Annotated in this window: 47 protein-coding genes (1 of these 47 running past the window's edge); 18 read left to right on the top strand and 29 right to left on the bottom strand. The window is 71.7% G+C overall.

The window, feature by feature from the left end; translation table 11 throughout:
• Both ODJ79_RS21820 and ODJ79_RS21815 read right to left on the bottom strand, forming a co-directional pair.
• Positions 1-431, bottom strand: the start of a protein-coding gene (locus tag ODJ79_RS21820) for a ricin-type beta-trefoil lectin domain protein (protein ID WP_263025379.1). It extends 1279 nt beyond the left edge of the window; the window shows 431 of its 1710 coding nt (coding positions 1-431); it begins with the start codon at positions 429-431; its stop codon lies off the left edge, out of view.
• A gap of 148 nt (positions 432-579) precedes the next feature.
• A complete protein-coding gene (locus tag ODJ79_RS21815) occupies positions 580-1605 on the bottom strand; it encodes a glycosyltransferase family 2 protein (protein ID WP_317620687.1) in 1026 nt (341 codons plus the stop codon).
• A 417-nt stretch (positions 1606-2022) separates the two neighbouring features.
• Between ODJ79_RS21815 and ODJ79_RS21810 the strand changes: the two genes are divergently transcribed.
• The gene (locus tag ODJ79_RS21810; RefSeq protein ID WP_263025377.1) at positions 2023-2697 is read left to right on the top strand and encodes a lytic transglycosylase domain-containing protein; all 675 of its coding nucleotides are present in this window, start codon (positions 2023-2025) and stop codon (positions 2695-2697) included.
• A gap of 75 nt (positions 2698-2772) precedes the next feature.
• Positions 2773-5109 carry a glycoside hydrolase family 9 protein gene (locus tag ODJ79_RS21805; RefSeq protein WP_263025376.1) on the top strand — a complete coding sequence of 779 codons (2337 nt, stop codon included), beginning with the start codon at positions 2773-2775 and terminating at the stop codon, positions 5107-5109.
• A gap of 145 nt (positions 5110-5254) precedes the next feature.
• Here ODJ79_RS21805 and ODJ79_RS21800 read toward each other — a convergent pair whose 3' ends face one another.
• The 7 genes from ODJ79_RS21800 to ODJ79_RS21770 all read right to left on the bottom strand — a co-directional run bounded on the left by ODJ79_RS21800 (position 5255) and on the right by ODJ79_RS21770 (position 17442).
• Positions 5255-8155, bottom strand: a complete 2901-nt coding sequence (locus ODJ79_RS21800; RefSeq protein ID WP_263025375.1) for a M36 family metallopeptidase — start codon at positions 8153-8155, stop codon at positions 5255-5257.
• A 111-nt stretch (positions 8156-8266) separates the two neighbouring features.
• Positions 8267-12649, bottom strand: coding sequence for a caspase, EACC1-associated type (locus ODJ79_RS21795; protein WP_263025374.1), 4383 nt, complete (start codon positions 12647-12649; stop codon positions 8267-8269).
• Positions 12646-13002 carry an effector-associated constant component EACC1 gene (locus ODJ79_RS21790; RefSeq protein WP_263025373.1) on the bottom strand — a complete coding sequence of 119 codons (357 nt, stop codon included), beginning with the start codon at positions 13000-13002 and terminating at the stop codon, positions 12646-12648. Before ODJ79_RS21790 ends, ODJ79_RS21795 begins: the two co-directional genes overlap by 4 nt.
• A 70-nt stretch (positions 13003-13072) precedes the next feature.
• On the bottom strand, positions 13073-14617 hold the full coding sequence (locus tag ODJ79_RS21785) for an alpha-L-arabinofuranosidase B (RefSeq protein WP_263025372.1): 1545 nt from the start codon (positions 14615-14617) through the stop codon (positions 13073-13075).
• A 147-nt stretch (positions 14618-14764) separates the two neighbouring features.
• A complete protein-coding gene (locus tag ODJ79_RS21780) occupies positions 14765-15562 on the bottom strand; it encodes a hypothetical protein (RefSeq protein ID WP_263025371.1) in 798 nt (265 codons plus the stop codon).
• A gap of 263 nt (positions 15563-15825) precedes the next feature.
• On the bottom strand, positions 15826-16506 hold the full coding sequence (locus tag ODJ79_RS21775; protein ID WP_263025370.1) for a G5 domain-containing protein: 681 nt from the start codon (positions 16504-16506) through the stop codon (positions 15826-15828).
• 189 nt (positions 16507-16695) lie between these two features.
• A complete protein-coding gene (locus tag ODJ79_RS21770) occupies positions 16696-17442 on the bottom strand; it encodes a maleylpyruvate isomerase family mycothiol-dependent enzyme (RefSeq protein WP_263025369.1) in 747 nt (248 codons plus the stop codon).
• A gap of 47 nt (positions 17443-17489) precedes the next feature.
• Here ODJ79_RS21770 and ODJ79_RS21765 point away from each other — a divergent pair, with 47 nt between their 5' ends.
• Together ODJ79_RS21765 and ODJ79_RS21760 are read left to right on the top strand one after the other, a co-directional pair.
• Positions 17490-18098, top strand: a complete 609-nt coding sequence (locus ODJ79_RS21765) for a phosphatase PAP2 family protein (protein ID WP_263025368.1) — start codon at positions 17490-17492, stop codon at positions 18096-18098.
• Positions 18099-18133: 35 nt separating this feature from the next.
• Complete coding sequence (locus tag ODJ79_RS21760) at positions 18134-19501, top strand: TrpB-like pyridoxal phosphate-dependent enzyme (RefSeq protein WP_263025367.1); 1368 nt, start codon at positions 18134-18136, stop codon at positions 19499-19501.
• On the opposite strand, the gene ODJ79_RS21755 is transcribed toward ODJ79_RS21760, so the two are convergent.
• Positions 19502-20410: a LysR family transcriptional regulator gene (locus tag ODJ79_RS21755; protein WP_263025366.1), complete on the bottom strand. Its 909-nt coding sequence runs from the start codon at positions 20408-20410 to the stop codon at positions 19502-19504.
• Positions 20411-20495: 85 nt separating this feature from the next.
• Between ODJ79_RS21755 and ODJ79_RS21750 the strand changes: the two genes are divergently transcribed.
• The gene (locus ODJ79_RS21750; protein WP_263025365.1) at positions 20496-21803 is read left to right on the top strand and encodes an aspartate aminotransferase family protein; all 1308 of its coding nucleotides are present in this window, start codon (positions 20496-20498) and stop codon (positions 21801-21803) included.
• Positions 21804-21828: 25 nt separating this feature from the next.
• Here the strand turns inward: ODJ79_RS21750 and ODJ79_RS21745 are convergent, their stop codons facing one another.
• Positions 21829-22803 (bottom strand): GlxA family transcriptional regulator, encoded by a 975-nt coding sequence (locus tag ODJ79_RS21745; RefSeq protein WP_263025364.1) that lies wholly within the window; start codon positions 22801-22803, stop codon positions 21829-21831.
• A 19-nt stretch (positions 22804-22822) separates the two neighbouring features.
• Here ODJ79_RS21745 and ODJ79_RS21740 point away from each other — a divergent pair, with 19 nt between their 5' ends.
• Entirely contained in the window at positions 22823-23584 is a 762-nt protein-coding gene (locus ODJ79_RS21740) for an MBL fold metallo-hydrolase (RefSeq protein WP_263025363.1), read from the top strand.
• A 35-nt stretch (positions 23585-23619) separates the two neighbouring features.
• Here ODJ79_RS21740 and ODJ79_RS21735 read toward each other — a convergent pair whose 3' ends face one another.
• On the bottom strand, positions 23620-24477 hold the full coding sequence (locus tag ODJ79_RS21735) for a LysR family transcriptional regulator (RefSeq protein WP_263025362.1): 858 nt from the start codon (positions 24475-24477) through the stop codon (positions 23620-23622).
• A 68-nt stretch (positions 24478-24545) separates the two neighbouring features.
• Between ODJ79_RS21735 and ODJ79_RS21730 the strand changes: the two genes are divergently transcribed.
• Positions 24546-25427, top strand: a complete 882-nt coding sequence (locus ODJ79_RS21730) for an EamA family transporter (protein WP_263025361.1) — start codon at positions 24546-24548, stop codon at positions 25425-25427.
• Positions 25424-26401 (top strand): redoxin domain-containing protein, encoded by a 978-nt coding sequence (locus ODJ79_RS21725; protein ID WP_263025360.1) that lies wholly within the window; start codon positions 25424-25426, stop codon positions 26399-26401. Before ODJ79_RS21730 ends, ODJ79_RS21725 begins: the two co-directional genes overlap by 4 nt.
• On the opposite strand, the gene ODJ79_RS21720 is transcribed toward ODJ79_RS21725, so the two are convergent.
• Genes ODJ79_RS21720 through ODJ79_RS21710 form a run of 3 tightly spaced genes read right to left on the bottom strand, consistent with a single transcriptional unit; the run spans position 26388 to position 27897 of the window.
• Positions 26388-26633 (bottom strand): bleomycin resistance protein, encoded by a 246-nt coding sequence (locus tag ODJ79_RS21720; RefSeq protein WP_263025359.1) that lies wholly within the window; start codon positions 26631-26633, stop codon positions 26388-26390. The genes ODJ79_RS21725 and ODJ79_RS21720 overlap by 14 nt on opposite strands.
• Positions 26634-26676: 43 nt before the next feature.
• The gene (locus tag ODJ79_RS21715) at positions 26677-27249 is read right to left on the bottom strand and encodes a VanZ family protein (protein WP_263025358.1); all 573 of its coding nucleotides are present in this window, start codon (positions 27247-27249) and stop codon (positions 26677-26679) included.
• 42 nt (positions 27250-27291) lie between these two features.
• Entirely contained in the window at positions 27292-27897 is a 606-nt protein-coding gene (locus ODJ79_RS21710; RefSeq protein WP_263025357.1) for a helix-turn-helix transcriptional regulator, read from the bottom strand.
• 368 nt (positions 27898-28265) lie between these two features.
• Here ODJ79_RS21710 and ODJ79_RS21705 point away from each other — a divergent pair, with 368 nt between their 5' ends.
• Complete coding sequence (locus tag ODJ79_RS21705; RefSeq protein ID WP_263025356.1) at positions 28266-29387, top strand: 5-methyltetrahydropteroyltriglutamate--homocysteine S-methyltransferase; 1122 nt, start codon at positions 28266-28268, stop codon at positions 29385-29387.
• Positions 29388-29758: 371 nt separating this feature from the next.
• Here the strand turns inward: ODJ79_RS21705 and ODJ79_RS21700 are convergent, their stop codons facing one another.
• Positions 29759-31066: a glycosyltransferase gene (locus ODJ79_RS21700; RefSeq protein ID WP_263025355.1), complete on the bottom strand. Its 1308-nt coding sequence runs from the start codon at positions 31064-31066 to the stop codon at positions 29759-29761.
• A 292-nt stretch (positions 31067-31358) separates the two neighbouring features.
• Between ODJ79_RS21700 and ODJ79_RS21695 the strand changes: the two genes are divergently transcribed.
• The 4 genes from ODJ79_RS21695 to ODJ79_RS21680 are packed head-to-tail and all read left to right on the top strand — an operon-like array spanning position 31359 to position 36200.
• The gene (locus ODJ79_RS21695) at positions 31359-33224 is read left to right on the top strand and encodes a polysaccharide biosynthesis protein (protein ID WP_263025354.1); all 1866 of its coding nucleotides are present in this window, start codon (positions 31359-31361) and stop codon (positions 33222-33224) included.
• Positions 33225-34481, top strand: a complete 1257-nt coding sequence (locus ODJ79_RS21690) for a nucleotide sugar dehydrogenase (protein WP_263025353.1) — start codon at positions 33225-33227, stop codon at positions 34479-34481.
• Positions 34478-35122 carry a sugar transferase gene (locus ODJ79_RS21685; RefSeq protein WP_263025352.1) on the top strand — a complete coding sequence of 215 codons (645 nt, stop codon included), beginning with the start codon at positions 34478-34480 and terminating at the stop codon, positions 35120-35122. The genes ODJ79_RS21690 and ODJ79_RS21685 overlap by 4 nt, the downstream gene beginning before the upstream one ends.
• A complete protein-coding gene (locus ODJ79_RS21680) occupies positions 35100-36200 on the top strand; it encodes a hypothetical protein (RefSeq protein WP_263025351.1) in 1101 nt (366 codons plus the stop codon). The genes ODJ79_RS21685 and ODJ79_RS21680 overlap by 23 nt, the downstream gene beginning before the upstream one ends.
• Here the strand turns inward: ODJ79_RS21680 and ODJ79_RS21675 are convergent.
• The 9 genes from ODJ79_RS21675 to ODJ79_RS21635 are packed head-to-tail and all read right to left on the bottom strand — an operon-like array spanning position 36081 to position 46823.
• Positions 36081-37334, bottom strand: a complete 1254-nt coding sequence (locus tag ODJ79_RS21675; protein ID WP_263025350.1) for an FAD-dependent monooxygenase — start codon at positions 37332-37334, stop codon at positions 36081-36083. The genes ODJ79_RS21680 and ODJ79_RS21675 overlap by 120 nt on opposite strands.
• A 21-nt stretch (positions 37335-37355) precedes the next feature.
• A complete protein-coding gene (locus tag ODJ79_RS21670) occupies positions 37356-38372 on the bottom strand; it encodes a GNAT family N-acetyltransferase (protein WP_263025349.1) in 1017 nt (338 codons plus the stop codon).
• Positions 38369-39478 carry a hypothetical protein gene (locus ODJ79_RS21665; RefSeq protein ID WP_263025348.1) on the bottom strand — a complete coding sequence of 370 codons (1110 nt, stop codon included), beginning with the start codon at positions 39476-39478 and terminating at the stop codon, positions 38369-38371. Before ODJ79_RS21665 ends, ODJ79_RS21670 begins: the two co-directional genes overlap by 4 nt.
• Positions 39475-40698 (bottom strand): O-antigen ligase family protein, encoded by a 1224-nt coding sequence (locus tag ODJ79_RS21660; protein ID WP_263025347.1) that lies wholly within the window; start codon positions 40696-40698, stop codon positions 39475-39477. The genes ODJ79_RS21665 and ODJ79_RS21660 overlap by 4 nt, the downstream gene beginning before the upstream one ends.
• Positions 40695-41954 carry a lipopolysaccharide biosynthesis protein gene (locus tag ODJ79_RS21655; protein WP_263025346.1) on the bottom strand — a complete coding sequence of 420 codons (1260 nt, stop codon included), beginning with the start codon at positions 41952-41954 and terminating at the stop codon, positions 40695-40697. Before ODJ79_RS21655 ends, ODJ79_RS21660 begins: the two co-directional genes overlap by 4 nt.
• A complete protein-coding gene (locus ODJ79_RS21650) occupies positions 41947-43713 on the bottom strand; it encodes a cellulose synthase operon protein YhjQ/BcsQ (RefSeq protein ID WP_263025345.1) in 1767 nt (588 codons plus the stop codon). The genes ODJ79_RS21655 and ODJ79_RS21650 overlap by 8 nt, the downstream gene beginning before the upstream one ends.
• Positions 43700-44929 carry a glycosyltransferase family 4 protein gene (locus ODJ79_RS21645; protein WP_263025344.1) on the bottom strand — a complete coding sequence of 410 codons (1230 nt, stop codon included), beginning with the start codon at positions 44927-44929 and terminating at the stop codon, positions 43700-43702. The genes ODJ79_RS21650 and ODJ79_RS21645 overlap by 14 nt, the downstream gene beginning before the upstream one ends.
• A gap of 6 nt (positions 44930-44935) precedes the next feature.
• Positions 44936-46060, bottom strand: coding sequence for a DegT/DnrJ/EryC1/StrS family aminotransferase (locus ODJ79_RS21640; RefSeq protein ID WP_263025343.1), 1125 nt, complete (start codon positions 46058-46060; stop codon positions 44936-44938).
• Positions 46053-46823, bottom strand: coding sequence for a polysaccharide deacetylase family protein (locus tag ODJ79_RS21635; protein ID WP_263025342.1), 771 nt, complete (start codon positions 46821-46823; stop codon positions 46053-46055). Before ODJ79_RS21635 ends, ODJ79_RS21640 begins: the two co-directional genes overlap by 8 nt.
• 152 nt (positions 46824-46975) lie before the next feature.
• On the opposite strand from ODJ79_RS21635, the gene ODJ79_RS21630 reads away from it, so the two are divergent.
• Together ODJ79_RS21630 and ODJ79_RS21625 are read left to right on the top strand one after the other, a co-directional pair.
• The gene (locus ODJ79_RS21630; RefSeq protein WP_263025341.1) at positions 46976-47983 is read left to right on the top strand and encodes a GNAT family N-acetyltransferase; all 1008 of its coding nucleotides are present in this window, start codon (positions 46976-46978) and stop codon (positions 47981-47983) included.
• Between the two features lie 317 nt (positions 47984-48300).
• Positions 48301-50946 carry a glycoside hydrolase family 48 protein gene (locus ODJ79_RS21625; RefSeq protein ID WP_411267357.1) on the top strand — a complete coding sequence of 882 codons (2646 nt, stop codon included), beginning with the start codon at positions 48301-48303 and terminating at the stop codon, positions 50944-50946.
• Positions 50947-51012: 66 nt separating this feature from the next.
• Here ODJ79_RS21625 and ODJ79_RS21615 read toward each other — a convergent pair whose 3' ends face one another.
• The 4 genes from ODJ79_RS21615 to ODJ79_RS21600 form a co-directional block, all read right to left on the bottom strand.
• A complete protein-coding gene (locus ODJ79_RS21615) occupies positions 51013-51732 on the bottom strand; it encodes an SDR family oxidoreductase (RefSeq protein ID WP_263025340.1) in 720 nt (239 codons plus the stop codon).
• Positions 51733-51742: 10 nt separating this feature from the next.
• Positions 51743-53068 (bottom strand): dihydrolipoyl dehydrogenase family protein, encoded by a 1326-nt coding sequence (locus ODJ79_RS21610; RefSeq protein WP_263025339.1) that lies wholly within the window; start codon positions 53066-53068, stop codon positions 51743-51745.
• Positions 53069-53070: 2 nt separating this feature from the next.
• Entirely contained in the window at positions 53071-53514 is a 444-nt protein-coding gene (locus tag ODJ79_RS21605; protein WP_263025338.1) for a VOC family protein, read from the bottom strand.
• A 98-nt stretch (positions 53515-53612) separates the two neighbouring features.
• Complete coding sequence (locus ODJ79_RS21600) at positions 53613-54113, bottom strand: CGNR zinc finger domain-containing protein (protein ID WP_263025337.1); 501 nt, start codon at positions 54111-54113, stop codon at positions 53613-53615.
• An 84-nt stretch (positions 54114-54197) separates the two neighbouring features.
• Between ODJ79_RS21600 and ODJ79_RS21595 the strand changes: the two genes are divergently transcribed.
• The 3 genes from ODJ79_RS21595 to ODJ79_RS21585 form a co-directional block, all read left to right on the top strand.
• Positions 54198-55064 (top strand): alpha/beta fold hydrolase, encoded by an 867-nt coding sequence (locus ODJ79_RS21595; protein ID WP_263025336.1) that lies wholly within the window; start codon positions 54198-54200, stop codon positions 55062-55064.
• Between the two features lie 236 nt (positions 55065-55300).
• Positions 55301-57049, top strand: coding sequence for a glycoside hydrolase family 5 protein (locus tag ODJ79_RS21590; protein WP_263025473.1), 1749 nt, complete (start codon positions 55301-55303; stop codon positions 57047-57049).
• Between the two features lie 319 nt (positions 57050-57368).
• The coding region (locus ODJ79_RS21585; protein WP_317620686.1) for a peroxidase family protein at positions 57369-57671 on the top strand (303 nt) is incomplete at its 3' end.

Here is a 57671-nt window from a genome sequence, read left to right as displayed (position 1 = left end):
GTGTTCACATTGGGCTGCTGCAGGATGGACTCGATCCGGACCACGCCGCCGGCGGCCGCGCCGAAGGTCGCCGCCTGGGTCTCCACCCGGCCGGAGGTCCACCCGGCGCGCGGGTCCGAGCCGGAGTGCAGGGCCTGCAGCACCAGGTGGCTCTGCCCGTCGTAGTAGACGTTCGAGGTGCTGCTGGTCATGGTCTCGATCTCGCCGGTGCCGAAGCTGCTGCCCGGCCCGGTGTCGTACTTCCACAGGCCCTGGTCGATGCCGGTGCCCGCGGCGCCGTTGAAGTCGTCGCTCCAGGTCAGCGTGAAGCCCGCGGGCGGGGCCGGCACCGAGGCCTGTGCGCTGTCGGCCACGGCGACGACGGCGGTCAGGGGGAGGGTGGCCAGGGTCAGAAGAGAGAGCGCTCTCCTTCGCGTGATTCTCCAGCGCATTTTCGAGCCTCCGGGGATGTGTACGCCCCCGGCGGGGTCCGGGTGGCTTAACACATCAGAAACGCCGAAGACTCATTTGTGTCAATGAGTCTTCGGCGTTGTCGGCCCGACTTTCCCCGGTTTGTTGCCCGCTCACCGCACCCGGGCGTCAGCGGCGTCCGGCCAGCTCGACGGCCTCCGTGGTCTCCTCGTCGGCGGTGTCCATCGCGATCAGGTACTGCGGGCGGTTCTGCAGGGCCGCGTAGATGCGTCCGATGTATTCGCCGAGCAGGCCGAGGCAGATCAGCTGGACGCCGCCGAGCAGCAGCACGGCGATGTACAGCGACGTCCAGCCGGGCACGACCGCGCCGAGGCCCCAGGCCACCAGGCCACTGACGATCAGCGCGAGGCACAGCAGGAAGCTGAGCAGCCCCAGCCAGGTGGCGATCCGCAGCGGCGTGGCCGAGAAGCTGGTCACGCTGTCCAGCGTCAGCTTGATCATCTTGCTGAGCGGGTACTTGGTCTCGCCGGCGACCCGCTCGGCCCGTACGTAGGTCACCTCGGCCGAGGAGAAGCCGAGCGAGGGCACCACCAGGCGGTAGACCGGCCGCTGCTCGGGCAGGCCGTTGAGCACGTCGACCACCGTCCGGCTCATCAGCCGGAAGTCGCCCGCCTGGTCGCTCACCCAGGGGCCGACCAGGCGGCGCATCGTCCAGTAGTAGACGCCGGCCGTGCGCCGCTTGAAGACCGTGTCCGTGCTGCGGTCGTTGCGTACCCCGTAGACGACCTCGACGCCCTGCTCGCGGGCCACGGCCAGCATCTCGCCGATCGTCTCCGGCGGGTCCTGCAGGTCGGCGTCGATGCTGACCACATAGTCGCCGTGGGCCGAGCGCAGGCCGGCGGCGAGCGCGGCCTGGTGCCCGGCGTTGCGGCGCAGCGAGACGATCCGCAGCTGCGGCCAGTCGGCGCGCAGCTGGAGCAGCCGGGCGACGGTCGCGTCGGCGCTGCCGTCGTCGACGGCGACCACCTCGTACGTGACGCCGAGGCCGTCGAGGACCGGCCGCAGCCGGGCCACGAAGTGGTCGACGGCCTCACGCTCGTTGTACATCGGGGTAACCACGGAGAGCGTAAGCGACGACACGGTTCTCTTCCTCCTCCGCGGTGCGCCATGAGACCAGAGGTACGGTAGGGGCATTTGTCAATAGTTGAACGCCATTCAGCTGGCACCCGGCCGGAAGACTAGCCGAATCGGACCGTCCGGCCCAGCGTGGGACCGTCGGTCCAGGGCCGCCGCTCGCCCTCGCGGCTCATGGTCGTCGATGCCCTGGTCACCGGGCCCCGGCCGGCCTGAGCCGGAGAATCACCCGATCGAAGGACCCGATCAGAAGCTTGAGCAGGATGCCGCCCGCACAGATCGGGGCCGGCCGGGCCACCTGGAGCTCTGCTGGTACTGCACCGGCAGATGACCCGTGCCGCCGGTGGCGACCGGAAGATCGACCAGCAGCGGGCCATCCGCCTGCCGGGCCAGCGGCCCGCCCGAGGTTGCCGCTACGATGCCCGGTGCGGCGTATCCCCCCGGGCGTCGCCTTCGGCCCCCGGCGAAGGGAAGATCGTGAATCGGCAGTGGAGCCGGGTCGGCGTGCGCGTCGCGTCGGTGGTCCTGCTGGTGGCCGGCGCCGCCGGTGGTTTCTACCTGGGTGAGGGGCGCCAGGTCCGGCCGGTCGGCCAGGTCGATCTCTCCGCCCAGGCCCAGATCGACGAGGTACAGCTGCTGAAGGCCCGGCAGAACCAGCACGTCGCCGCCCGGGCCTGGCAGCGCGAGGCCGAGTCGGAGGCCGCCGACAAGGCCGCGGTCGAGGCGAGGAGCGCGGCCGGCAAGGCACACGACCTGGCCCAGCGGGTGGTCGCCAAGCGGGCCGCGGAAAAGGCGAAGAAGTCCGGCGCGACGGTCCCGTACAACGGGCCGATCCCGTCCTCGTGCCAGGAGTTCGTCGGCAACCGGGCCACCGGCTGCGCGCTGATGCTCGAGGCCGGCTTCGCGATCGACCAGTTCCCGTGCCTGAACAACATGTGGAACAAGGAGAGCGGCTGGAACCATCGGGCCGAGAACCCGAACGGCGCGTACGGGATCCCGCAGGCCTTCCCGGGCAGCAAGATGTCCTCGGTCGCGGACGACTGGCGGACCAACCCGGCCACCCAGATCAGGTGGGGCCTCGGGTACATCAAGGGCAAGTACAAGACCCCGTGCGGCGCGTGGACGCACTGGGAAGCCAACCACTCGTACTGATTTCGCTCTTCACATTCACGTAATCGCATTGTTCAATGTTTGGGAGCGCTCCCATCGACTCCCAAGGGGCACCCCATGCGCCGTCTCCTGCTCGCACTCCTGGTCGCCGCCGGCCTGTTCGCCGTGGTCGTCCGCCCCGCCGAGGCCGCCACCGGCGCCTTCAACTACGGCGAGGCGCTGCAGAAGTCGATGTTCTTCTACCAGGCCCAGATCGCCGGCAAGAAGCCGTCCTGGAGCCAGGTCTCCTGGCGCGGCGACGCGGCCATGACCGACGGCGCCGACGTGGGGCTCGACCTCACCGGCGGCTGGTTCGACGCCGGTGACCACGTGAAGTTCGGCTTCCCGATGGCGTTCTCCACCACGATGCTCGCCTGGGGCGCGGTCGAGTACCGGGACGCGTACGCGGCCTCCGGCCAGCTCGGCACGTTCCTCAACAACCTGCGGGTGCCCAACGACTACTTCATCAAGGCGCACCCGTCGGCGAACGTGCTCTACGGGCAGGTCGGCAAGGGCGACGACGACCACAAGTGGTGGGGACCGGCCGAGGTGATGCCGATGGCCCGGCCGTCCTACAAGATCGACGCCGGCTGCGGCGGCTCGGATCTGGCCGGGGAGACCGCGGCGGCGATGGCGGCGAGCTCGATCGTCTTCAGACCGACCGATTCCGCGTACGCCGACAAGCTGTTGACCCACGCAAAGCAGCTCTACACGTTCGCGGACACGGTTCGGCGCGCGTACTCCGATTGCATCACCGATGCCCAGAACTTCTACAAGTCGTGGAGCGGGTACCAGGACGAGCTGGTGTGGGGCGCGATCTGGCTGTACCGGGCCACCGGCGACGCCACCTACCTGGCCAAGGCGGAGAGCGAGTACGACAAGCTCGGCACCGAGCCGCAGACCACCACGCACTCGTACAAGTGGACGATCGCCTGGGACAACAAGCAGTTCGGCGCGTACGTGCTGCTGGCCAACCTGACCGGTCAGCAGAAGTACATCGACGACGCGAACCGCTGGCTGGACTGGTGGACCGTCGGCGTGAACGGGGACAAGGTCCGCTACTCGCCGGGTGGCGAGGCGGTGCTCGACAGCTGGGGATCGCTGCGATACGCCGCCAACACGGCCTTCGTCGCGCTGGTCTACAGCGACAAGACCGGCGACGCGACCCGCAAGGCGCGGTACCACGACTTCGCGGTCCGGCAGATCAACTACGCGCTCGGCGACAACCCGCGGCAATCCAGCTACGTGATCGGCTTCGGTGCCAACTCCCCGAAGAACCCCCATCACCGTACGGCGCACGGGTCGTGGTGGGACAACATGACCGTTCCCACCGACACCCGGCATGTGCTCTACGGCGCCCTGGTCGGCGGCCCGTCCTCGCCCGACGACGCGTACCAGGACCAGCGCAGCGACTACGTGATGAACGAGGTCGCCGACGACTACAACGCCGGGTTCACTTCGGCGCTGGCCCGGCTGACCCAGGAGTACGGCGGGTCGCCACTGGCCGGCTTCCCCAAGGCGGAGACCCCGGACCTGGACGAGATCACCGTGGAGACGACGGTGATGCAGGACGAGCCGCGGGACACCGCCCTCAAGGTGATGATCTACAACAAGTCGGCGTTCCCGGCGCGGGCGCTGACCAGCGCGACCTACCGGTACTTCTTCCGGCGCGAGGGCACGGCGGCGCTGGTGGTGACGCCGGGGTACACGCAGGGGTGCCCGTCGCCGTCGACGGCCAAGCAGTGGTCCGGGGACATCTGGTACGTCGAGGTGAACTGCGCGGGATACACGATCGCGCCGGCCGGGCAGTCGGCGTACCGGATGGAGGTGCAGTTCAAGGTCGGCGTGGCCGACGGCGGCACCTGGGACCCGTCGAACGACCCGTCCTATCTGGCCGGAACCGCGGTTAACAAGAACGTCCCGCTGTACGAGGGCGGGAAGCTGATCTGGGGTCAGGAGCCGGGCGCGTCCTCGCCGTCACCGACGCCTTCGCCCAGCACCTCGTCGCCGACGCCCAGCCCGTCGCCGTCGACTTCGCCCACCACCAGCCCGTCGCCGTCGACTTCGCCCACCACCAGCCCGACGCCGACGTCCTCGGCCGGCTGCAAGGTCACTTACAGCGTCAACGACTGGGGTGGCGGCTTCACCGGGACGGTCACGCTGGCCAACACCGGGTCGGCGGCGTGGAGCGCGTGGTCGCTGGCGTTCGCGTTCCCCGGCAACCAGAAGGTGAGCCAGGGCTGGTCGGCGACCTGGACCCAGAGCGGCAGCCAGGTGACCGCGGCCAACCTGTCCTACAACGGCTCGGTGCCGGCGGGCGGTTCCACCAGCATCGGCTTCAACGGGACCTACACCGGCAGCAACGTCGCGCCGGCGGCGTTCACCGTCAACGGAATGACCTGCCTCCGGGGGTGAGAAAGTGGCGGGGCGGGCCTGGGGTGGCCCGCCCCGCCCATCATTCGGTCGTCTCGCTCGGCGAGGACCCCGGCGGGCATCGCGCCGAGCATCGTGCCGAGCATCGCGCTGAGCTTCTCGCCGAGCTTCTCGCCGAGCGGGGCAATCAGCTGCCGAACGCCTGGAACTCGGCGACCCGGACGTTCAGCGCCTGCGCGCTGGCCGTGCCGCAATCGGTGGCCGCCCGCGGGTCGGCGTCCTGCTCACCCGCGTAGTCGGGCCCGCCGGTGCACTGGTTGGTCAGCACCTCGAACCGCAGGTGCGTGGCGTACGTCGGCGGGATCGGGAACGACCGCACGATCAGTTCCGGTGCCCGCGGCCGCGGCGCCACCGACGGGAACGCGTCCGCCCGGCTGGTGTAGACCGGCCGGAATTCGGCGGCGTCGGCGCATGCCACCGTCGCCGATGCGGTGCACGCCAGTACCCGGAACTGCCGCAGCGCCGAGAAGCGGCTCTGCGCGGCGCCGTCCGGGTCGGTCGCGATCGCCGGCCGCAGCATGGCGCTCACCTGCACCCGCCGGATCTTCTGCACCCCGCCGGCCAGATCGACCGTGACCTGCTTGCCGGCGACCGCGCCGGCCAGCGACGCCCAGTTGGTCGCCTCGTCGTCGTCGACCAGCCGGGCCAGGTTGATCCCGTCCCCGGTCACCGTGGCGCCGCCGTTGCCGGACGCCAAGTTGACCGGCATTCGCACCCTCAGCCGGGCCGGCCCGGCGCGCAACGAGGTCGCCCGCACCCGCGCCTCGCCGTACCCGGGCGCCTGCGCGATGAAGGTGTAGGTCCCGGGAACCAGCCGAACGGTGTCCGGCAGCGCGGTGGACGGGTCGGTGTCCGCCACCGCCACGGCCCGGGCCTGGTAGTCGCCGACGAACAACTTCGCGTTCGGCACCGCTTGACCGTGCTCGTCCACGGGCCGGAACGTGACCACCGAGGAGGGTGCGTACGGCGAGACGAAGCTCGGCGTGGGGTTCACGTCGGCCGCCCCGTTGCTGACCGCGCTCTCGCCGAGGCCGCGCTTGGCGAAGGCGTTCCACAGCAGCGCCTGGTTGGCGCCGCCGAACCTGACCAGGTCGGCGCCGAGCAGCGCGTCCCGGGCGTCCACCATGCTGTTCGCGCTGTTCGCCATCAGCAGGAACGAGTCGAACACCAGCTGCGCCCAGCGCCGGTTGCCCGGGCAGGAGGTCACCGCCACCCGGCCCGCCGCGCACGCCTTCTGCAGCGCCGGCGTGCCCGCGCCGTACCGTTTGATCATCGCGGCCCGGATGTCGAAGTTCGTCGCCGACCACACCTCGCCGGAGGCGTGCACCTGCAGCCCGACGAAGTCGTAGTCGATCGCGCTGTAGTTGAGCGGGCTCGCGCTCATGTTGTAGTTCCGGATTCCGGCCTTCGGGTCCCCGGTGACGTACTGCCCGATCGTGTACGCGCGGCTGCCGCGCGGCGCGTACCCGTTCTCGTTCAGGTACTCCATCGCCATCTGGTCCGACCAGCTCTCGCTCATGCCCTGCGGCGAGCTGAGCCCGGCGTCCGGCCCGGCGATCATGCGGTTCGTGATGGCGTGCGTGTACTCGTGCCCGACCACCGACATGTCGAAGTCACCGTCCACGCAGGGGGCGTAGAACGACCCGGCGATCGGCTGCCACAGGTACATGTTGGTGATCGGCGCCTGCCCGTCCGGCGGCGTGATCTGGTTGGCGTTGTCCCGGGCCGCGAAGTCGGGCGGCCCGCCGCTGATCCCGCCGGCCTGCGCGTTGCCCTGCTCATGGTCGGCGCCGAGGCCGCCGCGCCCGTAGTTGTCGTCCTGCATGTTGAACGTCTGCTCGGTGAAGCCCAGCTGATACGCCCAGTCGTGCATCCGGTTGTGCAGGGCGAACAGGTTGGCCCGGGCGGCGTCGATGTCGTTGCGCTGCGCCGTGTCGAAGACGGCCGGCGAGCACTGCGCCTGCTGCCACTGGTTGGTCCATCGGTAGTCGTAGCGCCGGTCCGGCCGCGGCGTGGCCGTCTCGGTCCCGACCGAGAACGGATCGTTCGAGTTCCAGTTCTGCACCGCGACGGCGTTGTTGCCCGCGGTGGTCCGGGTCGATGCCCCGTTCACGACATCCCACGCGTACGGCGAGGACGCCGTCCCGATCACGTAGTCGCACCGGCGCGACGGCTCGAAGCACCAGGTCTGCCGCGTGTCCCGGGAGGAGTAGTCGGTCGGCGGCGACGACGGGAAGGCCGACCACTCGCCGTTGTCCTTGTCCGAGTCGACGATGTTCTCGCGCAGCAGCACGCCGCCGTCGCGGGCGTCCACATAGCTCGTGTACGCGACCGGGTCGGCGCCGGTCAGCCCCGACCCGAGGGTCACCTGGTAGGCGGCCCGGGCGCCGCGATCGGCGGTCGGCACCGCGACCAGGCGGTTCGCCAGGACGGTCGGGTTCGCCAGGCCCGCGTCGACGGCGGCCACGCGCTGCGCGTCGGCCGGCGGGAGTGTGGCCGGCGCGGGCGCCTCGGCGTCCCGGGCGAGCGAGGAGCTCACGTACCAGATCTGTCCATCGCGGACGCCCAGCGCGAGCAACCCGTCGTGCCCGGCCGGCAGATCGCCGAACCGCTGCCGGAAGAGAACCGCCGCGCCCGCCCCGAGCGGCGCGGAGGTGAGCAGGTCGAGCGAGTCGGCGCCCCGGGCGGTCAGCCCGAGCACGTCCCGGTTGGCGTCGATGTAGGCGCGAGCGGCGGCGACCGGGTCCGGCGGGAGTCCGGTGGCGAGCGGTGTGGCCGCCGTCAGCGCGGCCGGCGTTCCGAAGGCGTTCCACCGGGCGCTCGCGCCGGCCGCGGCCGCGAGCGCGCGTTGCCGGCCGGTCGGCGCGATCAGGCCGTGCCGGTTGTCGACGGTCTGGTGCTGATGGTCGTCGCCCGGCGGGCCGGCCGGGCTCGGCGCTGCCTGGGCTACGGTCGGCGCGACCAGGACGAGTGTGGTCGCGAGGAGCGTCGTGGTGGCTGCCGGTAACGCACGGGATGGTGTGCGCACGGTCCCTCCTAGGTCGAACGGTTATTACCGGTCTTCTGGATCGGATCGCACGAGGTGGCCGCCCGGCATGGGCCGAACATCCAAAATAGAGGATTGTCTAACTATCGATCTTTACGGGCACGGCGGGTGGTACGCGGGCTGCTCGCCGACGTAGAGGGCCCACTGCTGCCTCGTGATCGGATCGCCGGCCAGCCGGCACAGCGTCCGCACCGACACGTCCGGATCGATCGACCACATGCCGACCTCCTCGCCGTCCTTGACCGCCAGGAACCGCCCGTCGGCGCTGAACGCCACGGCGTCGAGAGGGCTGACGTCGGTCACGTCCAGTGAGGTCTGCAGGCGGGGCAGGTACGGTTTCGAGACGTCCCACAGGTCGACCTGATGGGCGTCCTCGTTGCCGAGCACGGCGAGCAGGTGCCCGTCGGGGCTGATCGCGAGCGACCGGCTCCCGTTCAGTGCCTGGCCGGTGAACTCGGTCGGCGAGCCGGGTGGCGGGTCGGTGAGGCCGTCCGCGCCGATCGGGAGGATCCGGATGAGCCGGGTGTTCGCGCTGACGATCAGCGTCTTGCCGTCCGGGGTGAACACGCCGTTGGGCAGGTCGGTCCCGGCCGGGAACCGGTAGGACGGCAATTCCCGCGGATGGGCGGGATCGGCCAGGTCCCGCAGGACGATCTCGTTCGCGGTGAAGACGGCGAGCAGCCGGCTCGTCGGCGAGAACGCGAGGTCCCAGGTCAGTGCCCTGGGGATCGAGGACATCAGGCGCGGGTGAGCCGGGTCGCCGACATCGAAGATCTTCACCGAGGGCGGGGTGGCGCGGGGCCCGCGCTCGTGGTCGGCGACGGCGATCAGCTTCCCGTCGGCGGAGAAGGACAGCGCGGCCGCGCCGTACTCGAGCCCGGTGGTGATCTCGCCGAGCGGCGGCCCGCCGGGTGCGCTCGTCGACAACAGCAGGACGTGCGGACGGTGGTTCACCATCTTGGTGGCGGCGACGACCGCGCCGTCCGGCCGGAAGGCGAGCCCTCCGCCGGCTTCCTGGTGGTACAGGTCGTTCGGAGGCGTCGACGTGATGGTGCCGACCAGGTGCGGATCGGCGGGGTCGGCGACGTCGAGCAGCCGGGCGCCGTCCCGCCCGCTAGCCTCGGCCATCAGCCGCGGACCGGCCGGGTTGAACTGCACCCGGATCAAGAATCCGTTGGGCCCGTCGACGGTGGTCACGAGCCCGCCGGACGTGCTGGGGTCGGTGACGTCCCAGAGGAACACGCCGCTGGTGCTTGCCACCGCGACCGTCCGCCGGCCGTCGACCTCCGGCCGGGCCAGCACCGCCCCGGTCCGCAGGGCGCCGCCGGTGGTGGTCGGCATCCGTTTCGCGGTGCGCAGCATCGACTGCCCGGCGGTGCGCGGGTCGAGGCTCCGCCCGCGCACCCAGGTCTGCACGTAGCCGAGCTCGCAGGACGTGACGAGCGTGTCCGCGGTCAGCAGCATCCCGTACACGCGCTCGCAGTCGTCGTCGGCCGGCTGCTGGAAGACCGGCTTCGGGCGACGCGGGTCGGACACGTCGTAGAGCGCCGGCGACTCGTTGGTGTGGTGCTTGACGACGAACGCGAGCCGGCGGCCGGTCGGATCGAACGCGACCCGGTGCTGGATCATCCGGACCTCGCTCGACAGCGCGACGGTGGAGCCGGTGAGCCGGGCCCGGGCTGCCGGACGCGCCGGATCGGTCAGGTCCCAGAGTCGGACGGTGCCGTCGGTGCCGCTGCCGGCCAGCAGGTGTCCGGCCGGCGCGAAGGTGACCGAGTCGACCCGGCCGCGGTGCCCGGTCAGGTCCGGGAGTTTGCGGGGCGCCGGTTGGCCGACGTCCCACAGATGGATGCGGCCGCCAGTGCCGGCGGCGGCCAGGAGCCGGCCGTCCGGCGAGAAGGCGAGCGTGGTGATGCTCGCGGTATCGGTCGGCAGGTCGGGCAGCGGAAGCGGGCGGCGCGGGTCGGCGATGCTCCACAGCCGGACGGTTGGCCGAGGCTGCTCGATCTGCGGTTTCCCGGCCGTCGTGGGGTCCGCGCCGCTGAGCGGGCCGACCGCGGCGGCCAGCAGCGTGCCGTCCGGCGAGACCGCGACCGGGCCGGTGAACAGCGAGTCGATCCGGGACAGGGGGCTGCTGGTGGTGGCGTCCCAGAGGATCAGGGCCTGGCCGGTGGCGAGGGCGAGGAGGTTTCCGGCGGCGTTCTCGGCCAGGTCGAACGCCGGGTAGGCGGTGGCGAGCTGCCCGGGAACACCCGGGCTGTTCAGCAGCGCCTGGGTGCCCTCGGCCGGGTCCATCCGGTACGCCACCGCCGCCAGCTGCTTGGCGAGGCCGGGCTGATCGTTGCGGATCCGGGCCGCATCGGCGGAGATCGCTCGGGACAGGGCCCGATTCCGCGCCGCTTCCGCGGCCTCCTGCTGAGCCAGGGCCTCCCGCCGTTGCGCCAGGGCCTCCTGCCGCGACTTCACCGCGACCGCCGCACCGGCCACCGCAACCAGGAGCAGCACCGCCAGGGTCGCGATGCCCGCGCGTAACCGGCGAGCGGCCCGGCGGGCCAGGCCTTCCGATGCGGCGAGGAACTCGGCCGAGACCGGCGGGACGTCGGCCCGTGATCGGGCGCCCTCCCGCGCGGCCGCTAGCCGGCTGCCGCGATAGGCGAGGGCCGGGTCCCGGCCCGCCTTTCGCCAGGCCTCCGCGTCGGCGGCCAGCCGCTGGCTGGTGCGCAACCAGTCGCGGTCCTCGTCCAGCCAGCCGACCAGTCTCGGCCAGACCCGCAGCAGCGCCTCGTGGCCGAGCCGGACCGTGTCGCGGTCCTGGGTGATCAGGCGGGCCGCGGTGAACGCCTCGAGGGCCCGCCGCCCCGCGTCCGGCTCCGGCAGCGCGTGCAGCAACTCGTCGCGCGCGGCCGGGCGTACGGTATCCGGGTTTTCCTCGCCCACCTGGACCAGTCGCGGAAGCAGGCGGCGGGCCGCCGAGCGGGCCGCGTCGTCCAGTCCTTCGTAGACCTCTTCGGCGCTGGTCGCGACCGCCCGGTCGATGCGGCCGGCAGCGTCGTAGCCCCTCTCGGTCAGCGTGTTGCCGCTGCGGTTGCGCCAGGTCGCCCACAGCGCGTGGGACAGCAGCGGCAGGCGGTTGCCCGCGCCCAGCTCGTGCAGGAGGACGTCGGCGAGCGCGCCCTCCAGCCGCAGGCCGGCCACCGATGCCGGGCCCTCGATCGCGGCTCGCAGCTCGGCCGGGGTCATCGGGGTGACCAGGAACTGGTGGTCGAGCGCCGCCCGCAGTTGCGGGCGCTCGGCGGCCTGGGCGTAGAAGTCGGCCCGCAGCGCGAGTACCACCAGGTGATCCGCGGCCAGCCGGGTCAGCGCGGCGAGGAACTCCGTCTGCTCGGCGGCCGCGTGGCAGAGCGTGAACAGCTGCTCGAACTGGTCGACCACCACGATCGAGCCGGGTGCGGCGCGGGGCAGGGCGTCGAGCGGGTGTTCGCCGGGCGTGAGCACGGCGGCCGGCCGGTGCACCGCGGCGAGCAGGCCGGCCTGCACCAGCGACGACTTGCCCGAGCCGGAGGCACCCACGACGAGCAGGGGCCGGCCGTCCGCGCCTGCCTCGGCAGCCGCCGTGACCAGCTTGCCGGTCAGCTCGTCGCGGCCGAAGTAGAGGCGGGCGTCCTCGGCGCCGTACGGGGCGAGGCCCGGCCACGGGCAGATCCCCTCGGCCGGCGGTTCGGCGTCCGGCGTCCGCTCCGGCGTGGCGCGATTGACGGCGAGCACCAGAGAACCCGAGGTGTCGCCGCTCTGCCGGCGGGGGAGCGGGGCACCGGCGGCGCGCAACCGGCTCAGCAGTCGCTCGTGGACGACGTCGAGGGTGAGCAGCCGGCCCGCCCGCTGGTCGCCGTCGGTGAGCAGCGCGACCAGTTCGCCGGTGAAGGTGGTGAGCTCGGCCTCGGGCGGGGCGGTGGCGAGATTCTCGGCCGAGGCGAGCACGTACGCGCCGTGCACCGGGGGCGGGGTGTAGCCCGGCCCGACCGGTCCGGCCGCGCCCGGGGTGCGGGCCCGGCCGGAGTAGCAGCAGTCGAGGATCAGCACGACGGCCGGCGCCCGGCAGCCGGCCAGCGCCTTTCGCACCGCGGAGTAGGCGAGCGCCTGATGATCGCTCAGGCCGGGGGTGAGCCGGTCGGTTCCGGCCGCGGCCAGGTGCAGCTCGCCGGACTCGTCGAGCAGGCCGTGCCCGGCGAAGTACAGCAGCAGCACCGACTCCGCGTCGCCGGCCGCCTCGGCGACCGCCTCGGCCATGTCCCGCGCCTGCGGCGGATCCAGCAGCAGCCGTACGCTGCCCGGCGCCATCGCGCAGACCTCGGTGAGCGTGGCCGCGAACGCCCGGGCGCTCGCCGCCGCGGCCGGGACCGGCGGCAGCGTCGGCCCGGTGTGCCGCGCGGTGCCGATGACCAGCGCACGGGCTCCGGGGCCGGCGAGGTCGGTCACCCCGGGTCGATCTCGTCGCTGAGACGCTCGACCTCGGCGCGCACGGCGGCCATGTCCAGCCCCTTGACCCGCTGGGCGGACAGCTCGAACGATCCGCCGTCCGGCCGTTCGACCCGTACGGTCAGATCGCCACGCTGTTGCCTCAGCCAGGACACCAGGCCGGTGACCAGCGCGACCGCCACGCCACCCGGGCCGACCGCGACGACCAGCGCCTCCAGCAGCGGGCCGAGCGTGCCCTCCGGCGGCGGCGACTCCCGCGCCGTGACCCGGCCGCGCAGCGCGGCCTCCTCGGCCAGCCAGGTGCGCAGCCCTCGCAACGCCTCCGCGTCGCCCGCCGTGATCGAGACGTCCACGCCATCGACCCTAGTCGACATGGAGGGCCGCCCGGGCCCCATGACCGGCCCGGGCGGCCCGAGGGGTGGGCTAGGGCGTCCAGGGGGACGTGACGACCCAGCTCACGTCGTCGGACCACAGCGTCGACGAGTCGAACGCGTTGGATCCGCCGTTGCTGGCGATGTAGACGTTGTTGCTGTAGTGCCGGATGTAGCGGGTCGAGTAGTTGTTCGACATGAACGAGTTGCCCTGGCCGTTCATCCCGGCCTGCGGGCAGAACGTCGCGTCGTTGGCGAACAGCGAGCTGCCGTCGTTGGCGTGCAGGTAGAGCTGGTAGTTCTGGTGCCGCAGGTAGCTGCCGGCGGTGTCCCTCGACTCGAACGAGATGCACGAGCCGTTGGCGAGCCCGGACCGGACGATCCAGGACGCCTGCGACTTGGCCGTCGACGAGCTGGACGAGCTGACCACCTGGGTGGAGACGGTCGCGCCGGAGTGGCTGATGTACCGGGTCGTGCAGCACGCGGTGGTGGCACGCAGCGAGATGGTCGAGCCGACCGCGGGGCCGGTGCTCGTGCCGGCGGTCGCGTACCCGGCGGCGGTGATGTTCGCCTGCACCGAGTTCTCGGTGGCGTCGCTCGGGTAGCCGCTGGTCATGACGCCCTCGTAGAACGTGCCGGCCGAGCCGTTGCTGTTGTCGCCGCCGATGCCGAGGATGATCGCGCCTTCCTTGTGCATCGGGTTGTAGCCGGACACGTTCGGTCGCGCGCCGCTGTAGAAGGTGGACAGCGAGCCCGACTGCGCGTTGCCGCCGCGGATCGACCAGTGGTTCGGCTGACCCTTGACGACCGCGGTGACGAACCGGTTGCCGATCGACGGGTCGTTCGAGTTGTAGCCGGCGTTCACCCCGGAGAACAGGCCGTTCTCCAGGTCAGCCATGATCCACGGACCGTTCCCGGTGCCGTAGCCCCAGACCTTGATGTTGCCGAAGTAGATGGCTTCCATGTGGCCGTTGCCGGTGTCGCGGCTGCTGGTCTCGGCGTTGCCGTAGTCGAAGCAGCAGCCGCCGTTGTAGTGGGTGCCGTCGAAGATGGCGTACATGCCCTCGGCGGCATCGCCGGTGGCGATCCCGTTGGTGTTGTTGTTGCGATACCCGGTGCCGGGCGCGACGAAGACGCCGTACGCCCGGTGGCCGCCCACCGTGATCGGCGCGGCGGTCGCGTTCGCGAGGTTGTCGTAGCCGCCGGCCGCCGGCCCGTTGAAGCCGCCGGGCGGCGCCTGGGTCAGGTTGTTACCCCGGCCGGACTGGTCGTAGATGATCGTGATCAGGCAGGACGTGCCGGAGCAGAACGAGTCCTGGGCGGCCGCGTTGGCCACGCCGCCGGCGCTCAGCGGCGCGATGTTCGTCGTGGCGTTGTCGGAGGCGCGCCGGACCTGGTAGAGCGAACCGGTGTAGCTGCCGTACAGGGCCCGGGTGGTGCTGTGGGCGGCGACGCAGGGCGTGCCGCCCGAGGCGTAGATGTCGCACGGCCCGGTGGTGGCCGCCTGTGCGCTGCCGGCGGCGGAGAACAGGCCGGCTACCAGGACGCCGGTGGCGGCGACCGCGAGCAGCGCCCGGCGCGAGCGGGGGTTTGCCATGGTGACCTCTTCCGTGGCGAAAGGACAAGGCAAAAAGGCAAAACCTCCTTTCCCGTACGCCGGGGGAGCGTCGCCGACAAGACAGTGAAGGACGTTGATGTGAACGTTAACGTAGGCCGCGTCGCCACGGAGCGCAATGCCTTCTGGTCAGTTGAAAGGCGGCCGGTGAACGCGGTAGATCGAGTGGATCTGGGCGGACCGGATCTCGATCCGCCACACCACCACGCCGACCGTCACCAGCACGGTGAGCGTGCTCAGCAGCCCGAAGGCGAGCCGGCCCGCGGGCACGGCCGCGGCGAGCAGCCCGCAGAACGCCACCGCGAAGCCGCCGCAACTCGCGCTCAGTTGCAACTCGTGTTGTAGTTGGTGCCATCGGGTGTGCGCCAGTCGCCGCCGGCCGAAATGCGAGGGTGGCGACCATTTCGCGGTCGTCCACAGGCCGGCCACGATCACGAACCACAGCGCGGCGAGCCACATGCTCCACCCGGCCGCGTTGCCGAGAAAGAACGCCGGCGGAATCTCCAGGCCGGCGATCGCGAATGGCAGGAAGCTGTCCAGGAAGCTCGGCGCCCAGCGGAGCATCACGCTCATCGTCAGGTAGAAGTAGAAAACCACCACAAAAATCATCATGAGCGCCACGCTCTGTGCGACGACCAGCACGGACGGCTTCTCGAATGTGTTCTGCGCGAGGAGTGCCAGCGCCACACCCTGGATGATGCTGACGATGGTGATGAAGCCGTTCGGCGAGACTTCGAGCGAACGGTGAATGAGCACGTCGCGGGTAAGCCCCTGAATGGCTTCGCCGCGCCCGGCGTCCTTTACCTCTTCTTCGTATTCAATGGTGCGCGGGTGCGTACTTGTTGACCGGTTGCCCTCGTGATAAGGGTACGGATTCGCTCGATGTCTATGCTTGGGAACGGTGAGGTCGCGTGATTCGATCGCCACGCCACACATGATGGCCCCGCGGTCAATAGCGAATTGCCGAGCACCACAGTTCCTTTAGTAATCCTTAAGTGAGCTGCATTCGCCCTGGTGGTCGGCCATTTTCCCGGGATTCGGCCGGTCATTTCCGAATCTTGGCGAAGATGCAGGTCACCGGCGTCCGGCTGGCAGCCTGTGCGACGCCGGTGACGCGCTGTTGATCGGTACGGAAGGTGACAGCCTAGCCCTGGGCGCGAGAACGCAGTAAACCGGCAAAAGCCGCCGGATCAGTGGTCGCAGCCGACGCCGTCGCCGTCCCGGTCGAGGTGGTAGATGTCGTCGCCGGTCACGTAGACCGGTCCCTGGACGTACGCCGGGCCGTCGCCGCCGCCACCGGCGCAGTCCACGTCCCCGGCGACCGGAACGCACGGTGTGTAGTTCGGGTCGCAGTCGCCGCCGCCGGCCACCTTGGTGCCGACCGCCACCACCTCGGTCACCGGCTGCTTGGTGACGACGTCCCGGACCAGCGTGCGACCACTCTCCCGGCCGCCGGTCAGGGTCACCTTGTAGGTGAGCGTGCGGACGCCGGCCACCCCCGGGGTCCGCACCCTGGTCTTGCCCTTCGCCAGGGTGTCGTCGTCGACCTTCCTCGTCGCGTACGCGATCGACTTACGCACGGTGACCGTCTTCCGGCTGACGACGGCCTCGACCTTGGGCTGCACGGCGGGCTCGGTGGAGGGTTCCGCGGTGGGCTCGGTGGTGGGCGCGTCGGTGGTCGCCTCGACGGTCGGCACCGCGCCCGGCTCCGCCGCCGCGGTGCCGCGGTCGCGCGCGGCCGGGACGCCGGCCAGCCGCTCGGCGGCCGGGGTCTCGACGGCCGTCGACGAGCCGGTGAGCGCGCCGGCCATCATCGTCCCGCCGCAGAGGGGCAGCAGCAGCGCGGCCCCGAGCAGACCGACCCGCTGCACCGGAGTGAGCCGCGACCAGAAGCTCCGCCTCCGCGGCGGCATCCACAAGGGCGTCCGATTCATCACCGGGCCAGTGTGGATTTCGCCCGTGTCGCGGGGAACGCCCCGTTCGGCCGACCACCCCTCGCACGAAAGACGCGAAAGCGCTACGCCTCTTACGTGCCCGCCTCCGTGGGCGGTTCGCTCCGGTCAGCTCGCCGCGTAGTTGCGGAGAAGGCGCAACGCTACCTCGCCGTACGCACCCTTGGTTTGCAGCCCGGAGGCGGACGGCGCGAGACGTTGCGCGCCCACCCGGCAGAAGGCGCCGGCGGAGCCGGTGATGGCCGACTCCGCGGCCGGATCGCCGAACCGCCACGCCGAGCCGTCCGGCGCGGTCAGGTCGCAGAACACCTCGACGACCGGCAGGCCGGCGACCCGGAAGGCGTAGGGAAGGGTGCGGTGCCCGAGCCAGGCGATGTGCCGGAGCCGGGCGGTGTCCGGATAGTCGAGGCCGAGCGGCGGCGCGATGTCCAGCGCGGCATGCGCCCAGTGCTCGGCCAGCCGGGTGGTGGCCAGCGCGGGCGGCTTGAGCGGCGCGGCCACCCACTGCACCGGGCGCTGCGGATCGGCGGCACGCAGGGCGGCGATCGACTCCCGGTGGGCGGTCCGCCAGCGCTCGAAGACCTCGGCGGGCTCGGCGCGCTGACTGCGGACCATGGCGTCCATCGCATCGTCCACAGTCGAGCCGTAGTCGCCCCACCGGACGGGTGGGCGGCCGGTGCCGAGCGCGGCGCAGACGGCCTCCTCGGTCTGGGCGAGATGCAGCACGACGTCGGCGATCGTCCAGCCGGCGGCGGCCGACGGGGTCAGCCAGTCGGCAGGGGAGAGCTTGGTGAGCAGGGCCTCGATCTGGTCCTGCTCGGCCGCGAGGTCCTCGATGACATCGGGAGGGGTCATGCCCCCATCCTGCGCCCCGGATGCCCGGCAGGATAGCGTCACCGATCATGGACTTCGTCGCCATCGGCCGCGGGCGTGGGTCCAGGACCGTCGCTCGCGTCCTCACCGAGGTGTTCGCGCCCGCCGTCCTGGCCGCGGTGCTGCCGCTGATCATCGGCCTGCACGCGGCCGGGTCGCCGCTCGAGGGCCTGGGGTGGGGGCTCTTGGCGAGCCTGTTCTGCGCCGTCATCCCGTACGCGATGATCCTGCGCGGGGTGCGCCGGGGCCGGCTCAGCGATCGGCACATCGGCGAGCGCTCCCAGCGGACCCGCCCCCTGCTCTTCGGCCTCGGGTCGGTCCTGATCGGCCTGATCCTGCTGCTCGCCCTGCACGCACCGCGCGAGCTGGTCGCGCTGATCGTCGCCTCGTTCGCCGGCGGGGCGGTCGCGACGGCGGTCAACCACTACTGGAAGTCGAGCGTCCACGCCGGCGTGGCGGCCGCCTCGGCGGTGGTGCTGGTGCTCGTCTACGGCCCGGCGCTGCTGGTCACCATGGTGGTGGTCGCGGCGGTGGGATGGTCGCGGGTGCGGCTGCGCGACCACACGGTGGCCCAGGTGATCGTCGGCGCCGCGATCGGCGCGGTGGTCGCGGGCGTGGTGTTCGGCCTGCTGCGCTGATTCCCCCCGGCGTCGCCAAGAGCGATGATCCAGGGATGAGCGACGACGCCACCAAGATCCAGCTGTCCGAATCGGAGATGCCGCGGCGCTGGTACAACATCGTGCCGGACCTGCCCGGTCCGCCGCCTCCCGTCCTGCACCCCGGCACCCTGCAGCCGGTCGGGCCGGACGACCTCGCCCCGCTCTTCCCGATGGCGCTGATCGAGCAGGAGGTCACCGCCGAGCGCTACGTCGACATCCCCGAGGAGGTGCTCGACGTCTACCGGCTCTGGCGGCCGTCGCCGCTCTACCGCGCCCGGCGGCTGGAGAAGGCGCTCGGCACCCCCGCGAAGATCTACTACAAGTACGAGGGGGTGTCGCCGGCCGGCTCGCACAAGCCGAACACCGCCGTGCCGCAGGCGTTCTACAACGCGGCCGCCGGGGTACGCCGGCTCACCACCGAGACCGGGGCCGGGCAGTGGGGGACCGCGCTCGCGTTCGCCAGTGCGCAGTTCGGGCTGGAGTGCGAGATCTGGCAGGTCCGCGCCTCGTACGACCAGAAGCCGTACCGGAAAATCATGATCGAGACGTTCGGGGCGACCATCCACCCGTCCCCGTCCGCGCTGACCGAGGCGGGCCGGCAGGTGCTGGCCGCCGACCCGGACTCGCCCGGTTCGCTCGGCATCGCGATCAGCGAGGCGGTCGAGGTCGCGGCGCAGAACCCGGACACCAACTACGCGCTGGGCAGCGTGCTCAACCACGTGCTCCTGCATCAGACGATCATCGGCGAGGAGGCGCTCCTGCAGATGGCGAAGGCCGGCGTGGCGCCCGACCTGATCGTCGGGTGCACCGGCGGCGGGTCCAACTTCGGCGGCCTCGCGTTCCCGTTCCTGCGCGAGAAGCTGGCCGGCCGGATGGCGCCCACGATCCGCGCCGTCGAGCCCGCCTCCTGCCCGTCACTGACCAAGGGCAGCTACGCGTACGACTTCGGGGACACCGCCGGAATGACCCCGCTGATGAAGATGCACACGCTGGGGCACGAGTTCATCCCCGACCCGATCCACGCGGGTGGCCTCCGGTATCACGGCATGTCCCCGCTGCTGTCGCACATCTACGAGCTCGGCCTGATCGAAGCGGTCGCGAAGACGCAGAAGGAGTGCTTCGAGGCGGGTATCCGATTCGCCCGGACCGAGGGCATCATCCCGGCGCCCGAGCCGACGCACGCGCTGGCGGCCTGCATCGAGGAGGCGCTGCGCTGCAAGGAGACCGGCGAGGAGAAGGTGATCCTGACCGCGCTGTGCGGGCACGGGCATCTCGACCTGGCCGCCTACGGCCGCTTCCTGGCCGGCGACATGGTCGACCACGAGCTGTCCGGCGAGGCGGTCAAGGCCGCCCTGGCCAACCTCCCCGCGGTGCCGGCCTGATCACCTGCCGGCCTCGATGGAGCGTGGAGGTGAGCGCAGGGCGGTGAGGACGGCGGTCACCTCCGGGCGCGGGGTGGCCGGGCGGCGGACGGCCGCGGTGATCCGCCGGGTGAGCGGCGGGTCCAGCGGCCGCGTCGCCACCCGGTATCGGGGGTCGATCGCGAGGCTGGGCAGCAGCGCGATCGACCGGGACTTCTCCACGTGCTGCAGCGCGATCATGTAGTTGTTGAACCGGCAGATCACCGACGGCTCGAATCCGGCCTCGCGGCAGAGCCGGGTGGCCAGCTCCGACATGTACGAGCCGCTGACGTCGAACGTCCACCGCTGCGCCGCGCACGCCTGCAGGCCGACCGCGTCCTGCGCGGTCAGCGGATGACCGGCCGGCAGCACCAGCACGATCTCGTCCTCGGCGATCGGCACCAGATCGATCGCCGGGTCGAGCTCGGCGCCGACGAAGTCGGTCGTGGTGATGATGACGTCCACATCGCCGCGACGCAGCGCGGGCATGCTGTCGTGCGGTTCGAGCTCGAGCAGCACGACGGTGACGTCGGGGTGTCGCTCGGCCAGCCGGGCCACCGCAGGTTCGGCCAGGGCGTGCACGGCGCTCTGGAACGCGGCGAGCGTGACGGTGCCGGCCGGCTCGTCGGCGAGGCCGCGCAACTCGGCCTCGGCGGCGTCCATCGCGGCGAGGATCTCCCGGGCCCGGCCGGCCAGCAGCACGCCGGCGGCGGTCAGGCGCACCCGGCGGCCGGTGCGTTCGAGCAGGGCGGTGCGGGTCTCCCGCTCCAACGTGGCCAGCTGCTGCGACACCGCCGAGGGGCTGAGGTTCCCCCGCTGCGCGACCGCCCGCACGGTACCGAATGTCGCGAGGTCGGCGAGCAGCCGCAGCCGCCAGGGGTTGAGCGTCATGACCTCGATTGTGCGGCTCCGCTTAACAGCAACGGCGGAAACCTGAGATGGACATGACGCTCGGGCGGTTTCTAGCGTCGATGGCATGGCTGATTCGTTCTGGTCCGATGCCGAGCGCCACCTGATCCGCTACTCCGGCGCCGGCCGTTTCGTGCCCGAGATCATCGAGCGGGCCGAGGGCAGCTTCGTCCACACCGCCGACGGCCGCCGGCTGCTCGACTTCACGTCCGGGCAGATGAGCGCCATCCTCGGCCACTCGCACCCCGACGTGGTGGCGACCGTGCGGCGTCAGGTCGGCACCCTCGACCACCTGTTCAGCGGCATGCTCAGCCGCCCGGTCGTCGACCTCGCCCGCCGCCTCGCCGAGACCCTGCCCGACCCGTTCGAGAAGGTGCTGCTGCTGACCACCGGCGCCGAGTCGAACGAGGCCGCGATCCGGATGGCCAAGCTGGTCACCGGCCGTCACGAGATCGTCTCGTTCGGGCGGTCCTGGCACGGCATGACCCAGGCCGCGGCGAGCGCCACCTACTCCGCCGGCCGCAAGGGGTACGGCCCGGCCGCCCCGGGCAACTTCGCCATCCCCACCCCGAACGCCTACCGGCCCGACTTCACCGACGCCAACGGCGAGCTCGACTGGCGACGTCAGCTCGACTACGCGTTCGACCTGTTCGACGCGCAGTCGGTGGGCAGCCTCGCCGCCGTCATCGTCGAACCGATCCTCAGCTCGGGCGGCGTGCTCGACCTGCCGCCCGGCTACCTGGCCGCCCTGCGCGACAAGTGCCACGAGCGCGGCGGCCTGCTGATCCTCGACGAGGCGCAGACCGGCCTGTGCCGCACCGGCGACTGGTACGCGTTCCAGCGCGACGGCGTGGTCCCCGACATTCTCACGCTCTCCAAGACGCTCGGCGCCGGCCTGCCGCTCGCCGCGGTGGTGACCGGTGCCGAGATCGAGCGGACCGCGCACGAACGCGGGTTCCTGTTCTTCACCACGCACGTGTCGGATCCGCTCGTCGCGGCGGTCGGCAACACGGTCCTGGACGTGCTGGCGAAGGACGAGCTCGATCGGCGGGCCGCGGAGCTCGGCGCGTACCTGCGGAAGGGTTTGCTCGATCTCGGCCGGCAGCACCGGGTGGTCGGCGACGTGCGCGGGCGCGGCCTGCTGGTCGGTGTGGAGCTGGTGCTCGACCGCGACACCAAGGAGTCCTCGGACGAGCTGGGCGGCGCGGTCACCCGCCGCTGCCTGGAGCTGGGGCTACACATGAACGTCGTGCAGCTGCCCGGCATGGGCGGCGTCTTCCGGATCGCGCCGCCGCTGACCTCGTCGATCGCCGAGCTGGACCTGGGCCTGGAGATCCTCGACCGAGCGATCGCCGACGTGACCTCCGGGCGGTGACCGGGACGCCGGAGCGCCTCCATGATCAGCCGGGTGTGGTACGGAAGCTGGCGCGGTAGGACTGCGGTGAGACGCCCAGGATGCGCCGGAAGTGCGGGCGCATCGCCACGCCGTCGGTGAAGCCGCTGGCCCGCGCCACCGCGTCGACGGTGAGGTCGCTGCCGGCCAGCAGGTCCTGGGCGTGCAGGACGCGCTGGTGGAGCAACCATTGCAGCGGTGAGCAGCCGGCCGCCTCGCGGAAGCGGCGGTCGAAGGTGCGGCGGCTGACATGCGCGACCGCGGCGAGCCGGTCGACGTCGAGCGCCGGGTCGGCGAGGTGACCGAGCGCGTGACTCATCGCGTCGGCGACCGCGTCGCCGGCCGGCAGGCGCGGGATCGGGCGGTCGACGAACTGGGTCTGGCCGCCGGGCCGTTGCGGCGCCACCACCAGCGCGCGGGCCGCGGCGTTGGCGACCTCGGGGCCGTGCTCGCGACGCAGCAGGTGCAGGCAGGCGTCGAGGCCGGCGGCGCTGCCCGCGCTGGTGACCACCGTGCCCTCGTCGACGTAGAGCGCGTCGTCGACGACCTTGATCGCCGGGTGTTCCCGGGCCAGGCCGGACAGGTACCGCCAGTGGGTGGTGGCGTGGCGGCCGTCGAGCAGGCCGGCCTCGGCGAGCACGAACGCGCCGAGGCACAGCCCGACCACGGTGGCGCCCTCGTCGTGAGCCCGGCGCAGGCGGGCGAGGATCTCGGCACGCACCGGCGGACCGCCCGGTTGCCGCCAGCCGGGGACGATGACCAGGCCGGCGTCGTCGAGCGCGTCGACCGGGCAGGGCGCGGTGAGGGTGATGCCGGCCGTGGTGGTCATCGGACCGTCGTGCTCGCCGGCGACGCGCACGTCGAACCGCGGGCCGCCTCGCGCGGTGTGGTCGAAGCCGAACACCCGCGGCGCGACCGCGACCTCGAGCATCGGCGCGTCGTCGCCGATCAGGATGCCGACCGTGGTGCGACTGCGGGTCATGGCTTGAACCTATCGCAGGATGTCTTTCCAGCCACTGCGCCTCGGCTCGGCGCCGCCGGAGGATGTGCGCATGACCTTCCGCTCCTTCGGCGGCCCCACCGTGGCGTTCACGTTCGGCGGGCTGTCGTTTCTGACCGATCCGACCTTCGACGAGCCGGGCGACTACCCGATCGGCGATCGCAAACTGACCAAGACCGCTCCGCCGGCCGGCCCGCCCGAAGCCGCCGACGTGGTGCTGCTGTCGCACGATCAGCACCCGGACAATCTCGATCGGGCCGGTCGGCGGGTCGCGCTCGCGGCGCCGCTCGTGCTGAGCACGCCGACCGCCGCTGCGCGGCTCGGCGACCCGGTCCGGGGACTCGCGCCCTGGGAGACGATCGAGCTGCACGTTGGCGTACGCGTCACCGCCGTCCCCGCGCAGCACGGTCCGGACGGCTCGGAACCCCTGGTCGGCCCGGTCACCGGCTTCGTCCTGGCGGCCGCCGCCGAGCCGACCGTCTACGTCAGCGGCGACAACGCCTCGCTGCGCGTGGTGCGGGAGATCGCCGACCGCTTCCCGTCGATCGCGGTCGCCGTGCTCTTCGGCGGAGCGGCCCGCACCCCACTCGTCGGCGACGCGAACCTGACCCTCTCCGGCGCGGGGATGGCCGAGGCGGCCCGCATCCTGGGCGTCGAAACGGTCATACCCGCGCATGTGGACAGCTGGTCGCACTTCACCGAGGGCATCGACGACGTGCGCGCAGCCTTCGAGGCGGCCGGCCTCACCCACCTCCTGAAATGAGCGAACCGCTCGGTCGGTCGGGGTGGGCGGACCGATCAGCGGCCGGAGATGAGCGAGCGGGCCAGCGCGACCAGTTCGGACAGTCGCGGCGGGGGGTCGTCGCGCCACCAGGCGAGCCGCACCTCGATCGGCGGGGCATCGCGCACCGGGCGGTAGGCGACGCCCGGTCGTGGGTTCTGGTTTGCGGTCGCCTCCGAGGTCACGCCGACCGCCTGGCCGGCCGCGATCAGAGTCAGCCATTCGTCGACGCCGTGCGACTCGCGGGTCGAGACCGGTGCGTGACCGGGCGGCCACAGTCCGGGCGTGGTCGTTCCGGTGCGGCTGTCCAGCGCGACCGTGTAGCGCGCGAGCTCGGCCATCCGCACCGACCGCCGCCGGGCGAGTGCGTTGTCGGTGGCGACCGCGGCGTACCGGGCCTCCGAACCGATCAGCGCCGTCGCGAAGCGATCGTCGTCGAGGGGGCGGCGCAGGACCGCCACATCGGCGACCCCCTCGGCCAGGCCGGCGGTCGACGTGCCGGACTGCACGAAGACCAGCGGCACGCCGGGATGCGCGGACTGCCACGCCCGCTGCAGCCGCCTGGTGTGCTTGCCCAGCGCCGCCCAGGCGTACCCGATCCGCAGCTCTTGATGGTGCCGGGCGACCGTTCGTTCGAGATGGGTGACCTCCTCGAGCACCCGGCGGGCGGCCGGCAGCACCCGGGCGCCGGTCGCGGTCAGCGTCACCTGCCGGGTGGTGCGCTGCAACAGCCGCGCGCCCAGCGCCGCCTCCAGCCCGGCGATCGCTCGCGACACCGCTGCCTGCGAAAGTCCCAGGTCGATGGCCGCCTCGGTGAACGTGCCGGCGTCGGCGACCGCGACCAGCGCCGCCAGGTGACGCAGCTGCACATTCATGCGCGCAGCGTATAACCGCGACGGTCCACGCATTTCTCTTCACGATCGGAAACCCGCACGCTGAGCCGATGAGCACCGGAACCGTCGCCGGCATCGGGGCGATGCTCGGCAGCGCCGCGAGCAACCAGGTCGGCGCCGCGATCGGTGCCCAGGCCTTCCCGCTGATCGGGCCGGCCGGCGTGGTCGCCGTCCGCCAGGTCGTCGCGGCCGCCGTGCTGCTGCCCGCCGCCCGCCCGGACATCCGCCGCTTCACCTGGTCGCAATGGTGGCCGACGCTGCTGCTCGCCCTCGTGTTCGCGACCATGAACCTCAGCCTCTACACGGCCATCGACCGGGTCGGCCTCGGTCTCGCGGTGACGCTCGAGTTCCTCGGCCCGCTCGCCGTGGCGCTGGCCGGCTCCCGTACCCGCACGGATCTGCTCTGCGCCGGCATCGCGGCGACCGGCGTCTATGTCCTGGTGCTGCCCGGCCGGTCGAGCGACTACCTCGGCGTCGGCCTCGGCCTGCTCGCGGCGGCGTGCTGGGCCGCGTACATCCTGCTCAACCGCCTGGTCGGCGCGCGCCTGCCCGGCCTGCAGGCCCCCGCGGTGGCGGCCACCTGCTGCGTGCTGCTCTACCTCCCGGTGCTGCTGACGATCAAAACCGAGGGCCTTCCGTACGCCGTGACCGCCGGCCTGCTGAGCTCGGCCGTCCCCTACGCCGCCGATCTGATCGTGCTGCGGCACGTCCCGGCCCGGCTCTTCGGCGTCTTCATGAGCTGCCATCCGGTGCTCGCCACGCTGGCCGGCGTCGCCCTGCTCGGCCAGCTCCCGGCGGCGCACCGGTGGGCCGGAATGGTCCTGGTGGTGACGGCCAACGCGCTGGCCGTCACCACCGCTACGCGGGACCGGGTGCGCCGCGGGCCCCGGCGCTGCCATCGTGGAGGCATCGGAGACAGGGGGACGAGATGACGCCACATTGGCTGCACGGATCGGCGGCGGGGCTGCCGGTCGAGGGTGAACTGCCGGGCTTCGAGGGCGCGACCGGATGGCTCAACTCGCCGCCCCTGACCCGGCACGAGTTGCACGGGCGGGTGGTACTGGTCAACTTCTGGACGTACACCTGCGTGAACTGGCTGCGCCAGCTGCCGTACGTGCGGGCCTGGGCCGCCAAGTACGCGAGCAAGCGCCTGGTCGTGGTCGGCGTGCACACCCCGGAGTTCGGCTTCGAGCACGACCCGGGCAACGTCCGCCGTGAGGCGCAGGGCGACGCGGTCGGCTACCCGGTCGCGCTGGACAACGACTACGCGGTCTGGCGGGCGTTCGACAACCACTACTGGCCGGCCCTGTACCTGGCCGACGGCCAGGGCCGGATCCGGTACCACCACTTCGGCGAGGGCGAGTACGCCCGTACGGAAATGGCGATCCAACGTCTCGTGGACGACCCCGACCGCACGGTGGTGTCGGTCGAGCCGCGGCCGGTCGAGGTCGCCGCCGACTGGTCGACGCTGCGGTCGCCGGAGAACTACACCGGATACGAACGCGCCGAGCGCTTCGCCTCGCCGGACGGCTTCTTCCCCGGCAAACCGCACCGCTACGACGCGCCCGACCGGCTCCGTCTGAACGAGTGGGCGCTGGCCGGCGACTGGACGGTGGGGGAGCAGGCCACCGTCGCGACCGCGGCCGGCGGGCGGATCCTGAACCGGTTCCACGCCCGCGATCTCAACCTGGTGATGGGCGCGCCCGGCCCGGTCCGCTTCCAGCTGCTGCTCGACGGCCGGCCACCGGGCACGGCGGCCGGCGCGGACATCGACCCGGACGGGTACGGCGAGATCGGCGATCGGCGGCTCTATCAGCTGGTCCGCCAGAGCGACGTCGCCGACCGCACCGCCGAGATCACCTTCCTCGACCCGGGCGCCGAGACCTACAGCTTCACCTTCGGCTGACTGCCTCGGGCGGCACGACGATGCCCTTGACGTCGGCCATGTACTTGTCACCGAACGCGACGGCGTCCTTCTCGCCGTCGCCGTTGCGGCGGGCCACCATGTAGGCGGCATACCAGTCCCACCAGTCGTGCGGCGGCGCCACCGCCTCGAACGAGCCGTGGTGCTCGGCCGTGTCCTTCAGCAGCGCGGCCAGGTCGGCGATGTCCTTGCTCTTCTCGTTCACCTCGGTCATGCACCCAAGACTGGCCCGCGCGCGGCCCGGGCGCACCCGGGATTCACCCTGGCTCCGCCGCCGGGGTGGGTTCCGGCGTCGGCGGGCCGGCCGCCGCGACCAGCCGGCGCACGGCGGCCAGGCGCAGCAGTCGATCGAATGCGAGGTAACCGACATAGACGCCGAGCACATTCGCGATGATGTCCATCGTCTCGGCCCAGCGATTGTCGTGCACGGTCAGGATCAGCACGGCCTGGGTGATCTCTATCGACGCGCTGAGCAGCAGGCCGAACCGAAGCACCCGCATTTTGTCGCGAATCCCGAAGACCACGTGCAGCGCCGCCGCGAACGGCAATGTCATCACGACATTCAAAGCAGAATCGCGGGGGCGTACGTGGAGGAACGGGATCGGATTGATCCGGAAGTACTCCGGTGCGGTGCCCCAGGACAGATGCAGCGGCAGCAGGGTCGCGCCCACGACGGCCACCGCGTACCACGCGGCCAGCCAGGTCGCCGCGAGGCGGAGCGGGGTCGCCTGCGCGCGGCGGCGCAACACGAGCCAGGACACGACCATCAGGAGCACGCCGAGCGGCAGCAGGATCGGCGGCCCGGGGACGACGAAATAAGGGTGCTGCATCTCCGCCAACGGTACGTGCCGGGCCGGGCCGTCAGCGGAAGTTCAGTGCAACCAGCCGTCCTTGCGAGCGATCCGGATCGCGTCCAGCCGGTTGCGCGCACCGGTCTTCGAGATGATCGCCGAGAGGTAGTTGCGGACCGTGCCGCCGGACAGGTAAAGCCGGCTGGCGATGTCCTTGACCGACTCACCCTCCGCCGCGAGCCCGAGAACCTCCAGCTCACGCGTGCTCAGCGCGCGATCGGCGTTGAGCGATGCGGCCTGCAGCATGGGCGACACCACCCGCTCGCCGTTGGCCAGCCGGCGCACCGAGTCGGCCAGCAGCGTCTCGGAAGCGCCCTTTACCAGGAAGTTGAGCCCGGCCGCCCGGCGCCGGGGCGGGAGCATGCCGCGCTTGGCCGGATCGGAGAGCACCAGCATCGCGCAGGACGGGATCGCGGCGTGCAGGTCGGAGGCGAACGGCAGCAGCTGGCTCACCATGTACTCGGTGTCGAACACGATCACCGTGGGCCACAGCTGCACGGACCGCTCGACCAGGCCGCCGTCCAGCGGCAGCGTCGCGACGTAGTGCATGTCGGGTTTGGACTCGATCAGCGCGCGCACCGGGACCCCGAAATATCCCTCGTCCCGCACCACCAGAACCCGGATCATGCGACCACCTCGCCAGTGCGAACCTCGTTACCTCTCCACCGCTACTTGTCCATTCGGAGCCGTCGGTGGCGGAGACTGCCGCCCCGGCGCAAAAAGATTTGTGCCACTCATTTACCGAACCTGCTCACCGCTTCAACGTACTGCCCGCTGTCACGCGCCACACCGCGAGAAAGCCGATCGACCGAGGCAGATCTGGCGGATCTTCGCGCAGGCCAGCCGAAATGGCCGCAGGAGTCCAGAAGCGACTATCTGAAACATTGGCCATGTCGCTCGTTTCCCCCTTCTCCGGACATCTTCGGGACGCGCGCTTCGGTCGCCGGCGGGCGTATGCTCCCGGGACAGAATCTTCCCGTCTGGGGGTACCTGCGATGACGCTCCGCGACACCCCGCCGTTCCGCGCCGACCACGTCGGCAGCCTCCTGCGCCCGCGGCGCCTGCTCGACGCCCGGCAGCAGCACGCCGACGGCAAGATCGACGCCGACGAGCTGCGCGCCGCCGAGGACGACGCGATCCGCGACGTCGTCCGCATGCAGCGCGAGGTCGGCCTGCGCTCGGCCACCGACGGCGAGTTCCGCCGCACGTCCTGGCACATGGACTTCATCTATCGGCTCGGCGGCATCCACCCCACCAGCGAGAAGATCCAGGTGCACTTCCGTAACGCGGCCGGTGAGCTCGACTTCGAGTCGGCCGCGCTGGCCATCGACGAGCCGGTCCGGCTCACCGAGACCATTTTCGGCGACGACTTCGCGTTCCTGAACGGGATTGTCGGCGACGGCGTCACCGCCAAACTGACCATCCCGTCGCCGAGCATGGTGCACTACCGCGGCGGGATGGCCGCGATCGATCCGGCCGTCTACCCCGATCACGAGCGGTTCTGGTCGGACCTGAGCGCCGCGTACGCCGAGCAGGTCAGCCGGATCGCCGCGCTCGGCTGCCGCTACCTCCAGCTCGACGACACCAGCCTGGCCTACCTGAACGACCCGGCGCAGCGACGGCTGCTGACCGAGCGCGGCGACGACGCCGAACACCAGCACCTGCGCTACATCAAGCAGATCAACGCGGCGATCGCCGACCGCCCGGCCGGCCTGGCCGTGACCACGCACATGTGCCGGGGCAACTTCCGCTCGTCCTGGGCCGCCGAGGGCGGGTACGACTTCGTGGCCGAGGCGCTCTTCAGCGAGCTGGCGGTCGACGGGTTCTTCCTCGAGTACGACGACGACCGGTCGGGCGGGTTCGCCCCGCTGCGTTTCGTGCCGCCGGGCAAGTCGGTGGTGCTCGGCCTGGTGACCACGAAGCGCGGGGCCCTCGAGTCGAAGGACACCCTGAAGCGCCGGATCGACGAGGCGAGTAAGTACGTGCCGCTCGAGCAGCTGTGCCTGTCACCGCAGTGCGGCTTCTCGTCGACGGTCGAGGGCAACGTGCTCTCCTACGACGAGGAGGTCGCCAAGCTGCGCCTGATCGTCGAGACCGCCGAGGAGGTCTGGGGATAGCGGGGTTTGGGGAAAGACCGGAGTGGGAGACCTGAGCGTTTCCCTTCCGCTGCTCTTACCGTACGAGCGCAAGACGAGTCCCCGGCGTGCCAGGGCCGCTGGTTGCAACACCCGCCCCGACCCCGGCCGCCGGGTGGGCCCGGACCAAGACCGGACCGCGCGCTGGCCGCCCCCGACCTGAACCACGCGCTGGCTGCCCCGGACGCGGCCGCGCGTTGGCTGCTCCGGAAAGGACCGCGCGGTAGCCGCCCCGGACCTGACCGCGCGGGGCGGCCGGGCCGGATCGCGTGGGGCGGCCGGGCCGGATTGCGCGGGGCGGTCGAGCGGGGTGCTGCGCAGCCCCGGTGCCGCGGGCTGGGTGAGGCGGTGGCTCACGTGTGCGGGGCGGCCGGATCGCCGGTGCGCCGGTAGACCCGATCGACCTCGTCGGCGAAGTGGTCGGCGTCGTAGCGGGCACCGGCCGTGCGCGGCGGCAGCCGGCGGAAGTCGCGCTCCTGGCAGCAGAGCAGTTCGACGCGCAGTGCCCGCGGCAGGGACTCGCGGTCGTGCGGGGTGAGCCGTTTCGCACCCTCGATCGGGGCCGTGGGCGCGTCGAGCGGGGTGGCCGCCATGTCGAGCGGGGTGGCACGCGTGCCGACCGGGGTGGCAGGCGCGACCGGGGAGGCGGGCCCGTCGACCGGGACGGCGGGCGCGTCGAGCGGGGCGGCAGGCGCGGGCCGGGCGGCGGGCGCGTCGACCTGGGCGTCAGGCGTGGGCCGGGCGGCGGGCGGGTCGAGCGGGGCGGGCCCACGGAGCGGGGCGGGCGGGTCGTGCGCGGCGGGCGTGTCGAGCGGCTCGCAGCGGGCGTAGATCGCGGGCAGCCCGGCCGCGAGCGCCTCCAGCACGACCAGCCCGTACGTCCGCTCGCACGGTGACGCGAAGACGTCCATCGCGCAGAGCATCTCCCGCGCGTGCGCGACCGCCCCGGCGAACACCACCCGGTCGGCGATGCCCTCGATGGCGGCCAGCCGCTCCAGCGCGTCGCGGGCGGGGCCGTCGCCGACCAGCAGCAGGGTGGCGCCGGGCACCTCGCCGACGGCCCGGATCAGCCGGTCGAAGCGCTCGCCGGGCTCGAGCCGGCCGACGCCGCCGACCACCGCGGCGCCGGCCGGGATGCCGAGCCGGGCGCGGACCGCGGCGCGCAGGGCGGGGTCGAAGCGGAACTCGTCGGCGGCGACCGCCTTGGGGATCACCGCGATCCGCTCGTCCGGCACCCCCCAGCCGCGCAGCCGGTCGGCGACCGATCGGGTGGCCGCGATGGTGACCCGGCCGAGCCGCTCGCCGGCCAGGTAGAACCGGCCGGCCTCGCCGGTGAGGTCATGCTCGGTGGCGACGACCCGGGGCACGCCGGCCAGCCGGGCCGCGACCCGGCCGGGCAGGCAGGCCCGGTGGACGTGGGTGTGCACGAGGTCGAAGTGGCCGCGGCGGATGAGCCGCCGCAGGCGAACGACGGCGGTGACGTCGCGGCGGTCGTCGAGCTCGTGCACGGTCGTGCCGCCGGCCCGCAGCGCGTCCGCGACCGCGCCCGGGCGGGAGAGCGTGACCACCTCGCTCTCGTGCGGCAGGCGGCGCACCAGCAGGCGGAGCTGATGTTCGGGTCCGCCCTCGGCCAGCGCGCTGATGACATGCAGCACTCTCATGCCGACTCCATTTTCCGCCACCCCCGGAAATCGACGCTGCCAACCGATGGTCAGTAATGATAGAGGCAAATGTCACGGGTATCGTGAAACGTTCTTCATGTTTGCCAAAATCGCTTTCCTCGGCCGATCGGCCACGTTGGAGAGGCCAAATGGCCTGGTAGAAGCACGTGCAGAACAAACATGAAATGTGCTCGCATTGCTCGTGACAATTGCTACTGTGCCTGTCCGGCGAGCTGCTGGCACGCTCCGAAAAGGAATTGTCGAGCATTTTATCGCGGGCAGGGGGCACCCGATGGAGTTACGGAGGGCAGCGCCTGGCGAATGGCGGCTGGGCAGCCCGCTCTGGTGGACTGCCCTCCCCGGCCGGGCCGCACGAGCCGGCGCCGACGCGCTGGCCCTCGCGGTCGCCATGCTCATCGCGACGCTGCTGCGGCACGACGGCGACGTGGGGTACGTCGACTGCGGCGGGCTGATGGAGCTGGCCGCGGTCGCCGCCGTCGTGCAGTGCCTCGCCGGCATCCGGTTCGGGCTGTACACCGGACGGTGGTCGTACGGCTGCTTCGAGGAGATCGCGGCGCTCGCCCGGACCGCCGCGGTGACCACGCCCGCGGTGTTCGTGCTCGACACGCTGCTGGGCCGGCTGGTGCCGCGCTCGGCCATCATCGCCTCCGGCCTGATCGCATTGGTGCTTCAGGCCGGAGTGCGCTACACGGCGCGCCTGCTGCAGGACTCCCGCCTACGGCCGTCGCCCGAGCAGGGCAGCCGGGTGGTGGTGATGGGGGCCGGGGAGGGGGCGGCCCAGGTCGTCCGCGCGATGCTGCGCACACCGTCCAGCCCGTACGTCCCGGTCGCGCTGCTCGACGACGACCCGCGCAAGCGGAGTCTGCGCATCATGGGCGTGCCGGTCACCGGCAACCGGCAGGCGCTGCCCGAGGTGGTCCGCCGGTACCGCGCCGACGCCGTGCTCATCGCCATCCCGAGCGCCGGCGCCGACCTGGTGCGCGAGCTGAGCGCGCTCGCCGGGGAGATGAACGTCGACGTCAAGGTCGTGCCCCCGGTGGTCGAGCTGTTCGGCCGCACCGTACGCATCGAGGACATCCGCCCGGTCAGCCACGCCGATCTGCTCGGCCGTCGCGAGATCGGCATCGACCTGGCCGCGATCGCCGGCTATCTGGAGGGCCGGCGGGTGCTGGTCACCGGCGCCGGCGGGTCGATCGGCTCGGAGCTGTGCCGTCAGGTGGCCCCGTTCCACCCGGACCGGCTGGTGATGCTCGACCGGGACGAGTCCGGCCTGCACGCCGTGCAGCTGTCGCTGGACGGCCGCGGCCTGCTCGACGACCGCAATCTCGTGGTCGCCGACATCCGCGACCAGCAGCGCCTCGACGAGGTGTTCCGCGAGCACCGGCCGCAGGTGGTGTTCCACGCCGCGGCGCTCAAACACCTGCCGCTGCTGGAGATGCACCCCTCCGAGGCGCTCAAGACGAACATCCTCGGCACCTACCAGGTGCTGCAGACGGCGCTGCGGCACGGCGTCGAGCGGTTCGTGAACATCTCCACCGACAAGGCCGCCGGCCCGTGCAGCGTGCTCGGCTACTCCAAGCGCATCACCGAGCGGCTCACCGCGGCCGCGGACGAGTCGTCGCCCGGCACGTACTGCAGCGTGCGGTTCGGCAACGTGCTGGGCAGCCGCGGGTCGGTGCTCACCGCGTTCGAGGCGCAGGTGGCCTCCGGCGGGCCGATCACGGTGACCGACCCCGAGGTGTCCCGCTACTTCATGACCGTGCAGGAGGCGGTTCGCCTGGTCGTGCAGGCCGGTGCGCTGGACAGCGCGGGCGAGGTGCTGGTGCTGGACATGGGCGAGCCGGTGCGGATCGCCGACGTGGCCCGGCGGCTGGCCGAGACCGCCGACCGGCACATCCAGGTCGTCTACACCGGGCTGCGGCCCGGCGAGAAGCTGCACGAGGTGCTGCTCGGGCCGGGGGAGGAGGACCGGCGGCCGCATCACCCGCTGCTGTCGCAGGTGCCGGTGCCGCCGCTGGACGGCGCGGTGCTGTCGCTGCTCGATCCCACCGCGGCCCGTAAGGACCTGATCGCGGTGCTGCGGTGGCTGGCGGAGAGCCCGGCGCTGACCGTGGCCCACCGGAACGGGAGGCACTGAATGCGAGTCGTGGTGGTCGGGCAGGGGTACGTGGGTCTGCCGCTCGCCGTGCGGGCGGCCCAGGTCGGGCACGACGTGGTCGGCTTCGACGTCGACGAGGAGCGCATCAAGCGCCTCGCCGCCGCCGAGTCCTATGTGGATGACATCGCCTCGGAAACCGTGCGGGAGATCCTGGATGCCGGAACGTTCCACCCCGCGTCCGATCCGCGTGCCTGCGCCGGCTTCGACGTGGCGGTGATTTCGGTGCCCACGCCGCTCCGCGAGGGCCTGCCGGATCTGTCATACATAGAAGGCGCCGCTCGGACGCTGGCCCGCTATCTGCGACCAGGCTCGACCGTGGCGCTGGAGTCGACCACCTATCCCGGCACGACCGGTGATCTCGTCGCCCCGATCCTCGAGGAGGGCTCCGGGCTCGTCGCCGGCGTCGACTTCTACCTCGGCTACAGCCCCGAGCGCATCGACCCGGGCAACCGGGAGTGGACGCTCGTGAGCACGCCCAAGGTCGTGAGCGGGATAAATCCAGATTCCTTGGAGAGCGTTCGGGCGTTCTACGCGTCGATCGTGGACACCGTCGTGCCGGTGAGCGACACCCGCGTCGCCGAGCTGGTCAAGCTGCTGGAGAACACGTTCCGGCACGTCAACATCGCGCTGGTCAACGAGCTGGCGGTGTACGCACACGGCCTCGGCATCGACGTCTGGGAGGCGATCGACGCCGCCGCCAGCAAGCCGTTCGGCTACCACAAGTTCGTGCCCGGACCGGGCGTCGGCGGCCACTGCCTGCCGATCGATCCGTCCTACCTGTCCTGGCGGGTGCAGCGCGCGCTCGGCCAGAGCTTCCGCTTCGTCGAGCTGGCCAACGACATCAACAACCACATGCCCGAGTACGTGTGCCGCCGCCTGGTCGCGGCCCTCAACCGGCAGCGGAAGGCGGTCAACGGCTCGACCGTGCTGCTGCTCGGCCTGGCGTACAAGCGGAACAGCGGCGACGCCCGGGAGTCGCCGGCCCGCCGGATCGCCGCCCTGCTGCTGGAGATGGGCGCCGACGTGCGCGCCGCCGACCCGCACGTGGTCGAGGACGCGCACATCGACTCCCGGGTGACGCTCGTGCCGCTCGACCCCGGGCAGGTCGCCGCCGCCGACGCGGTGCTGCTGCTCGCCGATCACGACGCCTTCGACCTCGACCTGGTGGTCCGGCACGCCGGATACGTGCTGGACACCCGCCATCGCCTGACCGGACCGACCGTGGAGTCGCTGTGACCAGGACAATGTGGGACCTCGCCAACCGTGTCATCGCCGCCCTGGCGCTGATCCTGCTCGCGCCGGCGCTGCTCGTGATCGCTGCCTGGATCCGGGTCGCCGACGGCAAGGGCGTGCTGTTCGTCCAGGACCGCGCGGGCCGCGACGGCGTGCCGTTCCGGATGTACAAGTTCCGATCGATGGTGCACGACTCGGTGAAGATGGCCGAGGAGATCGGGCTCAGCGACCCGTTCGGCCTGCTCCGGGACGATCCCCGGATCACCCGCTGCGGCCGGTTCCTGCGCCGCACCAGCCTGGACGAGCTGCCCCAGCTGGTGAACGTGCTGACCGGGCAGATGAACCTGGTCGGACCGCGGCCGGACGTGCTGCCGCAGGTCGCCAACTACACCGAACAGGACCGGCGGCGGCTCGAGGTCCGGCCGGGCATCACCGGCTGGGCGCAGGTCAACGGCCGGGAGGACATCGACTGGGCCCAGCGCTTCGTGCTCGATCGGTGGTATGTCGACCACTGGTCGCCCGCGCTCGACCTGCGCATCCTGTGGCGGACCGCGACCTCGCTGCAGCGCGGTGAGCCGCCGGTGCACGTCGACGAGCTCAACATCCAAAGGCGCCAGGCCCATGACGTACGCCGTGCCGCTTGAGATGGGGCCGCTGGATATCGGTTCGGAGTTCCACTGGGATCCGGCCGCATTGACCGCCGGCGGCGGCGACTGGCTGCCCGCCGGCGGCGAGTTGTTCGCCACCGGCTGCGGCGCGCTGACCGCCCTGCTCCGCCATCTGCGCCTGCGCGGCCGGCTGCACATCCCGTCCTACTTCTGCATGGGGGTCGCCGAGGCGCTTTCGGCCGAGATCCCGATCGCGTGGTACCGGCATCTGCCGGACGAGGGCGGCCCGCGCTGGGCGACGCTGCGCGCGCGCCCCGGTGACCTGGTGCTCGCCCAGAACCTGTTCGGACGGGATCACGGTGAGCCGTGGAACGACTGGATCGCGGCCCATCCGGCGGTCACCGTCGTCGAGGACCACTCACACGATCCGCTGAGCACCTGGGCTCGGAGCTCCCGGGCGCCGTTCGCCGTCGCCTCGCTGCGCAAGACGTTGCCGGTGCCCGACGGCGGCCTCCTCTGGTCGCCCCGCGGCCACCAGGTGCCGCGACCCGCCGGCGGAGAGAGCGAGGGCGCCCACCTCAAGCTGGCCGGCATGCTGCTCAAAGCGGCCTGGCTCGACGGTCGCCCGGTCGCCAAGGACGACTTCCGCGCGCTGCAGCAGCGCGGCGAGCACACCCTGCTCGGCGACGCCGGGCCGGCCAGCGCGTTCACCGCCGCCGTACTGCCGCTGCTGGACGCGGCCGGCCTGCGGCGGCAGGGTATCGACAACGCCCGCGCGCTGGCCGCCGAGGTACCGGTCGAGGCCGGCCCGTTCCGGGCGCAACTGGTCTGCGCCGACCAGAACCGGCGGGACGCCCTGCTGCGGCGGCTGGCCGCGCACGGCATCTACGCGCCGGTGCACTGGCGGCAGGACCGCGGCGGCGTGTGGAGCGGGGACGACGAGGCGGCCGACCTCGCCGCGCGGATGCTCACCGTCCCCGTCGACCATCGCTGCTCAGCCGCCGACGTGCGCCGGATCGCGGCGGTGCTGCTCGCCGCCCCCGAAACCGCCGCCCCCGAACCCGCCGGCGCCGGCGCCGCCCGACCGGCGCCGCGCCCGGCTCCAGCGGCGTAGCGTCAGCGCCTGGCGCAGCATCGCCCGCGACGGGCCGCTCTGCGTCGACACGTGCAGCAGATAGCGCCACAGCGGGTACTCGCCGCGCCGGTTGGACAGCGCGTAGGAGAACTGCTTGGCGGGCAGGTCGCCGTACTGGTCCATCCGCTCGAACCACTCACTGCTCGCCAGCGCCGCCTGCTGCAGCGGGGCCAGTGCCGCCTTGCGGGTGTGCTCGTAACGCTCCAGGGACGCGCCCAGATCATCGCTCGGGGACAGGGCCGAGGCCAGGGCCATCGCGTCCTGCATGGCCAGCTTCGTGCCGGAACCGATCGCGAAGTGCGTCGTGTGCGCGGCGTCGCCCATCAGCACCGTGGTCCCGAGGTCCCAGCGGCGGTTGGTGACCCGGCGGAAGCTCATCCAGCCGGTGCCGCCGCTCTCGGCCCGCTGGTCGATCAGCGGCTCGCCGTCCAGGTGCGCGGCGAAGATGCCGGCCAGCCGGTCGCAGCCGTCCCGTCCGGTAAGCTCGCCGAAGCCCAGCCCGGCCCACGTCTGTGGCGTGCATTCGACGATGAACGTGCTCGCCTCGTCGGTGAACGGATAGGCATGGAACCAGATCCAGCCGGCCTCGGTCTTCTCGAAGCCGAACGTGAACGTGCGGAACACCTTCGGCGTGCCGAGCCAGATGTAGCGGTTGCGACCGTAGGCGGTCTCGGCGCCGAAGTGCGCGGCGTTCTGCTCCCGGATCCGGCTGCCCGCGCCGTCGCAGGCGACCACCAGATCGGACGCGGGCACGTCCGCCACCTCCGATCGGTAGCGCAGGTCGACGCCCAGTTCGACCGCGCGGGCCGACAGGATGTCGAGCAGCCGATGCCGGCCCAGGCTGAACCCGTACCCGGCCAGGTGGTTGACCGCCTTGCCGGTGGCCCGGACCGCGTACTCGTCCCACTTGTAGGCGGCGTCCCAGATCCGGCGGGCGCTGGCCGGGTCGTGCCGGAACAGGTCGTCGAGCAGGTCGTCCCAGAACACCACGCCCCAGCCGTAGGTGACGCCGGCCGGGTTGCGCTCCAGCACGGTGACCTCGTGCCCGGCCTTGCGCGCCAGGATCGCGAAGTAGAGGCCGGCGGGACCGCCGCCGACACAGGTGATCCGCATGGCTGGCTCCTTACGGTCGGGCTATCGATACGAGGGGAAGGTGGCGGTGAGGTCGTCCGGGTCGGCCTGCGGGCGGCGATCGGCGACCAGGCTCCGGTACCCGACGGGGTCGGTCACCACCCGCCAGGTGTGGAAGGCGTGCCGGCTGGGGGAGAAGCCGGACTTGTAGAAGAACAGCGAGTCGTTGCTGCCGCCCTTGCCCCCGCCGAGGTGGAACACCCGGTCCCCGCGCGCCTTGCAGAAGCGGCGCACCTCGTCGTAGAGCAGCTCGTCGGCGTAGCGGCCGCGGGCCCGGCGGGTGGACGAGACGTAGCCGGTGGCGACGCCGTCGTGCTCGAAGAACGTGTTGCCGCCGACCACCTCGTCGCCCTCGAGCGCGACCGCGAGGTGCATCCGGTCGCCGACCGCCTCGTGCAGGGCGGCCAGGTGCTCGTACGTGAAGAAGTAGTAGTCGGAGGCGCCCACCCGGCGCATGTTGTCGTGGTAGACGGCGACCCACTCGGCGAGGCGGTCCCAGTCGTCGAAGACCACCTTGGTGCCCGCGCGGCGCGCCCGGTTGATGTGGTTGCGGTGGTCGGACCGGGTCCGGCTCCACATCTCGTCGACGCCGGCCGTCAGGTCCATCGAGACCGTCTCGCCGTGCCGCACCAGGCAGCCGTGTTCGCCGAGCGTCGCCAGCGGCGCGTCGAGGAGGGGGTGCATGCGGACGAAGACCGAGATGACCCGCTCGGCGGCCAGCGTGTCGATCATCGAGGCGCACGCCCGGCCCCAGAAGGCGGGATCGCCGGTATCGCTCACGGGCGCCGGATACCCGTACGGCGAAAGAGCGTCCCTCGCGGACGTGGCCGGAACCGCTCGCACGATCAACGGCATGAGCAGCACGTGGTCGCCGTCCGAATAGTGGAAGGCGGCGGGCTCGCCGCCGTAGAGGGCGGCATCGAGCACCACATAGGACGGTTCGTGATACATGTCGTGCCTGAGCCTCGGCAGCGCGCTCGCCCACTCCGGCGAGTCCGGTCCGAGCAGCGATCCGGTCATCTTCCCCCCCTGCGCAGGATCCGGGCGTTGAGCGCCATGTTCCCGGCGAACTGGTCGTTGACCACCCGATGCGAGTCGAGCCGCAGCTGCGTGGCCGGGTCGTACCGGCCGAGCTTCACGAACCCGTCCGAGAACCAGCCGTTGTCCGAGCCGCTGCCGTCCAGATAGCCCCGATATGTGGTGCCACCAGGCCAGATCACCCGGGTGAGCAGCGACGAGAAGGCGGTCATGTCGGCGTCGGTCCAGGCGTTGCCGCGGGCGCGGGCCTCCGTCACGTACGCCATGACACCGTTGCCGTGGCTGACGTCCTGCCCGGGCCGCTTCGCCCGCCCCCAGGTGTCGTCCCAGAAGTAGGCGGTCGGCTCCACCGGGTTGCGCCGCAGCTGCCGGCGCATCCGCTGGTCGAAGTCGCCGGCCACGGCCAGGTAGCGGGCCCGGCGGGCGGCGTCGGTGGTGACCTGGGCGAGGTTGAGCGCGATCAGCGCCCAGTGCGCGGACAGGTGGGTCACGTCTCGGTAGACCGTGTCCTGCGGACCGCGGGAGTACCACTTCTCGAAGACCTGCACCTCGGCGAAGTCGAGCAGCCGCCGGTAGCGGTCGCCGGTCAGCCCGGCGTCCCGCATCGTGACCAGCAGGCCGGTCCCGTACCGCCAGAAGTAGCTCTCGTAGAGCGGCACCTCGTCGCCGTCCTCGCCGTTCTTCTCCGACGCCCAGCCGAGGTACCGGTCGTGGAAGCTGCTGTGCGGCAACGAGGCCGAGGGCGCCGCCGCGGCCGCCACGTTCTCCACGAACTGCAGCGCCCGATCGACGTAGCGACCCTCGCCGGTGGCCCGGAACATCGCCACGCACGAGTCGACCGAGTAGGACAGGTCGTAGTGGTCCCAGCTGTCGGCCGAGCGGGACAGCGGCAGGCCGCTCTGCAACTGGTAGTCCCAGCTCTGCTGGAAGACGTTCGCCCAGTCGGCCACCGAGCGCAGCCTGGCGACCGGCGGCGGCGCGGACGAGGGGACCGGCAGCGGCTTCATCATGGCCGGCACGTCGTCGCGCCCGCAGGCGGCGAGCACCGAGGCCGCGCCCAGCAGGAGAACGGTTCGCCGGCCCGTCACAGCGGCACCCGCTCTCGCTGCTGCGACACTGCCGTGGGCACCACCGCCGCGGCGGCGGCGATCGCGGCGAACAGCCAGGCGAGCCGGGCGTCGTAGTAGTCCCCGGAGAACAGGCTGCTGAGCGCCACGAACACGGCGGCCGCCACGGCCAGGCCGGTCTCCCGCGGCCGGAACCCGCCGCCGCGCACCGTACCGGCCCAGAGCGCGATCGCCGCGCCGAGCAGCGCGATGCCGATCAGGCCGCCCTCGGCCGCGACGCCGAGCAGATAGTTGTGCGGGTACTCGACGCCCTGGTTGATGCCGATCGTGCCGTAGAAGCCGTCCAGCCCGGCACCGGCGAACGGGTGCTCGACGGCCAGCCGGACCGCCTGCTGCCAGATGCTCGTGCGGTCGGAGAGATAGTGCTGCTGCACGGTCTGCTGGACGAACCGCTCCTCGAACAGGCTGGTGAACGCGGGCGGCGCGAACTGCCACACGAGCACCGCCGCCACGAGCAGCCCGGCGCAGGTGGCGACGACCGTGCCGGCGTTGAGTCGGTGCCGCTGCTTGAACAGCGCCGCCAGGCCGACCGCCCCGCCGGCCAGCAGGCCCGCCCGCGAGCCGGAGAGCACCGCCGCCAGCACGAACAGCGGCACGGCCGCCAGCAGCCAGGTGCGCCGGTGGTGCAGGAACAGGGCGACCGCGCTGATGATGCCGAGGATCTGGATGCGGACGAAGACGTTGGGGCCGCCGCCGAACGCCGAGTACCGGCCCTGCTCGCCGGGGCCGCTGATGAACAGGGCGGCCAGCGCGAAGACGATTCCGGCCAGGTAGAACAGCCAGAACGTGTAGCGCAAGACGATCGCCGGGTCGCCGATCGCGTACAGGTAGAGGGCGACGGTGAGCGCGGCCATCAGCACCAGGTCGACGGTCTGCGGCCCGACCCGGGCGGCCGGCGGCGCCCACAGGCCGGAGGCGATCTGGTAGACGAAGAACAGCACCGCGGCGACCAGCCAGCCCTCGCGGCGGTAGCCGCCCGGCGCCCGGCGGGAGCGGCGGGCGATGTCGGCGATCAGCACCGACAGCCCGGCGGCCAGGCCGACCACCCGCAGGTCCACCCAGGCCAGGTCGGGGAAGCCGGCCCGGTCCAGGGTGAACCGGCCGCCGATCGCGATCAGCATGAGGATGAACGCCGGCGCGAAGAAGACCGGGGGCAGGTGCCACCATTGCCGGTCGCTCATGGCGCACCCACCCGGATCCGGTCGCGGGCGAGGGCCGAGGTGATCAGCGCGAAGGCCAGGCCGGCGCCGTAGCCGAGCAGCGAGCCCCAGGCCGCGCCGAGGATGCCGTGTTTGGGGATGAGCAGCAGGTAGGCGGCGAAGCTGACCGCGAAGCCGGCGATCTCGGCGGCCGAGACGAGCGTGCCGTGTCCCTTCGCGACCAGCACGCCGAGGCTGATCCGGGAGATCGCGTACAGGCCGGCGGCGGCGACCAGCGGCAGCACGACCGACTTGGCGGGTGCGTAGGCGTGGCCGAAGACCGGGACGATGAGCAGGTACATGCCGGCCGCCAGCACCGGACCGGCCAGCACCACGTACACGATCGCGGTGGTCACGATCGGCCGGGTGCGCAGGGTGCCCGCCTGGTGCGCGGCCCGCCAGCGGCCCAGGCGCGAGTCCGCGTACGCCCGCAGCGGCCAGGCGAGCAGCTCGGTCATCGTGGCGACGCTGGCGTAGAGGCCGAGCGCGGTGGTGGAGGCGAGCACCGGCAGCGCCAGCCGGTCGGAGCGCAGCATCGCCATGTTCGAGATGGCCGCCGGGAACAGCGCCGCACCCTGCCGGCGCACCAACCGGTTCTGGTCGTTCTCCAGCGCGGCGCCCGGCAGTCGGAGCCAGAAGACCAGGTAGCCGGCGGTCGGCACCAGGCAGGCCAGGATGTACGCGACCAGCCACAGCTCCGGCGAGTCGGCCCGGGTCAGGAACAGCACGGCCATCACGGCGAGCAGCAGAATCGACTCGATCACCCGGGAGGCGAGGAAGTCGTGCACCCGGCCGATCGCGATGGTGACCGCGCGGCTCGCCAGGCTGACCGCCTCGGCGAGCGCATAGATGGTGATCAGAGCGATCACGACCGGTCCCGGGGTGAGCCGTTGCGGTGCAAGCATCGCGTACGCCGCGGCGGCGGCCACACCGAGTCCGCAGGGTACGACGAGCAGCCGCGCGTACGCCCGGACCGCGGCGGCCGGCGGCACCTGGTGGTAGGCCGCCACGAAGCTGCGCTCGGTGCCCAGCAGCAGCGCCTGGGTGGCCAGGTAGACCACCTGCAGCATGAGCGCGACCTCGCCGCGGTGGGCCGGGGTCAGCGCCCGGACCATCATCACGTTGGCGGCCAGCGCGACCGCGCCGATCAGCAGCTGCGAGGCGACCAGCTGGACGTACGGGTCGCGGAGCCGGTCGCCGAGCCGGGCGAGGGGGTCGGCGGCCCGCTGTTCAGTCATCGTCCCGCGGTTTCGCGTCGGGCAGGGCCTCGTCCGTGGACGGGTCGTCCTCCCAGACGGACTCCTCTCCGGCCACGTCGGCTTCCCCGGCCAGGTCGGCCTTCTGGGCCAGGTCGGCCTCCTCGGCCAGGTCGGTTTTCTCGGCCGGGTCGGTTTTCTCGGCCAGGTCGGCTTTCTCGGCCAGGTCGGCGGCGTCGCGCTGCACCGGCAGGTTCGGCGGCTCCGGCTCACCGGTCGGCTCGAGGTTGATCACGCTGGCCTGACCGCGGGGCCGGTGCCCGATCGTGGTGCGCACGACCCGGGCCTGCCCCCGTACCGGTCCCATGTCCGGCACGATCACCTGGGTCTCGCTGATCGGGTCGTCGCCGGTGATCAGCCCCAGCCCGACCGAGGCGGTGCCGCTGCCGGCCCCCGGCCCGACCGAGGGCCCCTTCGGGTTCGGCAGGCCGGCCCGGTCGTGATGCCACCCCGTCCCGGTGGGCAGCTTGCGCGGCAACGCGTTGAGCACCGCACCGACCGGGCGGCCGCCGACCCGCTCGAGCAGGTCCTTCGACCGGGCCACGTCCGACACCCGGGTGTGGTTGGCCCGCACCACCAGCAGCGCCTCGTCGGTCACCTTGCGCAGCACCACGCTGTCCGCCACGCCGTGCAGCGGCGGCGCGTCCACCAGCACGACGTCGAAGGTCTCGGCGAGCGCCCGCATCGCGGCCCCGAGCCGCGGCGAGGCGAGCAGTTCGCCCGGGTCGGCCGGGTCCTGCCCGCAGGGCAGCACGGTGAGCCGGCCGTCCAGCGAGTCGCGCAGCACCGAGCGCACCGACGCGTGCCCGGCGAGCACGTCGGCGAAGCCCGGACCGGGGTCCATCGCCAGGTAGCGGTCGACGCCGGGGGTGCGCAGGTTCGCGTCGACCAGCACCACCCGGGCGCCGGTCTCGGCCATCGCGATCGCCAGCCCGCAGGCCACCGCCGTGGTGCCTTCCCGGGGGTGGCTGCCGGCCAGCAGCAGCGAGGTGCCGCGCGGGCCGGACTCGATCGCGGGCAGCAGGCTGCGCAGCCGGCGGAAGCCCTCCGCGAGGGCCTCGCCGGGCAGGCCGGACGAGCGGTCCAGCGAGATGACGCCGACCGTGCCGAGGCCGAGCCGGCGCAGGTCGTCCTCCTCGGCCACGGTCCGGCGGGTGGCCTCGCGCACGGCCACCGCGATCGCGCCGATCAGCAGGCCGAGCACGCCCGCGAAGGCGGTGTTGCGCACCAGGTTGTCCGGCTCGCGGGCGGTGACCGGGTCCTGCGCGACGGTCACCGACGGCGCCGGGCCGTTGCTGCCGCTGCCGTTGCCGTTGCCGGCGGGGGCCGGCGGGTCCAGTTGCTTGGCCAGGGCGACCAGCGCGGCGGTGGCGGCGGTGACCATCCGCCGGCTGCGTGCCGCGGACGGATCGGTCGCGCTGACCACCAGCAGATCGGTGCCGTCCTGCACCTGCGCGGTCAGGCTCTTGCGGACCTGATCCTCGGTCAGCGGGGGGCCGATCCGGTCCACCACGGTGTCGGCCACCCGCGGCCCGGTGAGCAGCGCGATGTACGAGTTCAGCCGGCTCGCCTTCGAGTCCGGGTCGGTCGCGCCGGTGGTGATGAACAGAACCATCGACGACCGGTACGCGGGCGGCTGGGACAGCGCCAGCCCCGCGGCCAGGCCGGCGGCGACCAGCACCGGCACCACCAGCCAGGCCCAGCGGCGGCGGCACGCCCGGACGTATTCACGCAGCTCCAACGCTCTTCCCTCCGGCCCCGGCGTACGCCCTGGTCAGCACGGTCTCGAACTGGTCGAAGACGACGTCGCGGGCGAACCGCTCGACGGCGAGCCGGTGCGCTGCCGACCGGGCCCGCCGCAGCCAGTCGCCGTCCCGCAGCCGGTCGGCGAGCAGCTTGCCCGCCTCGTCCGCGTCGGTCGGGTCGAGCACCAGCCCGGCGCCCGACTCGCGGAGCAGGTCGGCCTGCCAGCCGCCGTAGTTGACGGCGATCGGCCGGGACGCCGCCAGCGCGTCGAAGAACTTGTTCGCCGAGTTGTCCCACAGCGCGCGGATCGGCCGGACGAAGCTGCTCGACATCGTGCTCGCGGCCAGGATCAGCGGCAGGTCGGCCTTCGGCACCTTCTCCCACATGTGCACGGTCGTGTCGAGCAGCCCGTACGCGGCGGCCAGGTTCCTGGTCGACTCCCATTCCCGGCCGTGCCCGACGATGAGCACCTGCGGGCCGGGATCGATCTCGCGCATCCGGCGGGCGGCCCGCACCAGGTACTCCACGCCGTTCACCGCACCCAGCGCGCCGGTGTAGACGATCAGCGGCCGGTCGGCCAGCCACCGATGCTGCTTGCGGAAGGCGGCGACGGCTTCCGGCCGTACGCCCGAGAACAGCTCGAGGTCGGCGGCATTGGGAATCATCGCGGTTTTCGTCTGTGGTCGCCGGGCGGTCACGCCCGCGGCCATGCCGGGGGAGAGCGCGACGACCTCGGTGGCGTTGCGGTAGGCGAAGTTGGCCAGGCCGCAGGCGAGCCGGCGGGCGATCGGGTTGCGCAGCGCGCCCATCTCGATCGGCACCTCGGGCCACAGGTCGCGCACCTCGAAGACGAACGGCACCCGGCGCAGCTTCGCGGCGAGCACGCCGGGCACCGCGACGGTCAGGGGAGTGCTGGTGGCGAAGACCAGATCGGCCCTCAGCCGGGCGGCCTTCGCCGTCGCGAGCACCATGAACTCCGCGAAGGCGCGCAGCCGGCGGGCGTAGGACATGTGATTCGAGTACGGGATGGGAAACCAGTGGACGGTGACACCCTCGTCCTCGGTGACCCGCCGCGCGCCACCCTCGATGTCGGTGGTGATGACGTCGACCGTGTGGCCGCGGGCGACCAGCCGCCGTGCCTGCTCGTACGACCGGATCCCGCCGGTCATCCCGGGATTGCAGTAGTACTGGTGGATGTAGACGATGCGCACGTCGGGTCACCCCTCCCGCAGCGCGCTCACCACGCGCTCCCGGTCGTGCTCGGTGAGCGCCGAGCCGCTGGGCAGGCACAGGCCGCGGCGGAACAGGTCGGCGCTGACCTCGCCGCCGCGCATGACGCAGTCCCGGTAGACCGGCTGCAGGTGCATCGGTTTCCAGGCCGGCCGGGCCTCGATGTTGTGCCGGGCCAGCCGGGCCAGGAGCTGGTCGCGGGTCGCGCCCGCTTTCTCGGCGTCCACCAGCAGGCAGGTGAGCCACCAGTTCGGCACGCCGTAGTCGGCGATCGGCATGAAAGTGATCCCCGGTAGGTCGCCGAGCGCGGCCCGGTAGAAGCTGGCGGTCTCCTGCCGGGCCGCGATCATTTCGGAGAGGCGCTGCACCTGGCCGCGGCCGACCGCGGCGAGGAGGTTGCTGAGGCGGTAGTTGTAGCCGACCGTGCGGTGCTCGTAGTGCGGCACCGGCTCGCGGGCCTGGGTGGCCAGGTGCCGGGTCTGGGTGGCGACCCGGCCGTCGTCGGTGAGCAGCATGCCGCCCCCGCCGGTGGTGATGATCTTGTTGCCGTTGAACGAGAGGACGCCGGCGAGCCCGAACGAGCCGGCCGCCCGCCCGCGATAGGACGCGCCGAACGCCTCGGCCGCGTCCTCGATCAGGGCCACGCCGTAGCGGTCGCAGGCCTCGAGCAGCGGCCGGTAGTCGGCGCACTGGCCGTACATGTCGACCGCCACCACCGCGCGCGGCAGTTGTCCGGCGCTCGCCCGGGCGCGCAGCTCCTGGGCGACCAGCTCGGGGTCGACGTTCCAGCTCGCCGCGGTCGAGTCGAGGAAGACCGGGCGGGCGCCGAGGTACATCACCGCGTTCGCGGTGGCGGCGAACGTGAACGACGGGACCAGCACGGTGTCGCCGCGCCGCACGCCGGCCGCGACCAGCGCGAGGTGCAGGGCGGCGGTGCCGCTGGTCAGGGCGATGGCGTGCCGCACGCCGACCAGCTCGGCCACCTGCGTCTCGAAGGCGTCCAGATCGGGGCCGACCGGCGCGACCCAGTTCGAGTCGAACGCCTCCAGCAGCAGCTTGCGCTCGACCTCGCTGACGTCGGGCGGGGAGAGGAAGATCCGCGTGTCAGTCATGAACCCTGGTCCTCACTGCCCATAACGGCCAGGCGGGGTGCAGCCCCTGCCGATGGATCCACATCGGAGAGTCGCCGGTCCGCATGGCCGGCCGGAGCGTGGTGGCGAAGCTGCGGTACCCGGCCGCCCGGGCCCAGAGCACGTGCCGGCCTCGGAGATCAACAGCCGGGTTCCCGTACGGCGCGGCGAAGTCACCGACCGCGACACCGAGCTCGTCCTCGAGCTCGTGCTTCGAGTCGGCGATCTCGCGGCGGGCGCTCGCGTCGTCGCAGTCGGCGAGCCGGGGATGGGAGACCGAGTGCGAGCCGACCCCGTGCCCGGCGGCGAGCAGGTCACGGACGTCGTCCCAGCCCAGGTTGCCCGGCCGGCCGATCAGGCCGGTGGTGACGAAGAAGGTGGCCGGCACGCCCAGGTCGGCCAGCAGCGGGACGACCACGTCCCGCCAGGTCGGGTGGCCGTCGTCGAAGGAGAGACAGAACATCGGCCCGTTCAGCGGGCGCCGGCCGGTGAGGACCTCGAGCGCCGCGTCCCAGGAGATCAGCGGGCCCCGCTCGCCGAAGGCGCGCAGCTGGCGGCGCAGGCCGGCGGCGAACTCCGCCGGCACGTCGTGATAGAAGGGAAAGAACAGGCCGGCGGTGGCCGGCAGCCGCTTCCGGGCGCCGGCCGCGGCGAGGATGCGGCCCTGCAGGCGGGGGCTCCGCCGCAGCCGGCTGCGCAGCCCGAGCTCGTTCAGGCGTCGTTGGATCGGGGTCGGCGACCGCATGCCACTCACCCTGACAAAACGATGCCTCGCATCGTCAGTAGCAATTGTCATATTGAATGTGAGGGATCTTCACATCACTTATGACGCCCTTGCGGAATGGGTTGCCGACGGCGCATCATCCGGCTGACCGACCATTTTCTCCGGGGGATCCCATGCTGGCGTTACGACAGGCTTCGCCCTCGGCGGCGCTGTGGCGCGACCGTTCCTCCTACGCCGACCGGCTGATCTTCCACACCCCGCAGTGGCTGGCGTTCGTCGCCGAAGCGCAGGGGGCGTTGCCCGTGCTGGCCACCGTGCAGGACGGCGAGGACGTGGTGGGACACTTCACCGGGTTGGTCACCAAGCGGTTCGGCCTGCGGATCCTGGGCAGCCCGATGGCCGGCTGGACCACCTCGTACCTGGGCTTCAACCTGCGGCCGGGGGTTGACCGGCGTGATGCGGTCGAGGCGCTGCTGCCGTTCGCCTTCGGGTCGCTCGGCTGCGCGCATCTGGAGATCCGTGACCGGTCGTTCGTGGACGCCGATCTGGCGGGCCTCGGCTTCCGGTGGGACTCGGCGCCGACCGCGGTGATCTCCCTGGCGCCGGCCGAAGATCAGTTGTTCGGTGCGATGGCGCCGGCCTGCCGCCGCAACATCCGCAAGGCGCAGAAATCCGGCGTGGTCATTGAAGAGGTGCACGATGATCCGTCGTTTGCGGCCGAATTCTACGATCAATTGCGGGACGTATTCGCCAAACAGAATCTCGTTCCCACCTATTCGATCGACCGCGTCCGCGCGTTGATCCGCCACCTCGAACCGGCGGGGCGGTTGCTGCTGCTGCGCGCCCGCGAGCCGGGCGGCCGATGCATCGCCACGGCCGTGCTGCCCTGGTACCACCGGACCATGTACTTCTGGGGTGGCGCGAGCTATCGGCCCGACCAGCATCTGCGCCCGAACGAGGCGCTGATCTGGCACGCGCTGCGCTGGGCCCGGTCCCGCGGCGTGACCGAGTTCGATTTCGTCGGCGGCAACTCGTACAAGCAGAAGTACGGCACCACCGAGGTCCCGGTCCCGTGGGCGAGACGATCCCGATCGCCGTTGGTGGCCGGGCTACGCGACGCCGCCAAGGAGGCGTTCGCGCTGCGACAGCGGGCGATGGCCCGGCTGACCCGCGCGTCCTGAACGTGCCGCGACGGTGAGCGGCGGCAGCGAGGGTGACCCGGCGCCCGGGTTGGCCTGCCTACGTTGCAGCTCAGCCCGGATGCGGGCGGCAAAGGGCCGGGACGGCAGCGAGATCGCCCTGGTAGGCGGGGGCTCGGCTGGGCCTCGTACCGGAAAAGGAAGTTGATCTGCTTGAGGCCTTGTCCCTGGGAGCGCTCCCATGTAACGATGCACCTCGATATTACCGGTTTGTTTCGGCCTGGTTCCTCACGCTGCCCGCGGTGACCCCGTTGCCGTCGCCTCCGCGGGCGGCTGCTCCCCCTCGCAAGGAGGACTGCATGGCTCCCTTGTCCCGCAGAGGCTTCGTAGCCGCCGTTGGCGGTGCGGCAGTCGCTGCAACCGTCAGCCCGCGGATTGCCGAAGCCGCGAGCGGATCCACCACTGCCGCGAGCGGATCCACCGCCGCCGCGGCCGCTGCCGTCGACGAGTACGGGCAGAAGTTCCTGGACCAGTACAACAAGATCAAGGCATCCGGGAACGGCTACTTCAGCTCGGCGGGAGTGCCGTATCACTCGGTCGAGACCCTGATGGTCGAGGCCCCTGACCACGGCCACCAGTCGACCTCCGAGGCGTTCAGCTACTGGATGTGGCTCGAGGCCACCTACGGCCGGGTGACCGGCGACTGGGCGCCGTTCAACAACGCCTGGGCGGTCGCCGAGAAGTCCATCATCCCCAACTCGACCGACCAGCCGACCAACGCCTCGTACAACGCCAGCTCTCCCGCGTCGTACATCCCGGAGTGGCCGGACCCGTCGAAGTATCCGAGCCCGATCGACAGCACCGTCTCGGTCGGCGCCGACCCGATCGCCGGCGAGCTGAACTCCGCGTACGGGACCGCCAACATCTACGCCATGCACTGGCTGCTCGACGTGGACAACGTCTACGGCTACGGCAACAACTTCGGCACCGGCGGCGAGAACGGGCCGTCCGTGGCCGGCCCCTGCTACATCAACAGCTACCAGCGCGGCTCGCAGGAGTCGGTCTGGGAGACCGTCCCGCAGCCGTGCACCGACCTGATGAAGTACGGCGGCACGAACGGTTACCTCGACCTGTTCGTGAAGGACTCGTCGTACTCGAAGCAGTGGAAGTTCACCAACGCACCGGACGCCGACGCGCGCGCGGTGCAGGCCGCCTACTGGGCGTACCGGTGGGCGTCGGCCCAGGGCAACGCGAGCGCGATCTCCGCGTCCGTCGCCAAGGCCGCCAAGATGGGCGACTACCTGCGGTACTCGATGTTCGACAAGTACTTCAAGAAGATCGGCAACTGCGTGGGCGCCTCCAGCTGCGCCGCCGGCAGCGGCCGCAGCTCGCAGCACTACCTGCTCGGCTGGTACTACGCGTGGGGCGGCGCGGAGCCGGGCGGCGGCTGGGCCTGGCGCATCGGTGACGGCGCCGCGCACCACGGCTACCAGAACCCGGTGGCCGCGTACGCGCTGTCCACCGAGTCGGCGATCGCGCCGAAGAGCTCGACCGGCAAGTCGGACTGGGCGACCAGCCTGTCCCGGCAGATCGAGTTCCTGCAGTGGCTGCAGAGCCCGGACGGCGGCATCGCCGGCGGCTGCACGAACAGCTGGGACGGCCAGTACGGCACCCCGCCCTCGGGCACGCCGACCTTCTACGGCATGGCGTACGACTGGGAGCCGGTCTACCACGACCCGCCGTCCAACAACTGGTTCGGCATGCAGGTGTGGGGCATGGAGCGCTGGGCCGAGTACTACTACCTGACCAAGGACGCCAAGATCAAGCCGATCCTCGACAAGTGGGTCAGCTGGGTCACGGCGAACACCACGGTCGGTACCGGCGGCAGCTTCTCGATCCCGTCCACGCTGACCTGGACCGGCCAGCCGGACACCTGGAACCCGTCCAGCCCGGGCGCCAACTCCGGCCTGCACGTCACGGTGGCCGAGTCCGGCACCGACGTCGGCGTGGCCGGCGGCCTGGTCAAGGCCCTGCTCTACTACGCGAAGGCGGCGAGCAACACGGCCGCGCAGACGCTGGGCAAGAACCTGCTGGACGCCCTGTCCGCGCACACCGACACCAAGGGCATCGCGATCGCCGAGCCCCGCACCGACTACAAGCGATTCAACGACCCGGTCTACATCCCGTCCGGCTGGACCGGTAAGATGCCGAACGGCGACACGATCAACTCGAGCTCGACGTTCATCTCGATCCGGTCGTTCCTCAAGAAGGACCCGGACTACGCCAAGGTGCAGGCGTACCTGGACGGCGGCGCGGTGCCGTCCTTCACCTACCACCGCTTCTGGGCGCAGGCCGACATCGCGATGGCGTTCGCCGTGTACTCGGAGCTGTTCGGCACCGGCGGGGGCACCGGCGACACCACCGCGCCGAGCACCCCGACCGGGCTCAAGGTGACGGCCACGACCTCCAGCAGCGTGAGCCTGTCCTGGACGGCGTCCACCGACGACACGGCGGTCACCGGATACCTGATCTTCCGGGGCGGCACCCAGGTCGGCACGTCCACCACGACCACCTACACCGATACGGGACTGACGGCCAGCACGGCGTACTCGTACACGGTGAAGGCCCGGGACGCGGCCAACAACCAGTCGTCGGCCTCGGCCGCGGTCAGCGCCACCACCCAGGCGGGCGGCGGCGGCACCGGCTCGCTGGCCGCGACGTACCACATCGACTCGGACTGGGGCAGCGGGTTCGTCGCCACGGTCACGGTCAAGAACAACGGCACGGCGGCGGTGAAGACCTGGACGGCCACCTGGACCTACGGCGGCAGCCAGAAGATCACCAACGCCTGGAACGCCACGGTCACCCAGTCCGGCACCTCGGTCTCGGCCGTGCCGGTGAGCTGGAACGCCTCGATCCCGGCCGGCGCGTCGGTGTCGTTCGGCTTCCAGGGCACCTACAGCGGCAGCAACACCGCGCCGACGGTCACCGTCACCGGTAGCTGATTTCCCGGGTCGGGGCCCGTTCGCGGGCCCCGACCTCTGCTACTTGGGCCATCCTGGGCGGCCCTCCTACCTCGGGACGAACTGCTGGCCGCCGTCGATGTCGTAGGTGGCGCCGGTCAGCGCGGTGTTGGTCATCAGGTGTACGGCCAGCGCCGCCACATCCTGCGGCCCGACCACCCGGCCGATCGGCAGCGTGTCGCGCAGCTGCTGGCGGCGCTTCTCCAGATCGTCGCCGAGGAGCCGGGCGGAGAGCGGAGTGTCCACGAAACCGGCGGCGATCAGATTCACCCGGATCGGCGCCATCTCGATCGCGAGGCCGGCGATCAGGGCCGGATGCGCGTTGGTCATCGCGCTCGTGACGATCAGACCCGGTCCCGGCCGGCGTGCCCCGGTGCCGCCGACGAAGGTCAGCGACCCGCGCACCTTGCCCTTCGCGGCCCGGCCGACGTACAGCGGCAGGGTCAGCTCCATCCCGATGTGCTTGCTCGCCTCCTCCAGGTCGAGGTCCTCGAGCAGGCCGTAGTAGGGGCCGCCGGCGGTGACGAGGATGTGGTCGATCGGGCCCTCGAACCGGCGGAAGAACTCCTGCAGCTGACCGGGGTCGGTGGCGTCGAAGGCGGCGGTGCGGAAGGCGTCGACCTCCGCGGCGGCCTGCTTGAGCCGGTCCTCGTTGCGGCCGGTGACGACCACTTCGGCGCCCTCGGCGCGGGCCAGGCGGGCCGTCTCCAGGCCCATCCCGGCGCTGCCCCCGATCACGACCACGATCTGTCCGTCGAGTTTGCTCATCTGTGTCACCTCACTTGATCTCGGCGCGGAGGGCTTTGAGCGCCCCCACGAAGATCTCGGAGAAGGTGGGGAACGGCTGGATGGTGTCCCGCAGCACGTCGAGCGGCACGTGCGCGCGGATCGCCAGGGTGGCCTGCTGCAGCCATTCGCCGGCCTCCGGCCCGAGCGCGTACGCCCCGGTCAGCACCTCGCCGTCGCTGAGCAGGGTGAGGAAGCCGTTCGACGAGGCGTACTCGCGGGTGTACGTCTCGGTCTTGGCGATCTCGTTGAGCCTGGCCGTGCCGGTGAACGCCGCCTCGGTCACGCCCACCGCGGCGGCCTGCGGGTCGGTGTAGACCACCCGGGGCACCGCCTCGTAGTTGGCCTCGCGGACCTCGCCGAGGATGTTCGACGCGACCACCTCGCCCTGGTATTTGCCCAGGTGGGTGAGCAGGTACTCGCCGGTGGCGTCGCCGACCACCCACAGGTTCTCGGCGACCCGCAGCCGGGAGTCGTGCGGGATGCCCCGCGGGCCGCCGCTGACGCCAACCGTCTCCAGTCCGATGTCGTCCACCCGGATCTTCCGCCCGGTGGCCGCCAGCAGACGGTCGCCGCGCAGCTCCCGGCCGTCGTCGAGGACGAGCACGTAGTCGTCGTCGTCCTTGCGGGCGGCGGTCGCGCGTACGTCGAGAATGATCTGGATGCCGTCCCGGCGCAGCACCTCGGCCAGGGCGTCGCCGAGCGCGGCCGGCTCGCGGGCGAGCAGGTGGCCGCCGGTCTGCACCAGCACCACCTCGCCGCCGAAGCGGCGCACCGCCTGGGCCAGCTCCACCCCGACCGGGCCACCGCCGAGCACCAGCAGACGCCGCGGCACCTCCTTCATCGCGGTGGCCTCGCGGTTGGTCCACACGCCCTCGATCTCGGCCAGGCCCGGCACCGGCGGGATCGCCGGGTCGGAGCCGGTGGCCAGCACGACGTGGTCGGCCGTGTATCGCACGCCGTCGACCTCGACCGCACCCGGGCCGGCCAGCCGGCCGTGCCCGCGGATCAGGTCCACGTTGTGGTCGGTCAGCCAGCGGGCCGCGCCCGTGTCGTTGTAGTCCGACACCATGAAGTCGCGCCAGGCCAGCGCGGCCGCGACGTCGACCTCGGCGGTCGCCGCCGCCTCCCGGGCGTCGTGCACCGCCTCGCCGGGGCGCAGCAGCGTCTTGGACGGGATGCAGGCGTAGTACGAGCACTCGCCGCCCACCAGACGGCGCTCGACGACGGCGACCCGCAGCCCGCCGTCGACCAGCTCGCCGACGCAGTGCTCGCCCGGGGCGCCGCCGCCGAGCACGATCACGTCGTAGTCGGACATGCTCACCGTCCCGGCAGTCGTTTGGTGATCTCCTGCAGCACCCAGCCGTTGCCGTCCGGGTCGTCGAACGACGCGAACGACGCATAGCTGGTCCGCTGCGGATCGGGCCCGGGCACCCGGCCGTCGACGCCCGCGTGGTGGAACACGCCGCCGGCGTCGTGGAAGACCTCGCTGATGTCGGCGCCCTGGCCGGCCAGCTCGGCCCGCGCCGCCTCGATGTCGTCCACCACCAGGTGCAGGCCCTGGCTCGAGCCGGGCGCGGCGTTCGTGAGGCCGGCGCCGAAGATGACCGAGGCCGGCGAGCCGGGCGGCGTCACCTGGACGACCCGGAACTTCGCGTCGGTGGCGAAGTCGGCGTCCAGCCGCCAGCCGAGGCCCAGATAGAACTCCTTCGCCCGGTCGACGTCGGAGACGGGCAGGACGATGACCTCAAGTTTGAAGTCCATGATCGGAACACCCCTCGGAGTTGGTGCCGCACGTCACATGATTCTCGCCCCTCCGGCGGTCTGCGCGGCCTGTGTCCTGGCACACGCGTCCGCAGTCGTCACTCTGCGGTGTCCTCGCCGCCGCGGGCGCGTCGGTAGTGGCGCCGGGCCTTGAGCTTGTTACCGCAGGTGGCCATCGAGCACCAGCGCGCGCTGTTCGACTTGCTGCGGTCGATCAGAAACCGGGCGCACTCGTCGTTGGCGCACGGTCGCAGCCGGCCCGGGCGGGTGCGGTTCAGCTCGTCCCAGGCGATGACCGCGTCGACCAGGACCGCTCGCGCGCCGTGCAGGTCGACCGTCCAGGTGAGCCCGTCGGCGCCGATCGACGGCCGGGACACCACGCCGGCCAGCAGCGGTGCCAGTGCCCTGGGTGGACGCTCGCCGCGCACGACGGCCCGGAGCAGGTCGCGCCCCTCGCGCAGGGTCGCCGCATCCTCGACGCGGGCCGGGATCTTGTGCTCGCGCAGCCACCGCCGGGCCGACTCCGGATCGGCCAACTCGTCGGTGGGTCTGCCGGCGCTGTTGAGCAACGCCAGCAGGGTCTCCTCGTCCGCCGCCATGTCTAACCCCCAAAGCTTGGTTGACAGGTTACAGCATGGCGTGGCAGGGTACTAACTGTCAAAAGGCTTCGAGGAGGTTAGGTCATGGTTGAGGTCCATTACCGCTACGCGACCGTCGACGGCCACCGGCTCTTCTACCGGGAGGCGGGCGACCCGGCGAGCCCCGCGGTCGTGCTGCTGCACGGCTTCCCGGCCAGCTCGTTCATGTTCCGCGACCTGATCCCGCTGCTGGCCGGTGACCATCACGTGATCGCTCCCGATCACCTCGGCTTCGGGCTGTCCGACGCGCCCGGCGCCGCCGAGTTCGCGTATACGTTCGACGCGCTCGCCGATCTCACCGCCGGCCTGCTCGCCCGGCTGGGGGTCGCGCGCTACGCGATCTACGTGCAGGACTACGGCGCACCGATCGGCTGGCGGCTGGCGTTGCGCGATCCGGCCGCGATCGCGGCGATCGTCACGCAGAACGGCAACGGGTACGAGGCCGGCTTCGTCCCCGAGTTCTGGGCGCCCATCCGCGAGTACCACCGGGATCGCAACCCGGTGACCGAGGCCGCGATGCGCGAGGCGCTCACCCTGGAGTCGATCCGCTGGCAGTACCTGACCGGCGTCCCCGACGAGACTCTGGTCGACCCGACCGCGTGGCACCACGACTTCGCGCAGGTGTCCCGCCCCGGCAACGACGCGGTCCAGCTCGACCTGTTCGCCGACTATGCCACCAACCCGCCGCTCTACCCGCGCCTGCACGAATACCTGCGCGCCTCCCGGGTCCCGCTGCTCGCGGTCTGGGGCCAGGGCGATCCGATCTTCGGCCCGGACGGCGCGCGGGCGTTCGCCGCCGACCTGCCCGACGCCGAGATCCACCTGCTCGACGGCGGTCACTTCCTGCTCGAGTCCGCGGTCGGCGAGGTGGCCGAGCTGATGCGAAACTTTTTCGCGAAACACTCTTGGTAATCCGGTGCCCGCACGCCAAGATATCTGCGGAGGTCGATGTCATCATGGCCGTGCGCGCGTCTCTCGTATCCCTGCTGCTTGCCCTTGTCGGCCCACTGAGCGCGAGCGCCCCCGCGGTGGCCGCGCCCGCGTCGGCGGCCGGCTCAGCCCGGTCCGGCGCGACGGCCCATTCCGGAGCAGCGGCCTCGGCGAAGGGCGGTCCCGCCCGGTCGAGCGCGAGCGCCGCGGCCGGTTTCGTGCCGCCGTTGAGCACTCGAGGGCGCTACATCGTGGATGCGACCGGGATGCGCTTCAAACTCAAGTCCGGCAACTGGCACGGCGCGAGCGGCACCTGGAACGGCTCGGGCGACGTCAACGACAACGCCAACCACCACGCCGGGGAGAATTCGGGGCGCATTCCGCTCGGACTCGATCGCGCGCCGATCGACCAGATCGTGTCGAGCTTCCGCGAGATCGGGCTCAACAGCGTGCGCCTGCAGTTCTCCGACGAGATGATCGGCGACACTCAGCCGGTGACCGACGGCGCGGTCGCCGCCAACCCGCAGTTCAAGGGCAAGACCCCGCTTCAGGTGTATGACGGGGTGGTCGCCGCGCTGACCGGTGCGGGGCTGGCCGTGATCCTGAACAACCACACGAACACGACCCGCTGGTGCTGCGGCGTGGACGGGAACGAGCGGTGGAACGCGAGCCAGAGCACCGGCCAGTGGGAGGACAACTGGCTGGCCATGGTCCGCCGCTACCGGGACAACCCGCTGGTCGTCGGCGCGGACCTGTACAACGAGGTGCGCCGGGACGTCTGGGACGACCCGAACTGGGGGAGCGGCGACGAGCACGACTGGTTCGCCGCCTCGCAGCATCTCGGCGACCGGATCCTGCGCGAGGCCAACCCGAACCTGCTGATCATCGTGGAGGGGATCAACTGGACCGGGATCCCGGTCGACGGCTTCGCCCACGGGCGGCCCACGCTGACCCCCGCGCGATCGCTTTCGCACACCCTGGTCGCGTCGGGGAAGCTGGTCTATTCCGCTCACTTCTACGGCTACACCGGGCCGAACCACAGCGGGGCGACCGGGATCGGCGAGACCAGCGACCCGCGCTATCAGGACCTCAGCCGGGCCGACCTCTACAACGTGCTCTACCAGGAGGCGTTCTTCGTCTCCGCCGAGTCGGGGCAGCACTTCACGGCGCCGCTGTGGATCAGCGAGTTCGGTGTGGACGGGGGTGCTCCGGCCGGATCGAAAGAGCGCGAATGGTTTTCGAACTTCGTCGACTACCTGATCCAGGCCGACGCCGACTTCGCGTACTGGCCGGTGGTGGGCTGGTCGGAGACGCGCGGCGGGAACAACTGGGCGCTGCTGTTCTGGGACCGGAACGGTCAGCGATCGACGGGCGACGGGTGGCGTACCGACATCTGGAACCGGCTGACCGCGAGCGGCCGCACCGGTGTGATCGATCCGGTCCAGCGCTGGTCGATGCTGAGCCCCGACCACGGCGACTTCGTCCAGTCGTCCACGCTGCGCGACCGACCCGACTGGGACGTCGGCGCGCGCAAGGCCGCCTGCCCGGACGGCCAGCGCGTCGCCGGGATCGCGCACACCGGTAACCGGGGACTGTGCACCGACGTCGCCGCGGCGGTGACCGGCTATCAGGTGGTCACCGACGAGCGTTACGTGACCGCCGACTGGGCCTCCGGTTACAGCAAACTGCAGTGCCCGGCCGGCTCCTACCTGGCCGGCTACGCGGTGCGCGGCGCGGCGATGTCGAGCGTGATCTGCGCGGTGCCGGCCACGCCGATCGGAAACGGCACGGGCCGGACGGTCTGGTTCGACCGTGGCGACAACCGGCCGTCCGGCAACCCCGGCGGCGACTTCGCCAACGGCAACTACAAGGGCCAGTGCGCGGCGGGGGAGTACGCCGTGGGCATCGCCTACACCGGCCGGATCGGCCATTCCCGCACGCCGGACGCCCTGTACTGCCGGTACTGACCGTCGGCATCCGGAGCGAAGTCAAGCCGGTTACCGGGCAGGCCCGGTAACCGGTTCACTCGCGAGCCGCGCCCATCGCCGCATTCACCTCATCCCCAGGGGGATATGTCGATCGCCGCCCATTGACCGCGATCTGGAACGCGACAAGCATTGCCGCAGGCGCCGAACCGTCCGGCCGGCGGAATCGGTACCGCACCCCCTCGCCCTCATTTTCTTGCGTCAATACGAGCTGATGCTGCATCCATGCCATGGCCCTTTCCTGGGCATTTTCCGGCTTCGCGCGCTCCCCGCAGTTCCACGGCACTTGTGGGAGGAAGTAATGAACTCGGTTCGCAGCAAGGTGCCCAAACCGCTCACCGTCACCGTGGTGACGGCCCTGGTGATGGCCGGGCCGGCGGTGCCGGGTCCGGCTGATGCCGCCGTGCCGTTCGAGGTGCAGACCCTGGACGGCAGTGGGAACAACGTCGCCTACCCGGCGTGGGGCAGGGCGGGTACCCCGTACACGCGGGTGGCGGCGGCGCGGTATGCCGACGGGATCAGCCAGGAGGTGGCCGGGCCCAACGCCCGCTACGTCAGCAACCGGGTGTTCAACGACATCAACCAGAACGTCTTCTCCGAACGG

This window comes from Actinoplanes sp. KI2 (assembly GCF_025630775.1).
GTDB lineage: Bacteria > Actinomycetota > Actinomycetes > Mycobacteriales > Micromonosporaceae > Actinoplanes.
The sequence above is the reverse complement of the archived record's forward strand: the minus strand, read 5'-3'. Positions and strand labels throughout refer to the sequence as shown.

What these genes read in the sequence shown, in the direction of transcription:
- ODJ79_RS21815 (WP_317620687.1), bottom strand. Translation starts at nt 1,605, where the DNA reads ATGCCCCTACCGTACCTCTGGTCTCATGGCGCACCGCGGAGGAGGAAG.
- ODJ79_RS21805 (WP_263025376.1), top strand. Translation starts at nt 2,773, where the DNA reads ATGCGCCGTCTCCTGCTCGCACTCCTGGTCGCCGCCGGCCTGTTCGCC.
- ODJ79_RS21785 (WP_263025372.1), bottom strand. Translation starts at nt 14,617, where the DNA reads ATGGCAAACCCCCGCTCGCGCCGGGCGCTGCTCGCGGTCGCCGCCACC.
- ODJ79_RS21770 (WP_263025369.1), bottom strand. Translation starts at nt 17,442, where the DNA reads ATGACCCCTCCCGATGTCATCGAGGACCTCGCGGCCGAGCAGGACCAG.
- ODJ79_RS21765 (WP_263025368.1), top strand. Translation starts at nt 17,490, where the DNA reads ATGGACTTCGTCGCCATCGGCCGCGGGCGTGGGTCCAGGACCGTCGCT.
- ODJ79_RS21760 (WP_263025367.1), top strand. Translation starts at nt 18,134, where the DNA reads ATGAGCGACGACGCCACCAAGATCCAGCTGTCCGAATCGGAGATGCCG.
- ODJ79_RS21755 (WP_263025366.1), bottom strand. Translation starts at nt 20,410, where the DNA reads ATGACGCTCAACCCCTGGCGGCTGCGGCTGCTCGCCGACCTCGCGACA.
- ODJ79_RS21750 (WP_263025365.1), top strand. Translation starts at nt 20,496, where the DNA reads ATGGCTGATTCGTTCTGGTCCGATGCCGAGCGCCACCTGATCCGCTAC.
- ODJ79_RS21745 (WP_263025364.1), bottom strand. Translation starts at nt 22,803, where the DNA reads ATGACCCGCAGTCGCACCACGGTCGGCATCCTGATCGGCGACGACGCG.
- ODJ79_RS21740 (WP_263025363.1), top strand. Translation starts at nt 22,823, where the DNA reads ATGTCTTTCCAGCCACTGCGCCTCGGCTCGGCGCCGCCGGAGGATGTG.
- ODJ79_RS21735 (WP_263025362.1), bottom strand. Translation starts at nt 24,477, where the DNA reads ATGAATGTGCAGCTGCGTCACCTGGCGGCGCTGGTCGCGGTCGCCGAC.
- ODJ79_RS21730 (WP_263025361.1), top strand. Translation starts at nt 24,546, where the DNA reads ATGAGCACCGGAACCGTCGCCGGCATCGGGGCGATGCTCGGCAGCGCC.
- ODJ79_RS21725 (WP_263025360.1), top strand. Translation starts at nt 25,424, where the DNA reads ATGACGCCACATTGGCTGCACGGATCGGCGGCGGGGCTGCCGGTCGAG.
- ODJ79_RS21720 (WP_263025359.1), bottom strand. Translation starts at nt 26,633, where the DNA reads ATGACCGAGGTGAACGAGAAGAGCAAGGACATCGCCGACCTGGCCGCG.
- ODJ79_RS21715 (WP_263025358.1), bottom strand. Translation starts at nt 27,249, where the DNA reads ATGCAGCACCCTTATTTCGTCGTCCCCGGGCCGCCGATCCTGCTGCCG.
- ODJ79_RS21710 (WP_263025357.1), bottom strand. Translation starts at nt 27,897, where the DNA reads ATGATCCGGGTTCTGGTGGTGCGGGACGAGGGATATTTCGGGGTCCCG.
- ODJ79_RS21705 (WP_263025356.1), top strand. Translation starts at nt 28,266, where the DNA reads ATGACGCTCCGCGACACCCCGCCGTTCCGCGCCGACCACGTCGGCAGC.
- ODJ79_RS21700 (WP_263025355.1), bottom strand. Translation starts at nt 31,066, where the DNA reads ATGAGAGTGCTGCATGTCATCAGCGCGCTGGCCGAGGGCGGACCCGAA.
- ODJ79_RS21695 (WP_263025354.1), top strand. Translation starts at nt 31,359, where the DNA reads ATGGAGTTACGGAGGGCAGCGCCTGGCGAATGGCGGCTGGGCAGCCCG.
- ODJ79_RS21690 (WP_263025353.1), top strand. Translation starts at nt 33,225, where the DNA reads ATGCGAGTCGTGGTGGTCGGGCAGGGGTACGTGGGTCTGCCGCTCGCC.
- ODJ79_RS21680 (WP_263025351.1), top strand. Translation starts at nt 35,100, where the DNA reads ATGACGTACGCCGTGCCGCTTGAGATGGGGCCGCTGGATATCGGTTCG.
- ODJ79_RS21675 (WP_263025350.1), bottom strand. Translation starts at nt 37,334, where the DNA reads ATGCGGATCACCTGTGTCGGCGGCGGTCCCGCCGGCCTCTACTTCGCG.
- ODJ79_RS21670 (WP_263025349.1), bottom strand. Translation starts at nt 38,372, where the DNA reads ATGACCGGATCGCTGCTCGGACCGGACTCGCCGGAGTGGGCGAGCGCG.
- ODJ79_RS21660 (WP_263025347.1), bottom strand. Translation starts at nt 40,698, where the DNA reads ATGAGCGACCGGCAATGGTGGCACCTGCCCCCGGTCTTCTTCGCGCCG.
- ODJ79_RS21655 (WP_263025346.1), bottom strand. Translation starts at nt 41,954, where the DNA reads ATGACTGAACAGCGGGCCGCCGACCCCCTCGCCCGGCTCGGCGACCGG.
- ODJ79_RS21640 (WP_263025343.1), bottom strand. Translation starts at nt 46,060, where the DNA reads ATGACTGACACGCGGATCTTCCTCTCCCCGCCCGACGTCAGCGAGGTC.
- ODJ79_RS21635 (WP_263025342.1), bottom strand. Translation starts at nt 46,823, where the DNA reads ATGCGGTCGCCGACCCCGATCCAACGACGCCTGAACGAGCTCGGGCTG.
- ODJ79_RS21630 (WP_263025341.1), top strand. Translation starts at nt 46,976, where the DNA reads ATGCTGGCGTTACGACAGGCTTCGCCCTCGGCGGCGCTGTGGCGCGAC.
- ODJ79_RS21625 (WP_411267357.1), top strand. Translation starts at nt 48,301, where the DNA reads ATGGCTCCCTTGTCCCGCAGAGGCTTCGTAGCCGCCGTTGGCGGTGCG.
- ODJ79_RS21615 (WP_263025340.1), bottom strand. Translation starts at nt 51,732, where the DNA reads ATGAGCAAACTCGACGGACAGATCGTGGTCGTGATCGGGGGCAGCGCC.
- ODJ79_RS21610 (WP_263025339.1), bottom strand. Translation starts at nt 53,068, where the DNA reads ATGTCCGACTACGACGTGATCGTGCTCGGCGGCGGCGCCCCGGGCGAG.
- ODJ79_RS21605 (WP_263025338.1), bottom strand. Translation starts at nt 53,514, where the DNA reads ATGGACTTCAAACTTGAGGTCATCGTCCTGCCCGTCTCCGACGTCGAC.
- ODJ79_RS21600 (WP_263025337.1), bottom strand. Translation starts at nt 54,113, where the DNA reads ATGGCGGCGGACGAGGAGACCCTGCTGGCGTTGCTCAACAGCGCCGGC.
- ODJ79_RS21595 (WP_263025336.1), top strand. Translation starts at nt 54,198, where the DNA reads ATGGTTGAGGTCCATTACCGCTACGCGACCGTCGACGGCCACCGGCTC.